Annotated in this window: 52 protein-coding genes and 1 riboswitch (2 of these 53 cut by a window edge); of the genes, 39 read left to right on the top strand and 13 right to left on the bottom strand. The window is 76.1% G+C overall.

Annotation, left to right across the window (positions count from 1 at the left end; all coding sequences use genetic code 11):
- The 21 genes from G339_RS0112905 to G339_RS0112805 form a co-directional block, all read left to right on the top strand.
- Positions 1-482 carry the 3' portion of a phosphoadenylyl-sulfate reductase gene (locus tag G339_RS0112905; RefSeq protein ID WP_019631502.1) on the top strand. The gene continues 229 nt to the left of window position 1, outside the view, so only the last 482 of its 711 coding nucleotides appear in the window; its start codon lies beyond the left edge, outside the window; the stop codon is at positions 480-482.
- 29 nt (positions 483-511) lie between these two features.
- Positions 512-1,237, top strand: coding sequence for a CbiX/SirB N-terminal domain-containing protein (locus tag G339_RS0112900; protein ID WP_019631501.1), 726 nt, complete (start codon positions 512-514; stop codon positions 1,235-1,237).
- 204 nt (positions 1,238-1,441) lie between these two features.
- Positions 1,442-1,705 carry a hypothetical protein gene (locus G339_RS0112895; RefSeq protein ID WP_019631500.1) on the top strand — a complete coding sequence of 88 codons (264 nt, stop codon included), beginning with the start codon at positions 1,442-1,444 and terminating at the stop codon, positions 1,703-1,705.
- Between the two features lie 72 nt (positions 1,706-1,777).
- A complete protein-coding gene (locus tag G339_RS0112890; protein WP_051107821.1) occupies positions 1,778-3,307 on the top strand; it encodes a flavin-containing monooxygenase in 1,530 nt (509 codons plus the stop codon).
- A gap of 120 nt (positions 3,308-3,427) precedes the next feature.
- Positions 3,428-3,688, top strand: coding sequence for a hypothetical protein (locus G339_RS0112885; protein WP_019631498.1), 261 nt, complete (start codon positions 3,428-3,430; stop codon positions 3,686-3,688).
- Between the two features lie 210 nt (positions 3,689-3,898).
- Positions 3,899-4,957, top strand: coding sequence for a Gfo/Idh/MocA family oxidoreductase (locus G339_RS0112880; RefSeq protein WP_019631497.1), 1,059 nt, complete (start codon positions 3,899-3,901; stop codon positions 4,955-4,957).
- Positions 4,938-5,795, top strand: a complete 858-nt coding sequence (locus tag G339_RS0112875) for a sugar phosphate isomerase/epimerase family protein (RefSeq protein WP_019631496.1) — start codon at positions 4,938-4,940, stop codon at positions 5,793-5,795. The genes G339_RS0112880 and G339_RS0112875 overlap by 20 nt, the downstream gene beginning before the upstream one ends.
- On the top strand, positions 5,792-7,084 hold the full coding sequence (locus G339_RS39820; RefSeq protein WP_019631495.1) for a M20/M25/M40 family metallo-hydrolase: 1,293 nt from the start codon (positions 5,792-5,794) through the stop codon (positions 7,082-7,084). Before G339_RS0112875 ends, G339_RS39820 begins: the two co-directional genes overlap by 4 nt.
- Complete coding sequence (locus G339_RS0112865; RefSeq protein WP_019631494.1) at positions 7,081-8,202, top strand: Ldh family oxidoreductase; 1,122 nt, start codon at positions 7,081-7,083, stop codon at positions 8,200-8,202. The genes G339_RS39820 and G339_RS0112865 overlap by 4 nt, the downstream gene beginning before the upstream one ends.
- Positions 8,199-9,098: a Gfo/Idh/MocA family protein gene (locus G339_RS0112860; RefSeq protein WP_019631493.1), complete on the top strand. Its 900-nt coding sequence runs from the start codon at positions 8,199-8,201 to the stop codon at positions 9,096-9,098. The genes G339_RS0112865 and G339_RS0112860 overlap by 4 nt, the downstream gene beginning before the upstream one ends.
- Entirely contained in the window at positions 9,095-9,514 is a 420-nt protein-coding gene (locus G339_RS0112855) for a DUF6917 domain-containing protein (protein ID WP_019631492.1), read from the top strand. Before G339_RS0112860 ends, G339_RS0112855 begins: the two co-directional genes overlap by 4 nt.
- A gap of 234 nt (positions 9,515-9,748) precedes the next feature.
- Positions 9,749-10,273 carry an EF-hand domain-containing protein gene (locus G339_RS0112850; RefSeq protein ID WP_019631491.1) on the top strand — a complete coding sequence of 175 codons (525 nt, stop codon included), beginning with the start codon at positions 9,749-9,751 and terminating at the stop codon, positions 10,271-10,273.
- 191 nt (positions 10,274-10,464) lie between these two features.
- The gene (locus G339_RS0112845) at positions 10,465-11,643 is read left to right on the top strand and encodes a DegT/DnrJ/EryC1/StrS family aminotransferase (RefSeq protein WP_026341397.1); all 1,179 of its coding nucleotides are present in this window, start codon (positions 10,465-10,467) and stop codon (positions 11,641-11,643) included.
- Positions 11,640-12,797, top strand: coding sequence for a DegT/DnrJ/EryC1/StrS family aminotransferase (locus tag G339_RS0112840; protein WP_019631489.1), 1,158 nt, complete (start codon positions 11,640-11,642; stop codon positions 12,795-12,797). The genes G339_RS0112845 and G339_RS0112840 overlap by 4 nt, the downstream gene beginning before the upstream one ends.
- A complete protein-coding gene (locus tag G339_RS0112835) occupies positions 12,794-13,795 on the top strand; it encodes a UbiA family prenyltransferase (RefSeq protein WP_019631488.1) in 1,002 nt (333 codons plus the stop codon). The genes G339_RS0112840 and G339_RS0112835 overlap by 4 nt, the downstream gene beginning before the upstream one ends.
- Entirely contained in the window at positions 13,792-15,159 is a 1,368-nt protein-coding gene (locus G339_RS0112830; RefSeq protein WP_019631487.1) for a protoporphyrinogen/coproporphyrinogen oxidase, read from the top strand. The genes G339_RS0112835 and G339_RS0112830 overlap by 4 nt, the downstream gene beginning before the upstream one ends.
- A complete protein-coding gene (locus G339_RS0112825; protein ID WP_019631486.1) occupies positions 15,160-16,746 on the top strand; it encodes a class I adenylate-forming enzyme family protein in 1,587 nt (528 codons plus the stop codon).
- Entirely contained in the window at positions 16,737-18,341 is a 1,605-nt protein-coding gene (locus G339_RS33500; protein WP_019631485.1) for a CoA transferase, read from the top strand. The genes G339_RS0112825 and G339_RS33500 overlap by 10 nt, the downstream gene beginning before the upstream one ends.
- The gene (locus G339_RS0112815; protein ID WP_019631484.1) at positions 18,338-19,954 is read left to right on the top strand and encodes a class I adenylate-forming enzyme family protein; all 1,617 of its coding nucleotides are present in this window, start codon (positions 18,338-18,340) and stop codon (positions 19,952-19,954) included. Before G339_RS33500 ends, G339_RS0112815 begins: the two co-directional genes overlap by 4 nt.
- Positions 19,951-20,721 (top strand): class I SAM-dependent methyltransferase, encoded by a 771-nt coding sequence (locus G339_RS0112810; protein ID WP_019631483.1) that lies wholly within the window; start codon positions 19,951-19,953, stop codon positions 20,719-20,721. The genes G339_RS0112815 and G339_RS0112810 overlap by 4 nt, the downstream gene beginning before the upstream one ends.
- Positions 20,718-21,134, top strand: coding sequence for a carboxymuconolactone decarboxylase family protein (locus G339_RS0112805; protein ID WP_019631482.1), 417 nt, complete (start codon positions 20,718-20,720; stop codon positions 21,132-21,134). Before G339_RS0112810 ends, G339_RS0112805 begins: the two co-directional genes overlap by 4 nt.
- Here G339_RS0112805 and G339_RS33495 read toward each other — a convergent pair.
- On the bottom strand, positions 21,131-22,267 hold the full coding sequence (locus G339_RS33495) for a PucR family transcriptional regulator (RefSeq protein WP_019631481.1): 1,137 nt from the start codon (positions 22,265-22,267) through the stop codon (positions 21,131-21,133). The two genes, G339_RS0112805 and G339_RS33495, sit on opposite strands and share 4 nt — an antisense overlap.
- 117 nt (positions 22,268-22,384) lie before the next feature.
- Here G339_RS33495 and G339_RS0112795 point away from each other — a divergent pair, with 117 nt between their 5' ends.
- The 3 genes from G339_RS0112795 to G339_RS0112785 are packed head-to-tail and all read left to right on the top strand — an operon-like array spanning position 22,385 to position 25,680.
- Positions 22,385-23,212: an alpha/beta hydrolase family protein gene (locus G339_RS0112795; RefSeq protein WP_019631480.1), complete on the top strand. Its 828-nt coding sequence runs from the start codon at positions 22,385-22,387 to the stop codon at positions 23,210-23,212.
- 29 nt (positions 23,213-23,241) lie between these two features.
- The gene (locus G339_RS33490) at positions 23,242-24,513 is read left to right on the top strand and encodes a PucR family transcriptional regulator (protein WP_019631479.1); all 1,272 of its coding nucleotides are present in this window, start codon (positions 23,242-23,244) and stop codon (positions 24,511-24,513) included.
- A gap of 54 nt (positions 24,514-24,567) precedes the next feature.
- Positions 24,568-25,680: a glycerate kinase gene (locus G339_RS0112785; RefSeq protein WP_019631478.1), complete on the top strand. Its 1,113-nt coding sequence runs from the start codon at positions 24,568-24,570 to the stop codon at positions 25,678-25,680.
- Here the strand turns inward: G339_RS0112785 and G339_RS0112780 are convergent.
- On the bottom strand, positions 25,677-26,759 hold the full coding sequence (locus G339_RS0112780; RefSeq protein ID WP_019631477.1) for a LacI family DNA-binding transcriptional regulator: 1,083 nt from the start codon (positions 26,757-26,759) through the stop codon (positions 25,677-25,679). The two genes, G339_RS0112785 and G339_RS0112780, sit on opposite strands and share 4 nt — an antisense overlap.
- Before the next feature lie 138 nt (positions 26,760-26,897).
- Between G339_RS0112780 and G339_RS0112775 the strand changes: the two genes are divergently transcribed.
- From G339_RS0112775 to G339_RS0112735, 9 genes are all read left to right on the top strand, one after another.
- Positions 26,898-27,764 carry an ABC transporter permease gene (locus G339_RS0112775; protein WP_019631476.1) on the top strand — a complete coding sequence of 289 codons (867 nt, stop codon included), beginning with the start codon at positions 26,898-26,900 and terminating at the stop codon, positions 27,762-27,764.
- Between the two features lie 50 nt (positions 27,765-27,814).
- Complete coding sequence (locus G339_RS0112770; protein ID WP_019631475.1) at positions 27,815-28,831, top strand: ABC transporter substrate-binding protein; 1,017 nt, start codon at positions 27,815-27,817, stop codon at positions 28,829-28,831.
- Positions 28,832-28,863: 32 nt separating this feature from the next.
- Complete coding sequence (locus G339_RS0112765) at positions 28,864-29,673, top strand: ABC transporter ATP-binding protein (RefSeq protein ID WP_026341395.1); 810 nt, start codon at positions 28,864-28,866, stop codon at positions 29,671-29,673.
- Between the two features lie 42 nt (positions 29,674-29,715).
- A complete protein-coding gene (locus tag G339_RS0112760) occupies positions 29,716-30,867 on the top strand; it encodes a Gfo/Idh/MocA family protein (protein ID WP_019631473.1) in 1,152 nt (383 codons plus the stop codon).
- Positions 30,864-32,000, top strand: coding sequence for a dihydrodipicolinate synthase family protein (locus G339_RS0112755; RefSeq protein ID WP_019631472.1), 1,137 nt, complete (start codon positions 30,864-30,866; stop codon positions 31,998-32,000). The genes G339_RS0112760 and G339_RS0112755 overlap by 4 nt, the downstream gene beginning before the upstream one ends.
- Entirely contained in the window at positions 31,997-32,797 is an 801-nt protein-coding gene (locus G339_RS0112750) for a sugar phosphate isomerase/epimerase family protein (RefSeq protein WP_019631471.1), read from the top strand. The genes G339_RS0112755 and G339_RS0112750 overlap by 4 nt, the downstream gene beginning before the upstream one ends.
- 18 nt (positions 32,798-32,815) lie before the next feature.
- The gene (locus G339_RS0112745; protein WP_019631470.1) at positions 32,816-34,012 is read left to right on the top strand and encodes a purine-cytosine permease family protein; all 1,197 of its coding nucleotides are present in this window, start codon (positions 32,816-32,818) and stop codon (positions 34,010-34,012) included.
- Between the two features lie 88 nt (positions 34,013-34,100).
- Positions 34,101-36,191, top strand: coding sequence for a PQQ-dependent sugar dehydrogenase (locus tag G339_RS0112740; RefSeq protein WP_019631469.1), 2,091 nt, complete (start codon positions 34,101-34,103; stop codon positions 36,189-36,191).
- A 61-nt stretch (positions 36,192-36,252) separates the two neighbouring features.
- A complete protein-coding gene (locus G339_RS0112735; protein WP_026341394.1) occupies positions 36,253-37,203 on the top strand; it encodes a LamG domain-containing protein in 951 nt (316 codons plus the stop codon).
- 53 nt (positions 37,204-37,256) lie between these two features.
- Here the strand turns inward: G339_RS0112735 and G339_RS0112730 are convergent, their stop codons facing one another.
- A complete protein-coding gene (locus G339_RS0112730) occupies positions 37,257-37,697 on the bottom strand; it encodes a MarR family winged helix-turn-helix transcriptional regulator (protein WP_019631467.1) in 441 nt (146 codons plus the stop codon).
- Between the two features lie 146 nt (positions 37,698-37,843).
- Between G339_RS0112730 and G339_RS0112725 the strand changes: the two genes are divergently transcribed.
- Both G339_RS0112725 and G339_RS0112720 read left to right on the top strand, forming a co-directional pair.
- Positions 37,844-39,292 carry an MFS transporter gene (locus tag G339_RS0112725; RefSeq protein WP_019631466.1) on the top strand — a complete coding sequence of 483 codons (1,449 nt, stop codon included), beginning with the start codon at positions 37,844-37,846 and terminating at the stop codon, positions 39,290-39,292.
- 258 nt (positions 39,293-39,550) lie between these two features.
- Positions 39,551-41,197, top strand: a complete 1,647-nt coding sequence (locus G339_RS0112720) for a hypothetical protein (protein WP_157407540.1) — start codon at positions 39,551-39,553, stop codon at positions 41,195-41,197.
- Here the strand turns inward: G339_RS0112720 and G339_RS33485 are convergent.
- The gene (locus tag G339_RS33485; protein ID WP_019631464.1) at positions 41,185-43,239 is read right to left on the bottom strand and encodes a hypothetical protein; all 2,055 of its coding nucleotides are present in this window, start codon (positions 43,237-43,239) and stop codon (positions 41,185-41,187) included. The genes G339_RS0112720 and G339_RS33485 overlap by 13 nt on opposite strands.
- A gap of 348 nt (positions 43,240-43,587) precedes the next feature.
- Between G339_RS33485 and G339_RS36620 the strand changes: the two genes are divergently transcribed.
- Complete coding sequence (locus G339_RS36620; RefSeq protein ID WP_019631463.1) at positions 43,588-43,980, top strand: hypothetical protein; 393 nt, start codon at positions 43,588-43,590, stop codon at positions 43,978-43,980.
- Positions 43,981-44,160: 180 nt separating this feature from the next.
- On the opposite strand, the gene G339_RS0112705 is transcribed toward G339_RS36620, so the two are convergent.
- Positions 44,161-45,345 carry an MFS transporter gene (locus G339_RS0112705; RefSeq protein WP_019631462.1) on the bottom strand — a complete coding sequence of 395 codons (1,185 nt, stop codon included), beginning with the start codon at positions 45,343-45,345 and terminating at the stop codon, positions 44,161-44,163.
- An 83-nt stretch (positions 45,346-45,428) separates the two neighbouring features.
- Between G339_RS0112705 and G339_RS0112700 the strand changes: the two genes are divergently transcribed.
- Together G339_RS0112700 and G339_RS33475 are read left to right on the top strand one after the other, a co-directional pair.
- Positions 45,429-45,869, top strand: a complete 441-nt coding sequence (locus G339_RS0112700) for a MerR family transcriptional regulator (RefSeq protein WP_019631461.1) — start codon at positions 45,429-45,431, stop codon at positions 45,867-45,869.
- Between the two features lie 108 nt (positions 45,870-45,977).
- Positions 45,978-47,483: a hypothetical protein gene (locus tag G339_RS33475; protein ID WP_019631460.1), complete on the top strand. Its 1,506-nt coding sequence runs from the start codon at positions 45,978-45,980 to the stop codon at positions 47,481-47,483.
- Here G339_RS33475 and G339_RS33470 read toward each other — a convergent pair.
- The 3 genes from G339_RS33470 to G339_RS0112680 form a co-directional block, all read right to left on the bottom strand.
- A complete protein-coding gene (locus G339_RS33470; protein WP_019631459.1) occupies positions 47,468-48,871 on the bottom strand; it encodes a glycosyltransferase family 4 protein in 1,404 nt (467 codons plus the stop codon). The two genes, G339_RS33475 and G339_RS33470, sit on opposite strands and share 16 nt — an antisense overlap.
- 291 nt (positions 48,872-49,162) lie before the next feature.
- On the bottom strand, positions 49,163-50,464 hold the full coding sequence (locus G339_RS0112685) for a sensor histidine kinase (RefSeq protein WP_019631458.1): 1,302 nt from the start codon (positions 50,462-50,464) through the stop codon (positions 49,163-49,165).
- 43 nt (positions 50,465-50,507) lie between these two features.
- Positions 50,508-51,197: a response regulator transcription factor gene (locus G339_RS0112680; RefSeq protein ID WP_019631457.1), complete on the bottom strand. Its 690-nt coding sequence runs from the start codon at positions 51,195-51,197 to the stop codon at positions 50,508-50,510.
- Positions 51,198-51,232: 35 nt separating this feature from the next.
- Here G339_RS0112680 and G339_RS0112675 point away from each other — a divergent pair, with 35 nt between their 5' ends.
- Positions 51,233-52,024, top strand: a complete 792-nt coding sequence (locus tag G339_RS0112675) for an SAM-dependent methyltransferase (protein ID WP_019631456.1) — start codon at positions 51,233-51,235, stop codon at positions 52,022-52,024.
- Between the two features lie 36 nt (positions 52,025-52,060).
- Here G339_RS0112675 and G339_RS0112670 read toward each other — a convergent pair whose 3' ends face one another.
- From G339_RS0112670 to G339_RS0112650, 5 genes are all read right to left on the bottom strand, one after another.
- Positions 52,061-52,897: a CbtA family protein gene (locus G339_RS0112670; protein ID WP_019631455.1), complete on the bottom strand. Its 837-nt coding sequence runs from the start codon at positions 52,895-52,897 to the stop codon at positions 52,061-52,063.
- A 36-nt stretch (positions 52,898-52,933) separates the two neighbouring features.
- Entirely contained in the window at positions 52,934-53,149 is a 216-nt protein-coding gene (locus G339_RS0112665) for a CbtB domain-containing protein (protein WP_019631454.1), read from the bottom strand.
- Between the two features lie 37 nt (positions 53,150-53,186).
- Positions 53,187-53,305: riboswitch (cobalamin riboswitch) on the bottom strand.
- Positions 53,306-53,347: 42 nt separating this feature from the next.
- A complete protein-coding gene (locus G339_RS0112660) occupies positions 53,348-54,076 on the bottom strand; it encodes an IclR family transcriptional regulator (RefSeq protein ID WP_019631453.1) in 729 nt (242 codons plus the stop codon).
- Between the two features lie 36 nt (positions 54,077-54,112).
- Positions 54,113-55,882 (bottom strand): acyclic terpene utilization AtuA family protein, encoded by a 1,770-nt coding sequence (locus G339_RS0112655; protein WP_019631452.1) that lies wholly within the window; start codon positions 55,880-55,882, stop codon positions 54,113-54,115.
- Positions 55,879-56,746, bottom strand: the 3' portion of a protein-coding gene (locus tag G339_RS0112650) for an acyl-CoA dehydrogenase family protein (RefSeq protein ID WP_019631451.1). 311 nt of this gene lie beyond the right edge of the window; the window shows 868 of its 1,179 coding nt (coding positions 312-1,179); its start codon lies beyond the right edge, outside the window — the gene reads right to left on this strand; the stop codon is at positions 55,879-55,881. The genes G339_RS0112655 and G339_RS0112650 overlap by 4 nt, the downstream gene beginning before the upstream one ends.

Raw genomic sequence — 56,746 nt, 5'->3', positions numbered from 1 at the left:
TCGCCGAGACCATCGGCACGCGGGACGCGGTGGAGGCCGTGTACCCGGTGAACGTCATCAACGTGACCCCGTCGCGGACCGTCGCCGAGCAGGAGGCGGCGCTCGGGCCGCGCCTGCACGGCCGCAACCCGGACCTGTGCTGCCACCTACGCAAGGTCGAGCCGCTCGGCCGCGCGCTGGAGGGCTACATGGCGTGGTTCAGCGGCATCCGGCGGGACGAGACCGCCAGCCGCCGCGACCGCCGCGTCGTCGAGTGGGACCGCAAGCGCGGGATGGTGAAGGTCAACCCCATCCTCGACTGGTCGCAGGAGGACATGGACAACTACATGGCCGACAACGGCGTCCTGGTCAACCCGCTGCACTACGACGGCTACCCGTCGATCGGGTGCGAGCCCTGCACGAGCCGCGTGGAGCCGGGCGCGGACCCGCGCAGCGGGCGGTGGGCCGGGATGGGCAAGACCGAGTGCGGCATCCACCTGTGACCCTGGGTCCACGGGTTCCGCTGGTGGCGGTGGCGCACGGGAGCCGTGACCCGCGCGCCGCCGCCACGGTGGCGGAGCTGGCGGCGGCGGTGCGGGCGCTGCGGCCGGACGTGCCCGTCCACGCGGCGTTCCTCGACCACGCCGCGCCCGCGCCGGACCGGGTGCTGGCGGGGCTCGCGGCGGACGGCGCGGGGACGGCCGTCGTCGCGCCGCTGCTGCTCACCGCCGCGTACCACAGCAAGACCGACATCCCCGGCGTGCTGGCGCGGGCGCGGCGGGCGCACCCGCGGCTCGCGGTGCGGACGGCCGCGACGCTCGGGCCCGACGCGCTGCTCGTCGCGGCGCTGGAGCGGCGGCTCGCCGAGGCGGGCGTCGCGGCCGGCGACCCGGACACGGCGGTGGTGCTCGTCGCGGCCGGGTCGAGCGACCCGGCGGCCAACGCGTGCGTGCGCGACGTCGCGCGCGCGTGGCGGGCACGGGGCTGGCGGGACGCGGTGCCGGCGTTCGCGTCGGCGGTCACGCCCCGGCCCGCCGCGGCCGTCGCCGCGCTCCGCGCCGCGGGCGCGCGGCGGGTGGCGGTGGCGTCGTACTTCCTCGCGCCGGGGCACTTCGCGGACAAGGTCCGCGCGGAGTCGCTCGCGGCGGGGGCGGACGCGGTGTCCCCGGTGCTGGGGGCGGCCCCCGAACTGGCGGAACTCGTCCTGACGCGCTACACGGAGGCGTTGGGCGTCCCCGCCTCCGCGCAGGCCGGCTGACCCCGAAGCGAGCGCCCGGCCGCTCGCTGGCGCTCGCGGCCGTGCGCGTGGGCGCGCCGGACGCCGTCGGTTCCGTCAGAACCGTGCGCGTGGGGGCGCGGCGGATGCCGTGGGTTTCTTCGCGGCCGTGCGTGGGGGGGCGGGGCTTCTTTCGCTCGGGGGGTGCGGTCACATATCTGGTCTTCGGTGGGGTAGGCGGGCGGCATGGGTGAACGTGATGAGGTCGGGCACGAGCCGCCGCCGGAGGAGACCGACGACGCGTGCTGGGCTCCGGTGAACCGGGGGTCGGACGCGCGGGGGCGGACGGTGCCCGGGACGGGGACGCCGGGGACGAGCGCCACCGGCGTGCCGGACGTGCGGACCGACTGGTCGCCGCCGGACGCGGACTGGCGCGCGCCCTGGTGGGAGTCGCTGCCGCCGGACACCGAGGGGGTCGAGCGCGCCGAGCGGGAGGACGACTCGTGGTGACCCCCGGCACCCTATTGACGTAACGTCTAATTCGTCGCTACCTTCGGTTCGGCCCCCGGTCGAAGGAGCACGATGGCCCCCTCCCCCGCTCCCGCGCGGCGCCCCGTGAGGCCCGACCACGAGGTTTTGATCGTCGGGGCCGGGTTCTCCGGGCTGTGCGCCGGGATCATGCTGCGGCGGGCGGGCGCGCGCGGCGGCCCGCGCGACTTCGTGATCGTGGACGCCGCGCCGAGCGTCGGCGGCGTCTGGCGGCACAACACCTACCCGGGCGTCGCGGTGGACGTCCCGTCCGCGACCTACAGCTACTCCTTCGAGCCGAACCCCGGCTGGACGCGGACGTTCGCGCCCGGCGCGGAGGTCCGCGCGTACGCCGAGCACTGCGCCGACGAGTACGGCCTGCGCCCTCACCTGCGGCTGAACACGCGCGTCGAGCGGGCGGTGTTCGACGAGGACGCCGACGTGTGGCGCGTCACGACGGATCGGGGCGAGCTGACGGCGCGGTTCGTCATCGGTGCGGTCGGCCCCCTCGACCAGCCCAAGAACCCGGACATCCCGGGCCTCGAAGACTTCGCGGGCACCGTGCTGCACACGGCCCGCTGGGACCACGCGCACGACCTGACCGGCCGCCGCGTCGCGGTGATCGGGACGGGCGCGTCGGGGCTCCAGGTCGTCCCCGAACTCGCCGGGCGCGCCGCGCAGCTCGACGTGTACCAGCGCACGCCGATCTGGGTGTTCCCGAAGGTGGACGTCCCGATCGCGCGGCCCGTCCGGGCGCTGTTCAGGACGTTCCCGCCCGCGCAGCGGCTCGTGCGGCTGGTCACCGCCGCCGCGTCCGAGGCGATCATGGTGCTGGGGATCGTCCACTACAGCAAGGCCCCGTTCCTGGTGCGGGCCGTCGAGGGAATCTGCCGCGCGCACCTGCGGCGGCAGGTCCCCGACCGGGCGCTGCGGCGCAGGCTGACGCCGCGCTACGGGTTCGGCTGCAAGCGGCCGTCGTTCTCCAACCGGTACTTCCCGGCGTTCAACCGGCCGGACGTCGAGCTGGTCACCGACCCCATCGAGCGGATCACCGAGCACGGGATCGTCACGCGCGACGGGACGGAGCGGCCGGTGGACACGCTCGTCCTCGCGACCGGGTTCAAGGTGCTGGAGATCGGCGCGATGCCCGCGTTCCCCGTCGTCGGGCTCGGCGGCGTCGAGCTGGGCGCGTGGTGGGACGAGCACCGGTACCAGAACTACGAGGGCCTGTCGGTGCCGATCGCGCCGAACTTCTGGCTGATGAACGGGCCGTACACGGTGACGGGCGCGTCCTGGTTCTCGATCATCGAGGCGGGCGCGACGCACGCCGTCCGCTGCATCCTGGAGGCGCGCCGCCGCCGGGCCCGCCGGATGACGGTGAAGCAGGGGCCGCACGACGCGTTCACCGCCGAGATGCGCCGCCGGATGAAGGGCACGATCCTCGCCCAGCCGTCGTGCGCGCGGTCCAACTCGTACTACTTCGACCGGCACGGCGACTCGCCCTACGTCCGACCCCAGTCGGGCCTGCACGTGTGGCGGCGGGCGCGCACGTTCGACCTGGACGACTACGCCTACCGGCTCTGACCGCCGGAGACACCACCCTCTCGAAAGGACCCTCACATGGCTCTGTCAGTTCAGGGGCGCGACCCCCTGAAACCCCCGCAAGGCGCGGCCGCTCGTCCTCGCTCGCTGGCGCTCGCTGCGGTGAGCGCCCGCGCTCTGCGCACCGCCGGACTCGTCCTCGCCGCCACCGGCGCGGCCCACTTCGCCGCGCCGAAGGCGTTCGTGCCGATCACCAAGGTCGCGTTCCCCGAGAACACGCGTGCGTGGATCCAGCGCAACGGGGCGACCGAGCTGGCGCTCGGCGTCGCGCTGGCCGTCGACCGGACGCGCAGGGCCGGGCTCGTCGGCGCGGCCGCGTACACGGCGTGGCTCGGGGCGCGCGCCGCCAAGAACCTGCGCTGACCCCGCCGCTTTCGGCGAAGGGGCGCCTACCAGGCCGACCGCCGCCCCTTCGCCGGAAGTGATGATTCCATTACTGAGGGTTGTGTTACTCTTTGCCGCGCGAGGGGCGTGGCGCCCCGTCCGGGACGGCACGTCCGCCCGCTTCTGATCGGTGAGCCGGAAGCAGCGGAAAGGGACGGATCACCCTTGTTACACACCTTCATCATCGGGATGGGCAGGTCCGGGCGGGGGCTGCACCTCCCGTCGCTGGCCAAGGTCCGCGCCGAGGCCCCGGAGCTGCTCGCCCCGGCGCCGGTCGCCGCGTTCGACCCGTTCCGGACCCCGTCCGGCGACCCCGGCGTCGCGCCGGTCGACTCGCCGGAGGACGCGGCGCGGCGCTACGCCCCGGCCCGCACGGTCGTCCACCTCTGCACGCCGCCCGCCGTGCGCGCGACGATGCTGGACCGGCTGGCCGCGCTCGGCTACCGCAAGATCCTCGTGGAGAAGCCGCTGGCGGTGGACCTGGCCGGGCTCGCGGCGGTCGCCCGCGTCCGGCGGCGCTGGGGGCTGGACGTCACCGTCGCGACGCACTGGCTCGACAGCGCGCTGACCCGCCGCCTCCAGGACGCGGTGTCGGGCGGCGAGTACGGGCCGCTGCGGCGCATCCGCGTCGTCCAGAACAAGCCCCGGTTCACCCGCAGCACGAGTCATGGCACGGGCGGCGACGACCACCCCACGGTGTTCGACGTCGAGGTCCCGCACGCGCTCGCGGTGGTGCTGAGCCTGGCGGGCGGCGCGCGGATCTCCGGCGCGTCCTGGTCCGACCTGGTCGTCGGGCGGACGCGGCTGCCGCGCCTCGGCCGCGCGCGGCTCCGGCTGGACCACCACGGCGGCGTCCGCACCGAGATCGACTCCGACCTGACGTCCCCGGTGCGGGAGCGGCGCGTGACGCTGGAGTTCGACCGGGCCGTGCTCGTCGGCCACTACCCGTGCAGCGAGGCCGACCACACCTCGCAGCTCCGGATCTCCGGGCCCGGCCGCGCGCCGTCGCGCGCGGTCATCGTGGACGACGCGCTCCCGGCGTTCCTGCGCAACGTCTACGACCGGTACGCGCGGCCCGCGCCCGAGCCGCACCGGACGCTGCCCGTCCAGATCGACGTCGTCCGGCTGCTCAGCGAGGCCAAGGACCGGTGCGCCGCCGCCGAGCGCGGCCCCGCGTGCCGGCCGCGCCGCGCGCGGGCCGGAACGGCCCGGCGGGAGGGGGCGCGCGATGCCGACGCCGTCCGCTGACCGCGCGGCCGCGCCCCGGCTCGCCGGGATCGGGGACGAGGCCGCCCCGGACCTGCCCGGCCAGCTCGGCGCGCTCGCCGACCTCGGCTGGGATCTGCTGGAGCTGCGGTCGGTCGACGGAACACCGCTCGCCCGGCTCACCGACGACGCGTTCCGCCGCGCCGCCGACCGGCTGGGCGGGGCGGGCGTGGCCGTCCCGGCGGTCGCGTCCAAGATCGGGGACTGGTCGCGGCCGGTCACCGGCGACTTCGACGACGACCTGGCCGAGCTGGACGTCCTCGCCCGCCGCTGTGCGGTGCTCGGCACGCGGATCGTGCGGATCATGTCGTACCCGTCCGGCGGGCTGCCCGGCGGGGAGTGGGGCCGCCGGGTGCGGACGCGCGTGCGGGAGCTGGCGCGGCGCGCCGCCGACCGGGGCCTGGTGCTGGCGGTGGAGAACTGCGCGGGCTGGGCGGGCGACCGCGCGGACCGGCTGCTGGGGCTGGTCGCGGCGGTCGACAGCCCGGCGCTGCGGCTGCTGTTCGACACCGGGAACGGCGTCGCGCACGGGTACGCGGCGCTGCCGATGCTGCGGCGGGTCGCGCCGTTCGTCGTCCACGTCCACGTCAAGGACGCGCGGCCGGGCCCGGACGGCGGGACGGTGTACGTGCCGCCGGGCGAGGGCGTCGCGGACGTCGCCGGGTGTCTGCGGCTGCTCGCCGAGCACCGGTACGAGGGCGTGCTGTCGCTGGAGCCGCACGTCAGCCTGCGGCCGCACCTGGGCGACGGGCGGCCGGACCGCGCGGCGTTCACCGAGTACGGGCGGGCGCTGGCCGCGCTCGTGGCGGGCGCGCGGTGAGCGGCGCGGCCGTTCCCGCGCCGCTCACCGGGGCCGACCGCGACCTGCTGTTACGGCTCCTGGCGTTACCGACCGCCGGGCCGTTGGAGACCGGCGGCGCGCCGCACCGGCTGCGGGACGCGCAGGACGCGTACGCGCGGCACGCCGCCCGGATCGGGCTGCGCGTCGTCCACCACGCGCCCGCCGACCCGGCCGACGTGGCGGACGACCTGGTCCCGGCCGTGGTCCGCGCGGCGCTGGCCGATCCGGGGTTCCTCGCGGGCCAGCCGAGCCTGGTGCTGCGGCTCGGCCCGGACGGGCTGCCCGCCGCGCGGACGGTCATGTTCAACGTCCACCTCGACACGGTCGCGGGCGCGCAGCCCGTCTCCTACGACGGCGAGACCTTCTTCGGGCGCGGCGCGATCGACGCCAAGGGCCCGGCGGTGGCGCTGCTCGCCGGTATCCGCGCGGCGCGGGCGCGGCGGCCCGCGCTCGGCCGCGACGTCGGCGTCCTCGTGCAGGCCGTCGCGGGCGAGGAGGGCGGCGCGCTCGGCGTGTTCGGCACCCGGCCGCTGGTCCGGCGCGGCTGGACGGGGCGGCTCAACGTGTTCTGCGAGCCGACCGGCGGGCGGTTCCTGACGCGCTGCACGGCGGCGGCGACCGCGCGGGTCGTCGTGGCCGGGGACGACGCGATCGACGACCGGCCGGGCGGCGGCCACAACGCGAGCGTCCTGCTCGGGTTCCTCGCGCAGCACCTCGGCCGCGCGCTCGACCCGTACGGGGTGTGCGTCGCGGGCCTGCACACCGGTACCCGGCACAACAGGGTGTACGGCACCGGGTCGCTGCTGCTGAACCTCCCGTACGCGTCGGCGTCGGACGGGCGGCGGCTGGAACGAGCGCTGGCGGCGGCCGTGGACGACGGGCTCGCCGCGTTCGCCGCCGCGTTCGGCGGCACCGCGCTGTTCGCCCGCACCGCCGCCGACGCCCGCGCGATCACCCGCGTCGCATGGGAGAAGCGCGGCCTGCCCGTGCTGGACGACCGCGACGCGTGGGGCCGCGCGCTGCTGCGCGGCGCGGGGATTCCGCCGTGGCCGCCGGACGAGCCCGCGTTCACCTGCGACGCCGTCTGGATGGCGGACGTCCCGGACGCGTGCGCGGTCGTGCTCGGCCCCGGCGACCTGGCCGCCGACAACGCGCACGCGGACGGCGAGTCCGCGCGCGCCGACGAGCTGGCCGGGTTCGCGGCGGCCGTCGCGTCCCTGCTCACCGCGTTCACCGACGACATCACCGACGAGAACGGACGACCGTGACCTCGACTCCCACGCAGGCGCCCCCCGGCGCCGTGCGGACGCCGTACCCCGAACTGCTCGACTTCACCGCCGCCGTGTTCGCGGCGCGCGGCGTCCCGGCCGGGCGGGCGCGCACGGCGGCCCGCGCGCTGTGCCACGGCGACCTGACCGGCATGGACTCGCACGGGCTGGTGAACCTGGCCCGCCTCTACTTACCGCTGTTCGACGCGGGCCGCGTCGATCCGCGCGCCGAGCCGCGCGTCGTCACCGACCGGGGCGCGGCCGTCCTGCTGGACTCGCGGCGCGCGCTCGGCCTGTGGGCGGCGGCCGAGGCGATGGACGCCGCCGCCGAGCGCGCCGCGGCGTACGGCGTCGGGCTCGCGGCCGTGCGCGGCGGAACGCACTTCGGGTGCGCGGGGTTCCACGCGCTGCGGGCTGTGGAGCGCGGCATGGTCGGGCTCGTCGCGTCGAACTGCGGCGGGCAGCGCATCGCGCGGCCGCCGGGCGGGGCGGCGGCGATGCTCGGCACCAATCCGCTGAGCGTCGCGGCCCCGGCGGGGACGCGGCCGCCGTTCGTGCTGGACATGAGCACGACGGCCGCGCCGACCGGCCGCGTCCGGCAGGCGGCGCGCGCGGGGCGGCCGGTGCCGGAGGGCTGGCTGGCGGACGACGCGGGCCGTCCCGTCACCGACCCGGCGGAGTTCGACGCGGGCGGCGCGCACCTGATGTGGCTGGGCGGCGCGGCCGGGCAGCACAAGGGCTTCGGGCTGGGCGTCGCCGTCGAGGTGCTGGCCGCGCTGGTGTCGGGCGCGGCGACCGGCCCGCACGCCGACGCGCACTCCGGCGACGGCGGGCCGAGCGGGCGGGACGACGACATCGGGTTCCTGATGGTCGCAATCGCGCCGGACCTGCTGCGGCCGGGCGCGGACACCGACGCCGCCGCCGACGCCCTGTTCGGGGCGCTGCTGGACTGCCCGCCGACCGACCCGGCGCGGCCCGTCCGGTACCCGGGCTGGCACGAGCACCGGCGGGCGCGCGAGCGGGCCGCGCACGGGGTGCCGCTCGGCACGGACCTGTACCGCGAGCTGGTGGAGATCGCCGCGCGGACGGGCGTCGCCGCGCCGGGGAAGGCGCGGTGAGCGCGCCGCTGCGGGTCGCCGTGATCGGGCTCGGCGTGATCTCCCGCTTCTATCTCGCGGCGCTGCGCGACGCGCCCGGCTCGCGGCTCGTCGCGGTGTGCGACAGCGACCCGGCGCGGGCCGCCGGGCACGGCGTGCCCGCCTACACCGACCACCGGCGGCTGCTGGCGGCCGAGCGGCCGGACGCCGTCGTCGTGACGGTGCCCAACGACGCGCACTTCGCCGTCTGCGCGGACGCGTTGGACGGCGGCGCGGCCGTCTGCGTCGAGAAGCCCCTCGCGCTGACCGCTGAGCGGGGCGCGGCGCTGCGCGTCCTCGCGGAGCGGCGCGGCCGGGCGCTGTTCACCGCGTTCCACCGCCGCTACAACGACGCGGTGGGGCGGCTGCGCGCCGCGTGCGGGGACGCGCCCGTCGCGGAGCTGACCGTGCGGTACCTGGAGGACATCCGCGAGCACGCGGGCGCGGACTCCTGGTACCTGGACGCGCGGCGCTGCGGCGGCGGGTGCGTCGCCGACAACGGGCCGAACGCGTTCGACCTCGTCCGGCTGCTGGCGGGCCCGGCGCGGGTCGGCGCCGCGCGGATCGAGCGGGACGCCTCGGGCACGGACGTGCGGGCCGACGTGGCGCTGCGCGCGGGCGCGGCGCGGGCGCGCGTGCTGCTGGACTGGGCGTATCCGGGCGAGCGCAAGGACGTCGAGGTCCGGCTGGCGGACGGGCGGACGCTGCACGCGGACATGCTCGCCGGGCACGACGGGTTCAAGGCGTCGCTGTGGCACGAGTACGCGGCGATCGTGCGGGCGTTCGAGGAGCGCGTCGCGGGCGGCGCGGCCGACGACGGCGGCGGCCTGGCGGCGCTGCGCTGCGTCGAGGACGCCTACCGGTTGGAGGCGGCGTGAACCCGCGCGAGGACGGGCCGAAGCGCCCGGTGCCCGCGACGGTCGTGAAGGTGCTCGTCCACCGCCGCGCCGACCGGGGCATGCGGCTGGAGCCGTGGGCGAGCCGCTGCGTGCGCGCGGGCGAGGTCCACGAGCTGGTGGCGACCGACCACGCCGAGACGGCGGCCGGCGCGCGGATCGACCGGGTGGCGTTCCTCGGGTTCGCGGAGATCGGCGCGGGCGGCGTCCTGGACCGGGGCGACGAGCTGTGGCTGGGCGGGCGGCGGCTCGGGGTGCTGCTCGGCTTCGACGGCTGCCACCTGCCCAACCACCAGAACGTGCTGGTCCGGGCCGAGCCGCCGCGGACGGGCCGGGAGCTGGGGCTCGCGCCGGGCGACCGGCTGGAGTTCCGGCAGGGCCGCCCACCGGCCGAATAAAACGACATAACCCCCGATATCCGATTTATTGATAAAAGGTATTTGCAACCATTCCCCCGTTCCCTCGACCGGGCGTTTGGAAACCCTTTGCGAAACCGTCGGACTTCTGTTCGCGAACGCCGTCCGGTGATACTCTCCCCTTGCACGGATGGGGGTTCGTTGACATCTCGATGGGCCGCCGTTTACCTCCGTGAACGGCGTCCCCGTCGAACGACGACAGAAGGGGAAAGACCAATGGCCACCACCAAGCAGGCCGACCGCCTCGAAGAGCGGTTCCGCCTCTGGGACCGCAACGGCAACGACGTCATCGAGCGGGCCGACTTCGAGCGCGAGGCCGAGGACATCATCGGCCGGCTGAACGCCGAGGGCACCCCGGCCGCCGCCGAGCTGCGCCGCGCCTACCTCGGCATGTTCGACCACCTGGCGGGCGCGGCCGGCACCGACCGGATGGACCGCGACCAGTTCCTCCGGGTCGCCGAGCAGGAGATCATCTCGCGCGGCGACGCGGGGTTCGCCGCGGTCGTGCAGCCGACGATCCAGGCGATGGTGAACGTCCTGGACCGCGACGGCGACGGCGAGGTGTCGCCGGAGGAGATGTCGCTGTGGCTCGCCGCGATCGGCCTGGAGGGCGACGTGGCGGACCGCGCGTTCCGCGAGCTGGACACCGACGGCAGCGGGAAGCTGTCGGTCGGGGAACTGGTGGACGCGGTCCGCGACTACCACCTCGGCCGCAACGAGATCCCGCTGCTGGGCCGCTGACCGGCCCGCGGGAAACGGTCGGCGAACGGCCGCACGCCGGCGGCCGCTGAAACGACCGCGTGAATGGTTCCCCCGAACGGCGGAACCGCTCGGGAATCCCGCGCCGGCCCCGCGCCGGCGCGGGATTTCCCCGGGGCGACGCCCCCTTTCGACCGTCCCCCGCCCGTTCTCCGAAGGAAATCGTGCAGACAATGCCGGCGGCGGACGCCGCCTTATCTCCCGTGCCCTTCTTCACCCAGGCCGCGTCGTTCGACCGGGCCTGGCCGGACGTCCGGGCGCACCTGCTCGACGTCCTCGACCGGGGCAAGTTCTCGCACGGCGCGAAGGTCGGCGAACTGGAGCGCGCGCTCGCCCGCTGGACCGGCGCGCGGCACGCCGTCGCCGTCAACTCCGGCACCGACGCGCTCGTCCTGCTGCTGCGCGCGGCCGGGCTCGCGCCGGGCGACGAGGTCGTCGTCCCGGCCTACTCGTTCCTCGCGACGGCCAGCGCCGTCGAGCTGGCCGGGGGAGTCCCGGTGTTCGCCGACATCGAGGCGGGCGCACACGGCCTCGACCCCGACACCGCCGACGCCGCCGTCACCGCCCGGACCCGCGCGATCATGCCCGCGCACCTGTTCGACCGGCTCGCGGACCTGCGCGGCCTCGCGGCCGTCGCGCGGCGGCGCGGCGTGACGCTGCTGGAGGACAGCGCCGAGGCGATCGGGATGCGCCTCGACGGCCGCCACGCCGGGCTGCTCGGCGCGGGCGGCGTCCTGTCGTTCTTCCCGTCCAAGACGCTCGGCGCGATCGGGGACGCGGGCGCGGTCCTCACCGACGACGACGCCCTCGCCGACGCCGTCCGCGCGCTGCGCCACCACGGGCGCCGCGGCGCGACGCTGGACGACCCCGCCGCGATCTCCGCCGCGACCGTCCTGCCGGGCGTCAACAGCAAGGCCGACGACGTGCAGGCGGCCGTCCTGCTCGCCAAGCTCGCCCGCCTGGACGCCGACCTCGCCCGCCGCGCGGAGCTCGCCGCCCGCTACGACGCGCGGCTGCGCGGCGTGCCGGGCGTGCGGCGCGTCCCCGGCGACGCGCCGGTCCATCCGGGCGGGAACCGGGTCGTCTACGTGTACCTGGTCGAGGTCGACGACCGCGACGCCCTCGCCGCGCACCTCGCCGCCCGGGGCATCGGCACCGAGGTGTACTACCCGGTGCCGCTGCCCCTGCAGCCGTGCTTCGCGCACCTCGGGCACCGGCCCGGCGACTTCCCGCGCGCGGAGGCCGCGTGCGCCGCCGCGCTCGCGCTGCCGCTGTACCCCGACCTGCCGGACGCCGCCGCCGACCGCGTCTGCGACGAGATCGAGCGGTTCTACCTGGGGAGGGCCCGATGACCGCGCCGCCGCTCACGGCGATCCCGTTCTTCTCGCCCGGGACGTTCGCCGACGACCGGGACGCCCTGCTGGACACCGTCCGCGAGATCGGCACCGGCGACGCGCAGAAGTTCATCCTCGGCGAGCACACCGCGCGGCTGGAACAGGAGTTGCGCGACCGGCTCGGCGCGGCCGACGTCGTCGCGTGCTCCAGCGGGACGTCCGCGCTCGCGCTGGCGCTGACCGCGCTGGACGTCGGGCCCGGCGACGAGGTCGTGGTGCCCGCGTTCGGCTGCGCGCCGCTGGCGTCGGCGGTCGTGGAGGTCGGCGCGCGGCCGGTGTTCGCCGACGTCGACCCGGTGCGGCTCACCGCCGACCCGGCCGCCGTCGAGGCGCTGGTCACGCCGTGGACCAAGGCGCTGCTCGTCGGGCACCTGTTCTCGGTGATGGCGGACATGCCCGCGTTCCGGGCGCTGGCCGACCGGCGCGGGCTGCGCCTGGTCGAGGACTCGGCGCTCGCGCAGGGCGGGACGCTCGCGGGCCGCCCGGCGGGGCTGTGGGGCGACGCGGGGGTCTACTCGTTCGTCCCGGTCAAGACGTTCGGGATGCCCGGCGAGGGCGGCGTCGTGCTGACCGGCGACGCGGAGCTGGGCCGGGCGGTGCGGATGCTGCGCAACCACGGGCAGGACGGCGTCCACCGGTTCGTCCACCACCGCGTCCACCGGGGCGTCGGGCGCAACAGCCGGTTCGACGAGGTCATGGCCGCGTTCCAGCTCCGGCGGCTGCCGGGCCTGGAGGATCGGCTGGCCCGCCGCACGCGGATCTGCGATTACTACTCGCGGCGGTTCGCGGGACTGGCCGGCGTCGCCGCGCCGCCCGTCGGCGGGGACGGCCGGTTCCCGTACGTCTACACCGTCCTGGCCGACCGCCGGGACGCGCTCGCGGCGCACCTGGCCGCGCACGGCGTCACCGCGCACGTGTACTACCCGCGGACGCTGCCCGAGCAGCCCGCGTTCGCGCCGTTCGCGCCGCCCGGCGCGCGCTGGCCGAACGCGGAGCGCGCCGCCCGGCGCAACCTCTCCCTCCCGCTGTACCCGCATCTGACCGACGCGCAGGCGGAGCGCATCGCCGACGCGGTGTGCGCGTTCGCCGACGAATCCGGGGAGCCGCGATGACCGACCAGTTGACCGGCGGCAGGGGCCTTTCGAGGAGCCTGACCCGCAGCACGGGCCGCCACGGCGCGCGCCGCGCGGGCCGCGACACGGGTGGCCTCGCCGCGTACGTGCGGCTGGCCAAACTCGACATCTACGACTACTACCTCGGCCTCGCGGTGGTGTGGGCGCTGCTCGCGCCCGCCGCGCGGTTCACCGGCGGCACGCTCGGCCTGCTCGCGCTGACGCTGGCCGCCGAGGTCGCCGTCGCCGCCGCGATGGTCGGCTTCGACGACGTCACCGGCTTCCGGGACGGCAGCGACGCCGCCAACTACGGCTCCGACGCGCGCCGCCGCCGCCTCGCCCGCAAGCCGCTCGTCGCCGGGACGCTCACCGAGCGGCAGGCGCTGCGGTTCTCGTGGGCGGCGGCCGGGCTCGGCGCGGCGCTGTGGGCCGTCGCCGTCGCGGCGGCGCCGCACCGGCCGCCGTGGGCGGTCGTGCTCGCGGCGGTGTGCGCGGCGGCGGCCGTGCAGTACTCGTGGGGCGCGAAGATCAGCTACCGGGGCGGGCAGGAGGTCTTCCTGATCGGCCTCGGCGTCGGCTGGACGCTCGTCCCGTACGGGCTGCTCACCGGCGGCGCGCCCGCGTTCGCGGTGGTGCAGGCGGTGCTGTTCGGGTCCGGGCCGCTGCTGTTCGGGCTGTACTCCAACACCAACGACGTCGAGGGCGACCGCGCGGCCGGGCGGATCACCGTCTCGACGCTGGTGTCGGCGCGGGCGCACCGGATGTTCGTCGCGGCGGTCACGGCCGCGCAGGTCCTGCTCGTCGTGGGCGCGCCGGTCGCCGGGATCGCGCCGTGGTGGTTCGCGGCCGTGCTGGCGCCGGTCGTCGCGATGCGGGCCGCGCACCTGGTGATCGGCGTGCGCGGCGACATCCTGCGCGCCCGGCGGATCGCGATCCACGCGCACCGCGTGACGGTCGTGCTGCTGGTCGTCGCGAACCTCGCGGCGGGGGCGGCATGACGGGCGCCGACGTGGACGTCGCGGTCGTCGGGGCGGGCCCGGCCGGGCTCGCCGCCGCGTACGCGCTGGCCCGCACCGGCCGCACCGTCCGGGTCCTCGAGGCCGCCGACGCGGTGGGCGGCCGGATGCGGACCGTCCGCGCGCACGGCTGCGTGATCGACACGGGCGCGGAGATGTTCCCGTCCCGCGCGGGCTACCCGGCGACGTGGCGGCTCATCGCGGCGCTCGGCCTGGACGCCGAGCCGGGCGCGGTCCCCCGCGTCGGGGACGCGCTCGCGGTGTGGCGCGGCGGGCGCGCCCGGCCGCACGTCGGCCGCCCGCTCGGGCTGCTGACCGGCGCGGGGCTGCCGCCGCGCGCCCGGCTGGACCTCGTCCGGTTGCAGGCGCGGCTCGCGCGGATCGGCGGGCTGGACCCGCAGCGGCCCGAGCGCGCCCGGCTCGGCGCGCGGACCGTCGCGGACCTGGTGCGGCCGTACCATCCGGCGCTGCGCGACCGGCTGGTGAACCCGCTCGTCGGCGGGTTCTTCGGGTGGGACCCCGAGCGGTCCGCCGCCGCGCCGTTCGCCGCGCACCTGGTCACGGCCGGGGCGTCGCACACGTGGCACACCTACCGCGACGGGATGGACACCCTCGCGCGGGCCCTCGCCCGGCGGCTGGACGTCGTCACCGGGCATCCGGTGACGCGGGTGGCGCGGCGCGGCGGGGGCGTCCGGCTGGACTCGCCGCGCGGCGCCGTCACCGCGCGGGCGGCCGTGCTCGCGGTGCCCGCGCCCGTCGCGGCGCGGCTCCATGACGACGCCGCGCCCGCCGTCCGCGACTACCTCGCCGAATGCGGGTACGCGCCGATGCTGCGGGTCAGCCTCGTGCTGTCCGCGCCGCTCGCCCCGCGCGGCGCGGCCCGGTTCGCCACGCTCGTCCCGGCGGCCGACGACCCGCTGCTGGGCGTCGTCACCGCCGACCACCGCAAGCATCCGGGCCGCGCGCCCGCCGGACGCGGCCTGGTCTCGCTGATCACGTCGCCGCGCGGCACCGCCGAGCTGTTCGACGAGCCGGACGACGCGGTCGCCGAACTGCTGACGGCCCGCGCCGAACGGTTCGTCCCCGGCCTCGGCGCGCGGGTCGAGCACGTGCTCGTCCACCGGTTCCGGCACGGGCTGCCCGAGGCCGCGCCGCGCGCGCTGGCGCTGCGCGCCGGGTTCGCCGCGCGGCCCGCGGCGGCCGTCGAGTACGCGGGCGACTGGACGGCGCTGCGGCCGTGCAGCGAGGGCGCGGTCGCGTCCGGGGCGCAGGCCGCCGAGCGCGTCCTGGCCCACCTCGCCGGGCGGTCGGCCGCCCGGCCCACTTCCCCGACCGGAGGCGCGTAGATGGACTTCCTCGCCAGGCGCATCGAGCTGGGCACGCTGTTCGACGACCTCGCCGAGCGCGGGACGCGCACGACCGTCCACCTGGACCGGCCGCTGGACCTCGCGCCGGACCGGGGGACGGTGCTGAACGTCCCCGCGCTGGCCGGGCTCGTCCGGGACGCCGCCGGCTGGCTGGCCGCCGCCGGGGCCGGGCGCGGCGACCGGGTCGCGATCCACAAGCGCAACCACTGGGACACGGTGCTGCTGTGCTGCGCGGCGGCGCGGATCGGCGCGGTGCCGGTCCCGCTGTCGGGGCATCTGGACGCGGAGACGGTGGAGACGCTGCTGGGGCGGCTCGGTCCCGCGCTGCTGGTGGCCGATCCGGAGCGGCTGGCGGCGCGGCGGGCGGCGGCCCGGACGCTCGTCCTCGGCGGCGACGCGCCCGAGGGCGTGCTGACGCTGGACGACGTCCACGGCGCGCAGGCCCCCGCTCCGCACCGGCCGCAGGTGGACGATCCGCTGGTGGTCCTGCACACGTCCGGGACGACCGGTGTGCCCAAGCTCGTCGTCCACTCGACGCGGACGCTGCTGCGGCGGCTCGCCGGGTTCGAGGCGCACCGCTGGCCGCTGCTCGGCGCGCGGCCCGACGACGTCGTGGCGGGCGCGTTCTCGTTCGCGCACGGCCGCGCGCTGGCGTGGACGGCGAGCGTCCTCACCCTCGGCCCGGACCGGCTGCTCGCGGTGTCCGGGACGGACTGGGCGCAGGCCGGGCCGCTGCTGGAACGGCACCGGCCCACGGTCATGGAGGCGCAGCCGGCCACGTTCGTCCGCTGGCGGCGGCACGCGCGCGGCGGCGGCGACCCGTTCGGCCGCGTGCGGCTGTACGTCAGCACGTTCGACGCGGTCCACCCGCCGACCGTCCGCGCGTTCCTCCAGGCGACGCGGCGGCCCCGGCCGGTGTGGCTGCAGGGCTGGGGGCAGAGCGAGACCGGGCCGCTGACGTTCCGGTTCCTCACCCGGCGCGCGCTGGCCGCCGAACGCGAACGGCACCCGACGACGCGCGACCTCGGCCGGCCCGTCGCGGGCCGCACCCGGCTGCGCGTCGTGGACCCGCGCACGCTGCGGCCGGTGCCGCGCGGCGTCGAGGGCCTGGTCGTGTGCGCCACCAAGGCGCTGTGCCAGGGGTACGTCGGGGAGCCGGAGCGGTTCGCCCGCAAGCGGGCCGGGCGGTGGTTCGCGACCGGGGACATCGGGGTGCTGACGCGGTCGGGGCGGCTCCTGCTGCTGGACCGGGAGGCGGACATGATCCCGGAGGGGAGCTGCGCCGAGCTGGAGGACGTGGTCGAGGACCGGCTGCCGGAGGTTCTGGAGTGCGTCGTCCTCGGCGCGCCCGGATCGCCGCCGCTGCCCGTCGTCGTGACGGACGGGGACGCGCTCGACGCGGCGCGGTGGCGGGACGCGACGCTGGACCTGCCCAAACTCGCCGAACCCGTCGTCCTCGACTGGGACGCGGTGCCGCGCACCGGCACCGGGAAGGTCCGGCGGGCGGCGCTGCGCGAGCGGCTGGGGCTGGGGACGGAGACGCACGGGAGCGGCCGGTGGACGTGACCGCGCCGCCGGTGGCGTCGCCGCTGGCGGGGACGGTCGTCCGGGCGTTCGGGGACTCGACGGCGCTGCGCGTCGCGGCGGACCGGCTGCGGTCGCTCGGCTGCGCGGTCGAGGCGGGCGGCGCACCGGTGCCGGGCGCGGACGCCGGGCTGCTGCGCCTCGCGGACGGGCCGGAGTGCGCGATCTCCTGGGCGGGCGCGTCGGGCCTGCCGCTGGCGTCCGAGGCGGACGTGCAGGCGGCGTGCGGGCTCATGCGCGTCCACGGGCGCGCGACCGGCGGGCCGCGCGCGCTCGGCGTGGCGTTCGCGTCGGTGTGCGCGGGCGTGCTCGCGGCGCAGGCCGTCCTCGCGGGCGCGCTCGCGGCGCTGCGCGGCGGGACGGCGGTGCGCGCGGCGACGTCGGTGGCGGGGGCGGCGGCGCTGGCCGTCACCCAGTACGCGGCGGTCGCTTCGGCGGGCGAGCGGGTCGCGGCGGGGGGCCGCACGCCGCCGTTCCGCTCGGCGGACGGCGTCCGGTTCGAGATCGAGACCCTGGACGCCGAGGACTGGCTGCGGTTCTGGACGGCGCTCGGCGCGGACCGGGCGGCGGTGGCCGCCGGGTGGCCGCCGTTCCAGCGGCGGTTCGCGACGGCGACGTGCGCGCTGCCCCCGGCGCTCGCGGACGCGACGGCGGCGGTGGGCTACGCGGCCGTCCGGGCCGCCGCGGACGCGGCGGGCGTCAGCGTCGTGGCGGTGCGCGCGGCGGACGCGCCGCTGCCGCCGCCGCCCGCGTCCCCGTGGCGACTGCGCGAGCTGGACGACGGCGGCCCAGCGCGGCCCGCCCTGCCCGCGCTGTCGCCGGGCGCGCGGAAGCCGCTGGCGGGGCTGCGGGTCGTCGAGTCGGCCACTCGCGTGCAGGGGCCGCTCGCCGGGCATGTGCTCGGGCTGCTCGGCGCGGACGTCGTCCGCCTCGAACCGCCCGGCGGCGACCCGCTGCGCGGCGTCCCGCCGCTCGTCGGCGGCGGCTCGGCGCGGTTCCGCGCGCTGAACCGGGGCAAATCGGCCGTCGAGGCGGACCTGAAGAGCCCGGCGGGCCGCGCGGCGGCGCTGCGGCTCGCCGCGTCCGCGCACGTGTTCCTGGAGAACTGGCCGCCGGGGCGCGCGGCGCGGCTCGGGCTGACCGAAGCCGACCTCGCCGCCGCCGCGCCCGCGCTGGTCCGCGCGCACGCGGGCGGCTGGGCCGAGACGCCGCCCGCGCCGCGGCCGCTCGGCACCGACTACCTCGTGCAGGCGCACACCGGCGTCGCGGCGCTGCTGGGCGGCGCGCCGACGCTGCTGACCGTCACCGACGTGCTCGGCGCGCTGATCTGCGCCGAAGGCGTCCTCGCGGGGCTGCTCGCGCGGGCGCGGAGCGGCACGGGCGTCGTCGTGGAGACGGCGCTGACGGACGCGGCCCGGCTGCTGCGCGCCGCCCCCTACGCCGCCCCGTCCGCCGCGCCGGACGTGCCGGCGGCCGCCGAGCCGGGCGCGTGCGCCGCGCTGTTCGAGCGGGACGCGGACGGCGTCGCGCACGCCCGCGCCCCGTGGACCTTCACCGACCCGAGGGAGCCCGCATGACGACCGCCGACGCCCGGCCGTGGACGTCCGCCCACGGCGTCGCGCTGCCCGACCTCGTCCCCGCCGGGCTGCGCGCGGCGTGGCGGGCGCGCGGCGCGTGCCCCGGCCGGGACCTCTACACGCTGTTCGCCGCGCACGCCGCCGCGGCGCCCGACCGGCCCGCCGTCGTGGACGACTTCGGCGTCCTGGACTACGCGGCGCTCGACCGCCGGGTCCGCCGCGCCGCCGCCGCGCTGCGCGCCGGAGGGCACGGCCCCGCCGACGTCATCGCGATCCTGCTGCCGAACGGGCGGGACGCGGTCGTCGCGGAACTCGCGGTCGCGGCGCTCGGCGCGGTCGCGCTGCCGATCCCGCACACGCGCGGGCCGCGCGACGTCGCGCGGCTGCTCGCCCGGTCCCGCGCGGCGGCGCTGATCGCCGGGCCGGACGCGCCGGACGTCCCCGCCGGAACCGCGCGGTGGACGCCGGGCGACGCGGGCGGCCGGTCGCTGGCGGCGGTGGACGGCGCGGCGGTGCGCCGCTTCCGGCCCGCGTGCCCGGACGCGGGAGCGCCCGCGCGCGTCCTCGTCACGTCCGGGTCGGAGGCCGAGCCGAAGATGGTCGCCTACTCGCACGACGCGCTGGCGGGCGGGCGCGGCAACTACCTCGCGGCGCTGACCGGCGGGGAGCCGGCACGGGCGCTGGTGCTGCCGTCGCTGGCGTCGTCGTACGGGTCGCTCGGGTCGGTGCTGCTGGCACGGCTCGGCGGCACGCTGGTGCTGCTGCCGCGTTTCGACGCGGACGCGGCGCTGCGCGCGGTGGAGCGGCACCGGCCGACGCACCTGTTCGGCGTCCCGACGATGCTGGCCCGGATGGCCGACTCCCCGACCGCCGCCGACGTGTCGTCGCTGCGCGTCGTGGTGTCCAGCGCGGGGCCGCTGCACCGGCACGTCCGGGACGCGTGCGTGCGGCGGTTCGGGCTCCCGCCCGTCAACGTGTACGGGTCCAGCGACGGGGTGAACTGCCACACCGGCCGCGATCCGGACCGCTTCGAGCCGGACCTGGCCGGAACACCCGACCCTGACGTCGCCGAGATCAGCGTCCGCGACGAGGCCGGACGCCCGCTGCCGCCCGGCTCCCCCGGCGAGATCTGGGCGCGCGGCCCGATGACGCCGCTGTGCTACGTCGCCGCGCCCGACCTGGACGCCCGGTACCGCGCGGACGGCGGCTGGGTGCGGACCGGCGACCTCGGCGTCCTGGACTCGGACGGCGCGCTGCGCGTCCTGGACCGGCTGCGCCGCGTGGTGCTGCGCGGCGGCGTCACCCTGTCCCCCGTCGAGGTGGAACGCGCGCTCGCCGCCCACCCCGACGTCGCGGACGCGTACTGCGTGCCGGTCGGGGACGCCGACCTCGGCGAACGCATGTGCGCGTGCGTCGCGCCGCGCCGGGGCGCCGCCTGCCCGCCGCCCGCCGAACTCCTGGCTCACCTGCGCGGACGCGGGATCGACGCGCGGCAGCTCCCCGAACGGTTCCTGGTCCTGCCCGAACTGCCGCTCGGCCCCACCGGCAAGGTGTGCGCGGCGACGCTCGGCCGCCTCGCCGCCGCCGGTGCCGTCCCGGCGGACGCCCGATGACCGCGGCCCACGCCGTCGAGCAGCACCGGCTGCTCAGCGCCGCCCACGACCCGGCGACGACGGGCGCGCTCGCCGCGGCCGGGGTCGGGCCCGGCTGGCGGTGCCTGGAGGTCGGCGCGGGCAACGGCAGCGTCGCGGTCTGGCTGGCGCGTCGCGTCGCGCCGGGCGGGTCGGTCGTCGCGACGGACCTCGCGCCGGGCGGGATTCCGGCGGCGGACGGGCTGCTGGCCGTCCGGCACGACGTCGTCCGCGACCCGCTGCCCGAGGGCGCGTTCGACCTGGTCCACGCGCGGCTCGTCCTGCGGCTGCTGCCGGAGCGGCGGGCCGTCCTGGCCCGGCTCGTGCGCGCGCTGCGGCCGGGCGGGGTGCTGCAGCTCGACGAGTTCGACTCGTCGCGCGCGCCCGTCCTGGAGTCCGGCGACGCCGCCGCGCGCGCGTTGTGGGACGAGTTCATCGCCGCCAAGAACCGCGTGATGGCCGAGGGCGGCGCGGACGTCGCGTTCGGCCGGGCCGCCGCCGGCGAGCTGCGGCGCGCGGGCCTGGCGGACGTCGTCGCCCGCGCGCACACCGAGACGTGGGACGCCGCGTCGCCGGGGCTGCGGCTGCTGGCCCACCACACGCGGCGGCTGCGCGACGGCTTCGTCCGCGCCGGAATGGACGACGGGCGGCTCGCGGCCGTCCGCGCGCTGCTCGCGGACCCGCGCTTCCGCGCCCGCTCGCACGTCTTCTACACGATCCAGGGCCGCCGCCCGGAAGGAGCACCATGACCGAGAACGCCCGCGTGGACGTGTTCGCCGCGCCCGGCGTCCACGCCGCGATGGCCGCCGTGGACGCCGCCGCCGCGCAGGGCCTGGACGCGCGCCTCGCCGAACTCGTCCGCCTCCACGCCTCGCGGATCAACGGCTGCGACTTCTGCACCGGCCTCCACACGGACGCGGCCCGCGCGGCGGGCGAGACCGAGGAACGCCTGACCGCCCTCGCCTCCGGCAGCCCGCTCTTCACCCCGGCCGAACGCGCCGCCCTGGCCCTGACCGAGGCGATGACCCGCCTCCCGCCCACCGGAATCCCCCGCGCCCTCGTCGCAACGGCCCGCGAACACTTCGACGAGACCGAACTCGCTCACCTGATCTGGACGATCGCCGCCATCAACACCTGGAACCGCGTCGCCGTCACCGCCTAGGCGAGAGCGCGGGCGGTGGCGGCGGCGTCGAGAACGCGGAGGTCGCCGGGGTCGCCCAGGTCCACGTCCATGAAGGCCGCGGCCTTGGCGAGGCGGTAGTCGAGGGTGTTGCGGTGGATGCTCAGCTCGGCGGCGGTGCGGCTGCGGTTGTGGCCGTGGCGGACGAACGCCAGGACCGTTTCGAGCAGCACCGGCCGGTCGTCCAGCGGGTCGAGCTTCGCGGCCAGCGCTGAGAGCGCGGGGCCCGGCCGCGCGAGCTGGTATTCGAGCAGGACGTCGTCCAGCCGGTACAGGCCGGGCGGCCGGTCCAGGCGGCGGACCAGGTCCGCGACCTCCCGCGCCTCCCGCACGGCGGCCGGGATCGCCGCGAGGGCGGGCGCGTCCGCGACGGCCGCCGTGACGGCGCGGCCGGTGGCCTTGGCGACGCGCGCGACCAGGCCGTCCAGCCGGGCGTCGGGGGACGCGGGCAGCAGCACCGTGCCGCCCTCCCCCGCCAGCGCGGCGAGGACGTCGGACCGCTGGTGGGCGTCCAGCGCCGCCTGCACGCGGCGGACGGTCGGCCGCGCGTCCGCCGGGCCCGGCGCGAGCCGCAGCAGCACGACCAGGTACGCGGGCGCGAGCCGCACGCCGGACTGCTCGGCGAGGTCGGCGGCGGGCTCGCCCGCCAGCAGCGCCGTCACCAGGTCGCGGCGCAGGTCGCGGCGGTGGCCCTCGATCTGCTGCTGCTCGTGCAGGTGCGCGAGGACGACGGCGGGGACGACGCTCGCGAGGAAGCGGAACGAGTGGTCGCCGTACCGCGCGAGCCCGTCCGGGTCGGCGTCGGCGACCGCCGCGAAGCACTCGCGGGACGCGATCAGGTACGCGGACAGGGCGGCGTCCAGCGGCAGCCCGTCCGCCGCGCGCCGCGCCGACCAGTCGATGATCTCGGTCAGCTCGACGGAGTTGGGCGCGCGGTCCTGGCGCAGGGTCCGGGCGATGAGCCCGATGATGTTGGTGAACGCGGCGGTGACCTCGGTCTCGACCAGGTCGCGGGGCAGCGCGCGGTAGAAGGGGATGTCCCGCGCGCACCGGTCGATGGCCGCCGCCGCCAGCTCCGGCAGCCGCGAGGCCATCCAGTCTTCGGTTCGGGACATCGCCCAATTCTTCCAGACGAAGATTGCCTTGTCTGCGGAAAGACGGCAGAGCCGACACATGGCACATTGTGCTGTCACACAACTCCCTCCCCCGTCCGGTTGTGTCGAGGAGACCCCGTGCGCCGTCTGATCCCGTTCGCCGCCGCCCTGGCCGCCGCCGCCGTGCTCGTCCCGTCGCCCGCCCGCGCCGATTCCGCCGCCACCGCGCCGTGGGACGGCCCCGGTCCCCACCGGGTCGCGACCAAGCACGACGGGAGCACGTCGTTCTACTACCCGGCGGACCTCGCGAAGGGCACCGCGAAGGCCCCCGTGATCATCTGGGGGAACGGCACGTTCGGGTCCCCCGCCGCCTACGACGGCCTGCTGCGGCACTGGGCGCAGTACGGCTTCATCGTCGCGGCCGCCGACACCGCGTTCTCCAACACCGGGCTGGAGATGCGCTCCGGCCTCGACCGGCTCGCCGAGCTGGACCGCACCGCGGGCAGCCCGTTCCAGGGCCGGGTGGACCTCGCGCACGTCGCCGCCGCCGGGCACTCGCAGGGCGGCGCGGGCGCCATCAACGCGACGCTCGACAAGCGGGTCACCACGACCGTGCCCGTCCAGCCCGGCCCGCTGGCGTCCGCGTCGTTCCTGCACGGGCCGACGCTGTACCTGGCCGGGGAGAAGGACTCGATCGTGCCGCCGTGGCTCGTCCGCAACTTCTACTCCGGCAGCGAGGCGGTGCCCGCCGTGTACGCCGAGGTCGCGGGGGCGGGCCACCTGTCCTCGATCGGCGACGGCGGGAACTTCCGCGCCGTCACCACCGCGTGGTTCCGCTTCCAGCTCGCGGGCGACGAGCGGGCGCGCACCGTGTTCTTCGGGCGAAAGTGCGGGATCTGCGCCGACCCGGCCTTCAGCGACGTCGAGCGCAACGCCCGCGCGCTCGCCGTGCCGGGCGCGTCCTGACGCGTCCGCCGACCCAAGGGACGACCCCCATGCTCGACGACCTGCTCGACGACCTGACCGACCGCGACGCCGTGCTCGCCGGACTCCGCGCGCGCGTCCCGGACATCGCCCGCGCCGCCGTGGAGCGCGTCGCGGCCGAGGTTCCGCAGTACGACGACGCCAAGTGCGCGCGGCTGCTCGAACGCGCCGCCGAGCGGGCCGCCGACGACCTCGTCGCGCTGCTGGCCGGCGACCCGCCCGGCGCGGCGGCGCTCGGGCTGTTCCGCCGGGCCGGGGCCGCCGAGGCCCGCGAGGGCCGCGACCTCGGGCCGCTGCGGGACGCGCTGCGCACCGGCGCGGGCGTCGCGCTGCGCCATCTGGTCGCGGGGCTGGAGGCGGCGGGCGTCCCCCTCGCGCCGACCGCCGTCGCGGAGCTGGCGGACGCCGTCTACACCCGCCTCGACGGGCTCGCGGCGGCGGCCGCCGCCGGGCACGGCGACGTCGCCGCGCGCGCCGCCGGATCGCGCCGGACGCGCCGCCGCCTGCTGCTGGACGCGCTGGTCGCCGCGCCGGCGACGAGCCCGGCGCGGGTCGCGTCCCTCGCGGCGGACGGCGACTGGCCGCTCCCCCGCACCGTCGCGGCGGTCGCGCTGTGGTCGCCGCCCGGCGGCGCGGTCCGCCCGCTGCTGCCGCCGGACGTGCTGGACGGCCTGCACCTGCCCGAGCCCTGCCTGGTCGTCCCCGACCCGGCGGGGCCCGGCCGGGACCGCGCGCTGCGCGAGGCGCTGCGCGGCTGGACGGCGGCGGTCGGCCCGGCGGTGCCGCCCGCCGAGGCCGCGTCGTCGCTGCGCCTCGCCCGGCTCGGCCTGGACCTGCTCACCGAGGGGGTGCTGGCCGCGCCGTCGCCCGTCGCGGTCACCGACCACATCCCGATGATCATGCTCGGCCGCGATCCCGAACTGGCCTCGCACCTGATCGAACGGCGGCTCGGGCCGCTGCTGCGGTCGGCGTCCCCGATGCGGGCGCGGCTCGCCGAGACGTTCCTGGTCTGCCTGGAGTGCGACTTCGTCGCCAGCCGGGTCGCGGACGTCCTGCACCTGCACGCGCAGACGATCCGCTACCGGCTCCGGCAGTTGGAGGAGATGTTCGGCGAGGCGATCTACGACCCGGCGCAGCGGCTGGAGTTCCATCTCGCGCTGCGCGGCTGGCTCGGCCACCAGGCGCGCGCGGGGCGCGGCCCCAGCCCGGCCGCCGGGGTGGGCCGCCGCCGGCCCGTCCGCCCGCTGCGCGACGGGCGCACGGCGGCCCGGCGCGTGAGCTGACCGCCCCCCGCTCTTCCTTGACGAGGCTCTGAGAAAGCGCTTACCGTCGGGCTCGTGCCGATCAGCCGTGTCCTCATCGCCCCCGACAAGTTCAAGGGCTCCCTGTCGGCGCGGCAGGTCGCCGACCACCTCCGGCGCGCCCTGCTGGCCGCCGCGCCCGGCCTCGCCGTCACCGCGTTCGAGATCGCGGACGGCGGCGAGGGCACCGTCGAGGCCGCCGTCGCCGCCGGGTTCCAGCGGCGCGACGTGCGCGTCCACGGGCCGCTGGGCGACCCGGTGACCGCCGCGTTCGCGCTGCGCGACGGGCTCGCGCTCGTCGAGCTGGCCGAAGCGTCCGGGCTGCGGCGGCTCCCCGCCGGCGTCCCCGACGCGCTGCGCTGCGGCACGCGCGGCACCGGCGAGCTGATCGCCGCCGCGCTGGACGCCGGGGCGCGGACCGTCGTGCTCGCCGTGGGCGGCAGCGCGTCCACGGACGGCGGCGCGGGGATGCTCGCCGCGCTCGGCGCGCGGTTCCTCGACGCGGACGGCCGCGAGCTGCCCGGCGGCGGCGCGGCGCTGCGCGACCTCGCCCGCGCCGACCTGTCCGGCCTGGACCCGCGTCTGGCCGCGACGGAGTTCCTGCTGGCCGCCGACGTCCGCAACCCGCTGCTCGGCCCGAACGGCGCCGCCGCCGTCTACGGCCCGCAGAAGGGGGCGAACCCCGCCGACGTCGCGGTGCTCGACGCGGGCCTCGCGCGGCTCGCCGCCGTCCTGGACCCGGCCGCCGCCGACGCGCCCGGCGCGGGCGCGGCGGGCGGCACCGGCTACGCGGCGCTCACCGTGCTCGGCGCGTCGTTCCGCAGCGGCATCGAGTTCCTGATGGACCTGCTCGGCTTCCACAAAGCCCTGGCCGACGCGGATCTCGTCATCACCGGCGAGGGCTCGCTGGACGAGCAGAGCCTGCAGGGCAAGGCCCCGCTGGGCGTCGCCGCCGCGGCCCGCGCCCGCGGCCTGCCGGTCATCGCCGTCTGCGGCCGCCTCGCGGTGGACCCGGCCCGCCTGCGCGCGGCGGGCATCACCGCCGTCCACAGCCTGACGGACCTGGAACCCGACCCGGTCCGCTCGATGGCGGACGCCGGCGAACTCCTGGAACGCGTCGGCGAAACCATCGGCCGCGCGCTCGTCTAGCGTGCGGTGCTCTTCCGGAGCACCACTTCGCCCGCGATGCGCTCGATGCGGCTGCGGCGTCCGGCGGGCTCGCGCAGGGCCAGGCTCATCACGCGCTGCCCCATCTCCTCCAGCGGCAGGGCGACGGTGGTGAGCGGCGGCGTGAGGTCGCGGATGATCGGGATGTCGTCGAACCCGGCGAGCGCGATGTCGCCGGGGACGGACAGGCCGTGGTCGCGGAACGCCGCCAGCGCGCCGATCGCCATGACGTCGGTGACGGCGAACACGCAGTCGGGCCGCCGGGCGTCGCGGTGGACGAGCTCGGCGGCGGCCGCGTAGCCGCCGTCGCGGGTGAACGCGCCCTCGATGACGTCGGCGGGATCGAGCGGCATGCCCGCCTCGGCCAGGGCCTCGGTGAACCCGGCGAGCCGGTCGGAGACGGTCGTCAGCCGGCGCGGCCCGGTGAGCACCGCGAAACGGCGGTGCCCGAGGGCCAGCAGCGCGCGGGCGAGCGCCGCCGCGCCCTCCCGGTTCTGCGGCAGCACGGCGTCCACGCGCAGGCTGCGGTGGCGGCTGAGGACGGCGACGCGGCCGCCCGTGCGCTGGTACGGGTCGAGTTCGGCGGCCATCGACCGCTCCCAGTCGCGGTCCTCGAACCCGGTGCCGATGAGCAGGACGGCGCGGGCCCGCTGGGACCGCAGCATCGCCACGTACTCGATCTCGCGCGCCGGGTCGCGGAACGTGCTGGCGAGCGTCACGAGCATCCCGTGCTCGGCGGCGGTCGCCATCACGCCGCGCGCGACGGCGGCGAAGTACGGGTCGCTGACGTCGTGGCAGATCACGCCGACCGTCTTGCTGGACGAGCTGGCGAGCGCCTGCGCGTGCGCGTTCGGCGCGTAGCTCAGCCGCGCGGCGGCGGCCAGCACGCGCTCGCGCAGGTCGGCGCGGACCTGGGCGGTGCCGTTGAGGACGCGGGAGGCCGTCGCGAGCGAGACCTCCGCGTCCCGCGCGACGTCCTGGAGCGTCACGTAGCCCTGCCCGCCGTGCCCGTCCGGGCCGTTCCGCCCGGCCGCGCGGCGCGCCTCCGCCGCCTCGGTCATCCGCCGCCTCCTCGGGGTCGCGACGCCCCGGGCGGCGGATCTTCCGGAAAGACCCTCTTGACCGCGCCGGGCACGGGTTCTTACGGTACCTCAGAAAACGCTTTCAGAACGCGCTTTCCCAACACCCCGGAGGAGCCCATGACCGACCAGGGCACGAGGACCGCCGCGCGGCCGGACGCGGCGGGCGTCGTCGAGCGCGACCGGCCGGGCGCGGGCGAGCGGCTCCGCGACGGCCTCGAACGGATCTGGCGGCCCGCCGCGCTGCTGGTGGCGTGCTTCGCCGCCTGGTGGGCGGTCACCGCGCTGGACCTGGTCGAGGACTACCTGGTCCCCTCGCCCGGCGCGACGCTGGAACTGCTCGGCGACAAGGCCGGGTACATCTCGCACCACGGCTGGGTGACCACCTACGAGACGCTGCTCGGCTTCCTCATCGCCGTCGTCGTCGGCGTCGCGGCGGCCGTCGTGATGGTCTACTCCGCGACGGTCGAGCGCACGCTGTACCCGATCCTGCTGTTCGCGCAGGTCATCCCCAAGATCGCCATCGCGCCGCTGTTCGTGGTGTGGCTCGGCTTCGGGATCGGGCCGAAGATCATCGTCGCGGTGCTCATCGCGTTCTTCCCCGTCGTGATCTCGATGGTCGCCGGCCTCAAGGCCGTCGACCCCGAGATGATCGAGCTGTCGGCCACGATGGGCGCGGGACCGCTGGACACCTTCGCCAAGATCCGGCTGCCCGCCTCGCTGCCGCACCTGTTCTCCGGCCTGAAGGTCGCCGTGACGCTCGCCGTCACCGGCGCCGTCGTCGGGGAGTTCGTCGGCTCGAACGAGGGCCTGGGCTACGTGATCCTCCAGGCCAACGGCAACCTCGACACCCCGATGCTGTTCGCCGGGCTGCTGGTGATGTCCGCGATCGGCGTCGTGCTGTTCGCCGTCGTGGAGATCGCCGAGAAGCTGCTGCTCCCCTGGCACGCCAGCCGTCGCGGCGGCGCCGTGACGACCGCCTACTAGCCGATCCCGTCGCCGGGAACGTTCCCACCCCACCCCCAGGAGAGCCGTCCATGAGATTCCGCATCATCGCCGCCGCCGTCCTCGCCCCCGCCCTCGCCCTGACCGCCGCCGCGTGCGGCGGCGACGACGGGACGACCAGCGCGTCCGGGAAGAAGCTGACCAAGGTCACGCTGACCCTCAACTGGTACCCCTACGGCGAGCACGCGCCGTTCTACTACGGCAAGAAGAAGGGCATCTACGAGAAGCACGGCATCGACCTGGAGATCAAGGCCGGGCAGGGCTCGCAGAAGACCGTCCAGGCGACCGGCGCGGGCCAGACCGACTTCGGCTGGGCCGACACCCCGGCGCTGCTCGCCGCCGTCGACAAGGGCATGCCGATCAAGAGCGTCGGGGTGTTCCTGCAGACCACGCCCGCGTCCGTGCAGGCGTTCACCACCGCGAACCTCAAGACGCCCGCCGACCTCAAGGGCAAGACGATCGCCGGGACGGCCGGGGACGCGCTGTCGCGGACGTTCCCGGTGTTCCTCAGCAAGAACGGGCTGAGCGCGAACGACGTCCACGTCCAGAACACCGACCCGGCCGGGAAGATCGCGGCCGTCATCGCGGGCAAGACCGACGGGCTCGTCGGGTTCGCCAACGACCAGGGGCCGACGATGGCCAACAAGTCCGGCAAGCAGGTGTCGTACCTGCGCTACGCCGACTTCGGCGTCAACTTCTTCTCCAACGGCCTCATGGTCGGCGAACGCAAGCTCAAGAGCGACCGCGACCTGGTGAAGAAGATGGTCGCCGCCACCAGCGAGGCGTGGACGGCGGCCGAGGGCGACCCGGACGGGGCCGTGGCGAGCATGGCCGGCGCGTCCGAGCAGCTCCCGCCGACGCCCGTCGTCACCGAGCAGTTCAAGACCACGCTGACGCTGCTGCACACCGACCGCACCAAGGGCAAGGCCCCCGGCGTCAACGACCCGGCCGACTGGGAGCAGACGATCGCGCTGTTCAAGCAGGCGGGCGTCATCGAGAAGGCCGAGTCGCCCGCGACGTACTGGGTGCGGGACGCGGCCCAGCAGTAGGAGGACCAGTGCCAGGGAAAGCAGTGAAGACCGTGAGCGAACGCGAGGGCGGGACGGTCGCGGCGGGCCGCGAGTCCGCCGTCAGCATCGAGGACGTCGCCGTCCGGTTCCGCAGCCGCAAGCGCGACGTGACCGCGCTGCACGACGTGTCCGTCGACATCGCGATGGGCGAGTTCGTGGCGATCGTCGGCCCGTCAGGGTGCGGCAAGTCCACGCTGCTCAAGCTGGTGGCGGGCCTGTTGAAGCCGTCGTCGGGCGCGGTGCGGCTGCGCGGCGAGCGGGTCGCCGGACCGCGCCACGACATCGGCTACGTGTTCCAGCGCGCGGCGCTGCTGGAGTGGCGCAGCGCCCGCCGCAACATCCTGCTCCAGGCGGAGATGCGCAAGATGCCCGCCGACAAGGCGCGGGCGCGGACCGCCGAGCTGATGGCGATGACGGGCCTCACCGGGTTCGAGGACGCGCTCCCCCACGAGCTGTCCGGCGGCATGCAGCAGCGCGTCGCACTGTGCCGGGCGCTGCTGCACGAGCCGCCCGTCCTGCTGATGGACGAGCCGTTCGGCGCGCTGGACGCCCTCACCCGCGAACAGCTCAACATCGAGATGAACCGCATCTGGCGGGAGACGGGCACGACGATCCTGCTGGTCACGCACTCCGTCGCGGAGGCCGCGTACCTGGCGAACCGGGTCGTGGTGATGAGCGAGCGGCCGGGCACGGTCGCGGAGGTCATCGACGTCGACCTGCCCGCCGAGCGCGACTACGCCGCGACGATGGCGCGCCCGGAGTTCGCGCGCGTCACCAACCGCGTCCGGGACCTCCTGGGCGCGGGCGCCGCCGCCGACTGACGGCCGCGACACCCACCGACGAACGTTTTGGGAAGGAACGGGATGGCACGCAGGTCCATCGGGATCGTCATGAACGGCGTCACCGGGCGCATGGGCTACCGGCAGCACCTTCTGCGCTCGATCCTCGCGATCAGGGAGCAGGGCGGGCTGCCCACGGCGGACGGCGACGTCCTGTGGCCCGAGCCGGTGCTGGTCGGCCGCAGCGAGGTCAAGCTGCGCGACCTCGCCGACCGGCACGGCCTCACCGCGTGGACGACCGACCTGGACGAGGCCCTGGCCCGGCCCGGCGTCGAAATCTACTTCGACGCGCAGGTCACCGGGGCGCGCGTCGCCGCGATCCGCAAGGCCGTCGCGGCGGGCAAGCACGTCTACACCGAGAAGCCGCTGTCGGAGGACCTGGCGGGCGCGCTGGAGCTGGCGCGGCTCGCGGACGCGGCGGGCGTCAAGCACGGCGTCGTGCAGGACAAGCTGTTCCTGCCGGGGCTGCTGAAGCTCAAGCGGCTCGTGGACGGCGGTTTCTTCGGCCGCATCCTGTCGGTGCGCGGCGAGTTCGGCTACTGGGTGTTCGAGGGCGACTGGCAGGAGGCGCAGCGCCCGAGCTGGAACTACCGGGAGGAGGACGGCGGCGGCATCATCCTCGACATGTTCTGCCACTGGCAGTACGTGCTCCAGGGGATCATCGCGCCGGTGCGGTCGGTGCAGGCGCTCGGCGCGACGCACGTCCCCGAGCGGGTGGGCGAGGACGGCAAGCCGTACGCGGCGACCGCCGACGACGCCGCGTACGGGATCTTCGAGCTGGACGGCGGGATCGTCGCGCAGATCAACTCGTCGTGGACGACCCGCGTCTTCCGCGACGAGCTGGTGGAGTTCCAGGTGGACGGCACCGAGGGCTCGGCGGTCGCGGGCCTGCGGCGCTGCCGCGTCCAGCACCGCGCGATGACGCCGAAGCCGGTGTGGAACCCGGACCTGCCCGCCACTGAGGACTTCCGCTCGCAGTGGCAGGAGGTCCCCGACAACGCCGACTTCGACAACGGCTTCAAGACCCAGTGGGAAATGTTCCTGCGGCACGTCGCCGAGGATGGACCGTTCCCCTGGGACTTCTACGCGGGCGCGCGCGGCGTGCAGCTCGCGGAGCTGGGGCTGCGCGCGTGGCGCGAGGGCCGCCGCCTGGACGTGCCGGAGCTGGCCCGGTGAAGATCAACCTTCCGGAGGCGGACGGGACGCTCGTCCCGTACACGCTGGGCGAGCCGCGCGCGTTCGCGCCGCCGCCCGGCCCGAGCGCGTCGCGGGTCGCCTACGCCGCCGCGCACGTCGTCGCGGACCCGTTCGGCGACGGCCTGGACTGGGACGCGACGCTGGCCTTCCGCCGCCACCTGTGGTCGTACGGGCTGGGCGTCGCCGAGGCGATGGACACCGCGCAGCGCGGCATGGGCCTGGACTGGCCCGTCACGCGGGAGCTGATCACCCGCGCCGGACGGGAGGCCGCCGCGGCCGGCGGGCGCATCGTGTGCGGCGCGGGCACGGACCAGTTGCCGCCCGGCCCGGCGTCGCGGGACGCGGTCGTCACCGCGTACGAGGAGCAGCTGGCGGTCGTCGAGGAAGCGGGCGCGGTCCCGGTGCTGATGGCGAGCCGCCACCTCGCGGCCCTCGCGACCGGCCCGGACGACTACGCCGACGTCTACGGCGCGCTGCTGCCGCAGGTGCGGCGGCCCGCGGTCCTGCACTGGCTCGGCCCGATGTTCGACCCGGCGCTGGCGGGCTACTGGGGGTCGGACGACCTGGACGCCGCCGCCGACGCGCTGCTGGACCTGATCGCCGCGCACGCGGAGCGGATCGACGGCGTCAAGATCTCCCTTCTCGACGCCGGTCGTGAAAGCGCTTTCCGAAAGCGCCTTCCAGCGGGCGTCCGCCTCTACACCGGCGACGACTTCCACTACCCCGAGCTGATCCGGGGCGACGCGGACGGGCACAGCGACGCGCTCCTGGGCGTCTTCGACCCCATCGCGCCCGCCGCCGCGGCGGCGCTGGCCGCCCTCGGCAGGGGCGACCTCGCCGCCTACGAGGACGTCTTCGCCCCGACCGTCCCGCTCGCCCGGCACCTGTTCGCCGCCCCGACGTACTACTACAAGACGGGCGTCGTGTTCCTGGCGTGGCTGGCCGGGCACCAGCGGCACTTCCGCATGGTCGCCGGGCTGGAGACCGCCCGGTCCGTCGCGCACCTCGCGGAGCTGTTCCGCCGCGCGGACGCGGCCGGGCTGTTCCCCGACCCGGCGCTCGCCGCGCACCGGATGCGCGCCTGGCTGACCGTGCAGGGGGTGGCCGCGTGAGGTTCAGCCTCAACCAGTGGACCACGCGGCACTGGCCGCTGCCCGACCTGGCGAAGGGCTGCGCGGCGGCGGGCGTCACCGGCGTCGGCCTGTGGCGCGAGCCCGTCGCGGAGTACGGGCTGGAGCGGGCCGCGTCGCTGGTGCGCGACCACGGGCTGGCGGTGACGTCGCTGTGCCGGGGCGGGTTCTTCCAGGAGGAGAACGCCGTCGCGGACAACCGGCGCGCGATCGAGGAGGCCGCCGCGCTCGGCGCGCCCGTCCTGGTACTCGTCAGCGGCGGGCTGCCGGGCGGGTCGCGTGATCTGGACGGGTCGCGCGCCCGCGTCGCGGACATCCTCGCCGAACTGGCCCCGTACGCGGGCGAGCACGGCGTCCGGCTGGCGATCGAGCCGCTGCACCCGATGTTCTGCTCGGACCGCTGCGTCGTCGCGACGCTCGCGCAGGCGCTCGACCTGGCCGCGCCGCTCCCGGCGGACCAGGTCGGCGTCGTCATCGACACCTACCACCTGTGGTGGGACCCGGACGCCTGGCACGGAATCGAGCGCGCCGGAGCCGAGGACCGCCTCGCGCTGTTCCAGGTCGCGGACTGGGTGACGCCGCTCCCGGCGGGCGTCCTGACCGGGCGCGGGATGCTCGGCGACGGCTGCGTGGAGCTGCGCCGGTTCCGCGACGCCGTGGCCGCGACGGGCTACGACGGGCCGGTCGAGGTGGAGATCTTCAACGACGACCTGTGGTCCATGCCGGGCCCCGACGCCCTGGCCCTGACGCTGTCGCGGTTCACGCGGCACGTCGCGTGAGGGGCGCGTGATCACGACGTGACGGGCGGAGACGCGGACGCGGGCCGCTCGTGGCGGTCGGCGGCCGGGGCGTGGCTGGGGATCGGCACCGCGCCGGGCGCGCTGGTCCTCGGCGCGCAGGTCGCCGGGCGGCACGGCGGCGCGCTGCCCGTCGCCGTCCTGGCGGTGGGCGGCGCGGTGATGGCCGCGCTGCTCGTCGCGCAGGGCCGGCTCGGGCTCGCGCCGCCGCTGGGCGAGGGCGCGGGGATGGCGGTGCTGGCCCCGCGCTACCTGCCGCCGGTCGCCGAGCGGGTGTTCACCGCGCTGCTCGCGGTCGCGATGGCGGGCTGGTTCGGGTTCAACATCGGGCTCGGCGGGGCGGCGCTGGCCGCGCTCGCGGGTTTGCCGGACGCGGGCGGCGTCGTGCTGCTCACCCTGCCCGTGGTGGTTCTTTTTGCCATCGGCGGGAGGTGGAACGCCGTCGCGGTCGGGACGACGCTCACGGCGGTCGCGCTCATCGTGCTCGTCGCGGTGCGGCTGCCGCCGCCGGAGTCCCCGGTGTCGCTGGCGCGCGACGGCCCGGCCGCGCTCGCCGCCGACCTCGCGGGCTATCTCGGCTACGTGTCGGTGTTCGCGGTGCGCGCGCCGGACTTCACCGCCGGGCTGCGGCGGCGCGCCGACCTCGCGGTGTGCGTCGCGCTGCTGGTCGGGCCCGCGCTCGCGGCCTCGGTGGTCGGGGCCGGGCTCGCGGCGGCGGGCGGCTCGGCGGACGTGGTCGCGGTGCTGTCCGGACCGAACGGCCCGCACGTCGCGGGGCTGCCGGTGGCGAACCTGTTCGTCGCCGCGTCGGTCGTCGCGCCGACGCTGGCCGCCGTCCACTCGGGGGCGTTCGCGGTCGCGCGGTTCGCGCCGCGCCTGCCGCGCGCGGGCGCGGCGCTGGCGGTGGCGCTGCCGGGCGCGGTGCTGGCCGCGCTGCGCGTGGACCGGATGCTGCTGGACTGGCTGACGGTCCTCGCGGCGGCGCTGCCCGCGCTGGTCCCGCCGATGGCGGCCGAGGCCGCGCGGCGGCGGCGCGGCGGCCCGGCGCGGCCGGTGCCGACGTGGGCCTGGGCGCCGGGCGCGGCGGCGGCCGTGGCGCTGACGCTCGCCGGGCACGCGGCCGCCGCCCCGGCGGGTCTCGCGCTGTCCGCCGTTATGACTCTCGGTGATCACCTTCGACACAGAATTCGTTCTTGACGGAAGCGGAAACGGGACTTACGTTCGTGAAAGCGCTTCCAGAATGCGCTTTCCAGCCAATACCCCCCACCCACTACGGACGGCCGGAATGACGAAACTGAGACGGTGCCTGCTCACGACGTCGGCGCTCCTCGCGGCCCTGCTCGCCGTACCGACGGCGGCGGGCGCGCAGACGCCGGGTCCGATCCTCGACCCCATCCCCGACGACCCGGCCCCCGCGGGCCTCGGCCTGGTGCTGCAGGAGTTCGCGCAGCTTCCCGCGTCGCAGCCCTCGGCCCCGCCCACCGACGACCGGTTGAAGCGGTACAACCGCATCAACTACGTCGGCGAACTCCCCGACCACTCCGGCCGCATGTTCGCGCCGGACCTCAACGGCAAGCTGTACTTCCTCGACAAGAAGACGCACACGCCGCACGTCTACCTCGATGTCGGCGCGACGTTCCAGCCGGACTTCTACTCCGCGTCCGGACTCGGGCAGGGCTTCGGGTTCGTGGCGTTCCACCCCGACTTCAAGAAGAACGGCAAGTTCTACACCACGCACGTCGAGGCCAACGGCGCGCTGACCAGCAAGACCCCGGACCTGACGCCGCAGCCGAAGACGAAGTTCCACGGCGTCATCGACGAGTGGACGGCCAAGAACCCGAAGGCCGACACGTTCAGCGGCACGCACCGCGAGATCCTGCGGATCGGGTTCTCCGGGCAGATCCACAACCTCCAGCAGATCGACTTCAACCCCAACGCCCGCAAGGGCGACCGCGACTACGGGAAGCTGTACCTGGCCGTCGGGGACGGCGGGAACGGCAACGTCGGCGACAACGGCGGCGACCCGCAGAACCTCGGCGTCCCGCAGGGCAAGATCCTGCGGATCGACCCGTCCGGGACGAACAGCGCCAACGGCAAGTACGGCATCCCGGCCGACAACCCGTTCGCGGGCCAGGCCGGCAAGGTCGGCGAGATCTACGCCTACGGCATGCGCGACCCGCACCGGTTCAGTTGGGACACCGGCGGCAGCCACCGGCTGTTCCTCGCCCACATCGGCGAGCACGAGATCGAGTCGATCCACGACATCCGGGCGGGCGACAACCTGGGCTGGAGCGAGCGCGAGGGCGCGTTCACGTTCAACAAGTCCGACCGCTGCCACCTGTACCCGCTGCCGGAGGACGACGCGAAGTACGGGTACAACTACCCGGTCGCCGCGTACGACCACGACCCGCCCGCGGACTGGAACTGCAGCAGCGACAGCGGCCACGCCATCTCGGGCGGCTACGTCTACCGGGGCTCGAAGATCCCGGCGCTGCGCGGCAAGTACCTGTTCACCGACATCGTGGACGGACGGCTCTTCTACACCGAGGAGTCGGCCATGAAGCGGGACGTGGCGGGCAGGAACCGGGCGCAGATCTACCAGCTCTCCGCGTACGACACGGCGGGCAACCCGGTCACGATGAAGCAGCTCGCCGGGGACGACCGGGTCGACCTGCGGTACGGGATCGACGCCAAGGGCGAGCTGTACCTGCTGGCCAAGGCGAACGGCAAGGTCTGGAAGGTCGTCGGGACGCGGCAGACGGCCGAGTGCCGCACCGGCCCGGCCCGCGTCTCGCACGCCACGGCCGCGAAGGACTGGACGCCGGTCACTCCGTCCAAGTGGCAGTTCCCCGGCCGCGAGGTGGTCCTGGCCGAGGCGGGCAAGGAGCGCCCCGGACCGCGCCGCCCGTACGAGTACGCGGTGCTGGCGAAGGGGCCGTCCTACGGCTCGGTGAACATCGAGGCGAAGGTGCGGCTGGACACGCCCGTCACGCAGAAGGACCGCGACGTCATCCTGATCTTCGACTACCAGGACGACACGCACTTCGCGTACGCCCATCTGTCCACGGACAACTCCATCTACCCGCACAACGGGATCTTCGTGGTGAACGGCGCGGACCGGCTGCGGATCGACCAGCAGTGGAACGCCAACCGGTCGCACGGCGCTCCCCCGTCGATCACCGACGCCGACTGGCACAAGGTGCGCCTGACGCACTGCGGCGCGACCGGTGAGACGGCGGTGTACGTCGACGGCGGCAAGCGCCCGGTGATGACGGCGCTGGACACCACGTTCGCGTCCGGGCGGGTCGGCTTCGGCTCGTTCGACAACATCGGCAGGCTCCGCGACCTCACGGTCACCGGCGCCCCGGCGAAGTGACGGCCCCCGCCGGGCGGGCGGCGCGCGCCGCCCGCCCGGCGGGCACCCCCAGGAGGACGACATGATCATTCGCCGTGGACGCGTGGCGCTGGCCGCCGCGCTGGCGACCGCGCTGGCCGGGGCGTCGCTCGCCGCCGCCCCCGCCGCGAGCGCGGGCGGCGGCAAGTCCGGGGTCTTCCCGTCGCTGCGGGGGAACCTGGTCTCGTACTACGACTTCGAGCACCCGGTGCCGGGCGACGCGGGCCGCGAACGCGACCTCGGCCGCTCCGGGACGACGATCGACCTGGTCAACGGGGGCGCGGCGCTGCGCGTCCGGGACGGGTCGCGCGGCCAGGTGCTCCAGCTCGGCCAGGTCGACCCGACGACGAAGGGCAACGACGACCGCAAGGCCGGGGTCTACTCCGCGACCGGCGTCCCGTCGCTCCACGCCTTCAACGCGGCGCGGGGCGCGACGGTGATGGGCTGGTTCAAGATGACGGGCGTCAACCCCAGCCCGAACTCCAACACCGCGAACCCGGACGACGTCTACAACGCGGTCGGGCTGGCGGGCCTGCTCAGCGGCACGTCGCAGGGCCACGACGTCCGCGCGCTGCTGGAGGTGATCGACGTGTCCGGCACGCTGCGCGTCGTCGCCCTCGGCCGCCGCGTCGACTCGGGCAGCTCCCAGACGTTCGCGGCGAACGAGCACTGGCGCAGCGTCCTGCCGCAGAACCGGTGGGTCCACCTCGCCGCGACGTTCGACTACGACACGGGCGCGATGGCCCTCTACAAGGACGGCGAGCCGCTGCCCGGCTTCTACACGGTCAAGGGCGACCCGTGGAAGCTGGCCGACGAGCCGGGCCCGCACACCACGTCCGCCACCGATCCGCGCGGCATCAAGATCGGCGGCAGCTACCCGCAGAACACCAGCGAGGGAAACCCGTGCAACTGCCGGGTGGACGGCCTGATGTTCCTCGATCGGGCGATCAGCCCGTGGGAGGCCCGCCACCAGTACAAGATGGCCCGGCACTGACCGGCTCCTGACGCGGCGGACCGCCCCTGCCGGGGGGCGGTCCGCCGTGGTCGTCAGGGGCGGGGCCAGGGGCGGCCGGTGAGGCGTTCGATGTCGGTGTTGAAGCGGCGCAGGTAGGCGGCGAAGGCGGCGACGTCCTCGTCGGACCACTCGGCCATCACCTTGCCGAGGCCGTCGACGAGGTTCTCGCGCTCGTCGTCGAGCATGCGGGCGCCCTTGTCGGTGATGCGGAACTTGCGGGCGATGCCGCCGGACGGGTCGGGGATGCGCTCCACCAGGCCGCCCCGCATCGCGGCGGCGGTCTGCCGGTTCAGCGTGGACGCGTCGAGGCCGAACGCGTCGCTCAGCTCCCCGATCGACATCGGGCCCTGGACGCGGATGCGGCTGAGCAGGATGTACGCGCTGCGCTCCAGGCTGCTGAGCCGGTGGCGCATCAGCTCGTGGCGGCTGAGCAGCATCTGCTCGTACTCGACCTCCCGGGCAGGACCGTCCATCCGCCTCCACCTCCCGCCGCATCGGGGCCGCGTGCCACACATCCCGCCCATCGTCTCACGAAGCGGGACACGAACCCCGGCATGTGTCCTATGCACTCAACATGTACCATGCACACGGCCCGACCCCCTACCTCCCGAGGTCCTTCATGAACGCTCCACCGCCGAAGGCGGCCCACTCCGGCGGCGTCGTCGCCACGCTGGCGCTGGCCGGCGTCACGGCCGCGATCATGCAGACGCTGGTCACGCCGCTGCTCGCGGACCTGCCGAGGATCCTGCACACCACCGCGTCGAACTCGGCGTGGGTCATCACCACGACGCTGCTCGTCGGCGCGGTCTGCGTGCCCGTGTTCGGGCGGCTCGGGGACCTGGTCGGCAAGCGGCTGATGCTGCTGGTGTGCGCCGTGCCGCTCGTCGCCGGGTCGGTGGTGTGCGCGCTGTCGTCGTCCGTCGTGCCCATGATCGTCGGACGCGGGCTGCAGGGCGTCGGGATGGGCATGATCCCGCTCGGCATCGCGCTGCTGCGCGACGTCGTGCCGCGCGAGAAGCTCAGCTCGTCGATCGCGCTGGTCAGCGCGTCGATGGGGATCGGCGGCGGGCTCGGGCTGCCGATCGCCGCCGCCGTCGCGGAGTACGCGAGCTGGCGGGTGCTGTTCTGGGGGTCGGCCGGGCTCGCGGCGGTCGTCGCGGTGCTGATCTGGTTCGTCGTCCCGGTCGTCCCGGCGGCGGCGAAGGGGCAGCGGTTCGACGCGCCCGGCGCGGTCGGCCTCGGCGTCGGGCTCGTCTGCCTGCTGCTGGCGATCTCCAAGGGCGCGGACTGGGGCTGGGCGTCGGCGACGACCGTCGCGCTGTTCGCCGCCGCCGTGCTCGTGCTGCTCGGCTGGGGCGCGTGGGAGGTCCGGACGCGCGAGCCGATCGTGGACCTGCGCACGACGGCCCGACCGCGCGTGCTGCTCACCAACCTCGCGTCGATCTTCGTCGGGTGCGCGATGTACTCGTCCATGCTGGTGATCCCGCAGCTCCTGCAGTTCCCGAAGGCCACCGGGTACGGGCTCGGGCAGTCGATGCTCGCGGCGGGCCTGTGGCTGGCGCCCGGCGGGATCATGATGATGATCGTCTCGCCGCTCGGCGGGAAGCTCACCAACGCGCGCGGGCCGAAGTTCACGCTGATCAGCGGCATCATCGTGCTCGCCGCCGGGTACGCGTCGGCGCTCGCGCTGCTGGGCTCCGCGCCGGGCCTCATGCTGGCCATTATGATCATGAACAGCGGCGTCGGCCTCGCCTACGGCGCGATACCCGCCCTGATCATGGGCAGCGTCCCCCTGTCGGAGACGGCGGCGGCGAACGGCTTCAACTCCCTGATGCGCTCCCTCGGCACCTCGATCGGCGCGGCCGTCGTCGGCGTGGTCCTCGCCCAGCTCACGGTGAAGATGGGCGGCTACACCCTCACCTCCGAGAACGGCTTCCGCACGGGCCTGGCCATCGGCTGCGGCGTGGCGATCCTCGCGGGCCTGATCGCGGCGACGATCCCCAAGTCCACCCCCACCAAGGAATCGACGCCGACCACCCAGAAGGAAACGGCCCCGATCGAAGGCTGAAAGTTCCAAGGTTTCCAACAAGACCAACAAGCGCAACCACAGGGGGTTACCCGGCGGGCGCACGGCCGCGAGCGCCAGCGAGTGGCCGGGCGCGCGCAGCGCGGAGGATGCACCGCAGCGGAGCGCCAGCGGAGTGAGGATGCATGCTCCGCGCCGCGGGGGGTGTGGGGGGTCGTCCCCCCACAATGACAACCCGGGTACTATCTGCCGGATTCAGAAATCTGGGCGCGCGTCGTCCCGACCGGGTGCGGAGTCGTCGTGTCGGCTGAGCGATCGTCGTGGGCGGGGCCGCGGCGGCGTCGTTGGGAGACGTTCCGGCCGGAGCGGACGGTGCTGGCGGTGGCGCGGACGTTCACGTCCGCGGTGCGGCTGCTGGAGGCGCTGGCGGTGTTCCGGCGGGACGCCCGGGTGGAGGTCCTGTTCGCGCTCGATGATTCGTCGGCGTTCAGCGTGGGCGTCGACGCGCTGCTGGAGCGGGCGGGGGTCCGGCTCGTCCCGTGGCACGAGATCGCGGAGCTGGGCCCGGACCTCGTCCTCATGGCCAGTGAGAACGTTCCGGTACGGGGGTTGGACGCGCCGGTGCTGGTGCTCCCCCACGGCATCGGTTTCCACAAGTACGTGCCCGATTCGCGCGGGCCGGGGCGGCGGCTGTCGGGGGTCGTGCCCGCCGACCGGCTCGGGGAGCCGGGGGTGTGGATGGCGATCTCGCATCCCGAGCAGCGGGAGCAGTTGCGCGCGGAGCATCCGGAGGCGGCGCGGCGCTGCGTGCTGATCGGGGACCTCGCGCTCGACCGGATGGCCGCGAGCGCGGCGCTGCGGGACCGGTACCGCGACGCGCTCGGCGTCGGGCCCGGCCAGCGGCTCGTCGTGGTGTCCTCGACGTGGGGTCCGGGCTCGCTGCTCGCGCGGCGGCGGACGCTGCCCGCGCGGCTGCTCGGGGCGCTGCCCGCCGACGAGTACCGGGTGGCGCTCGTCGCGCATCCGAACGTCTGGTCCTGGCACGGTCCGCACCAGCTCGGCCTGTGGCTGGCGGACGCGTTCGACGCCGGGCTGGTCCGCGTCCCGCCGGAGGCCGGGTGGCAGGCCGCGCTGCTGGCCGCCGACGTCGTCGTCGGGGACCAGGGGTCGGTGTCGCTGTACGCGACGGCGCTGCCCCGGCCGTTCCTGCTCGCGGCGGGCGACGGCCCGGTGGTCCCGGCGAGTCCGGCCGGGGAGCTGGCGCGGCTCGCGGTCCGGCTGGACGACGCCGCGCCGCTGGCCGGGCAGGTCGCGCGGGCCGCCGCGCAGGACACCGACCGGCTGCTCCCCCTCGCGGACCGGATGTTCGGGGCGCGCGGGCGGACCGCCGCGACGCTGCGCGCGTTCGTCTACGAGCTGCTGGAGCTGGCCGTGCCGGACGGGGACGCGCCGCTGCGCGCGGTGCCGCCGCCGGAGCCCGCGGTGGACGAGCCGCGCTCGTTCGTCGTCCACTCGCGCGCCGAGGCGGACGGCGCGCTGGCGGTCCGGCGCTGGCCCGCCGCCGTCGCGGACCCCGGCCCGGCGGAGCCGGGGGCGTTCCGGCATCTGAGCGTCGGGGACGACGAGCCGGACCGGCGGCTGCCGGACAACGCGACGGTCCTGGTGCGGCGCGCGCCGCTCGCCGGGGAGGCGGCGGCCGCCTGGCTGTCGTCCGCGCTCGACCGGCACCCGGAGCTTCTGGTGGCGGTCACCGCGCTCGCGGACGGCGGATGCGCGGCCCTGCTCCGCGACGGCTCACGCGTCCGCGCAACGGGAACCGACGATCCCGCTCTCGCGGGCACGGCCCTGTACCACCGCGTGCGCGCGGGCGAACCGGCGGACGGGTCCGCGACGATCCGCGTCGGCCCGCGGACCGCGACGCTCTCCTGGACCTGTCAGCCGGGCTGACCGCTGCCCAGCGCGCGCAGCCGTTCCGCGACGACGTCGCGGTCCGGGTGCTTGAACTCGGTGTAGACCGCCAGCGCGTCCCGCAGGTGCGCGCGTTCGGCCGCCGTGTCCCCCGTCGCCCGCGCGACGTCGGCGAGGTGGACGCTCGCCTGCGCCGCGTAGTGCGTGCCGCGCAGCGCGGCGGCGGCGGTGCGCAGGATGTCCGCCGCGCCCGCCGCGTCGCCGAGCCGGGCGCGGACGACGCCGAGGCCGATGCCGGTGCGGGCGGCCATCCGGTCGTCGTCCAGGTCGTGGAAGTCGCGCAGCGCCGCGCCGTAGGTCTCGGCGGCGCGCCGGTAGAGGTCCCGCGCGGAACCCGTGCCGGTGCCGGGCGCGTCGCCGCCGTCCGGGCCCGGCGCGCCGACGCCGGCCGCGTCGCCGAGGACCCGCAGCGTCTCGGCCGCGAACGTCAGCGCGAGGGCCGCGCCGCGCCGCTCCCCGGCGCGCTCGTTCAGCTCGCGCGAGCGCGCGAACGCGTCCAGCGCCGCCGCCGGGTCGGTGCGGGTGAGCAGCCGCCCCTCGAACTCGGCGACGGACGCGCGGAGCACCAGGTCGCCGGTCTCGTCCGCGAGGCGGCGCGCGGTGTCGAGTTCGGCGCGGGCGGCGTCCAGGTCGCCGCGGTCGGTGAGCGGCCGCGACATCATGCTGCGCAGCCGCGCCTCGGCCCACGCGTCGCCCTCGGCGCGCGCGGCCCGCGCGCCGAGCGTGCTGGTGGCGATCCACGCGACGAGGTCGCGGCGGTCGGTGTAGTAGCTGGTGAGCGCGTCGGCGAGCAGGATCGTCAGCCGGGTGAACCCGGCGTCGAACGCGGCCTCGGCGACGGGGACGAGGTTGTGTCGCTCGGCGTCGAGCCAGGCCAGCGCGCGCTCCTTGGCGTCCGGCCCGGCGAACGGGTCGCGGTGGCCCGCCAGCAGTTCGCCGTGGTCCGCGACGCGGGTGCGGTCGGCGCGTTTGGCGCGGTCGGCGAACGCGGCGTGCAGCACGTAGTGCCGGACGACGGCCTCCAGCACGGCCTCGCGGCGCTCCAGCGGCTCGCCCTCGGCGGACTCGTCCTCGGCCTGGTCGCGGGCGTGCAGCCGGATGAGGTTGTTGGCGAACGCGTACCGGCCGTTGGACCGCCGTTCGAGCATTTGCGCGTCCGCGAGGCGGTCCAGCAGGTCGCGGGCCGCCGCCGGGTCGGCGGCCAGCGCCGCCGCGGCGGCGCCGGGGCCGATGTCGCGGGCGGGCAGCAGGCCGAGGCGGCGGTAGGCGGCGCGCAGGTCGGCGGGGAGCGCGCGGTAGGCGAGGGTGAACGCGGCGGCCACGATCGGTCGGCCTCCCAGCACGAGTGCGGCGAGCAGTCTGCGGTCGTCGGCGGCGCGGGCGGCCAGTTCGGCGTCGCCGCGGGCGCGCAGCGACGCGGCGAGGACGAGCAGCGCGAGCGGCAGCCCGTCGCAGGACCGGACGAGCCCGCCGAGCGCGTCGGGGGCGCGGCCCGCCGCGCGCCGGAAGACCTCCGCGCCGTGCTCGTCGGCGAGCCGGCCGACGGACACGAACTCGGCCCCGTCCAGCGCGAGTTCGCCGAGGTCGGCGCCGGGCACGGCGGCGACCAGCACCAGGCTGCCCGGCCGGTTCGGCAGCAGCGCGCGGACCTGCGCGGGCTCGGCGGCGTTCTCCAGCACGACGAGCACCGGGCCGGGCAGCCGGTTGAGCTGCCTGCGGTAGCACGCGGCGAGCTGCGACCGGCCGCGCGGGGCGTGCTCGGGGGCGATGCGCAGGGCGCTGAGGACGTCCACGAGCATCGCCTGGAGGTTCGCGGTGCCGGGCGTGCCGAGCGAGCCGTAGTCGGCGCAGTCGACGTAGATGTCGCCGCCGGGGAAGCGGTCGCCGTGCCGCCGGACGAACTCGCGGACGGCGGCGCGCTTCCCGACGCCGGGCGGGCCCTGCACCACGCAGACGCCCACCGCGTGCTCCAGGTGCGCGGCGGTCTCGGACACGTGCGCCAGTTCGCTGTCGCGGTTCACGAAAAATGCGGTCGGCAAAGGCGTCAGGTGGGGCGGATCGAGCACATCGGCGCCGGTGTTGACATTGACGTCGCCCTGCGCTTGGAAAACCGCGTTGACGTGCGAGTCGCTGCGGAATTCATTTCCCGGCCGGAACCGCTCCCCCGGCGGCGGGCCGGGCGATTGCGCGCTGTCCATCGTCCGCTCCTGACGACCGCACCACTGACCGTGTGAATCCGACAGTGTAAACCGGCGTGCGCTTGGCGCGACAGCGCGCGGCCGACCGCGGCCGTCGCGATTCCCGCTACCGGCGAACGCCGCGGTGCGCGAGGATGGACGGGAATCTTCCAGTAATCCCAGGGGGCATCCTTGAGCGATCCGGAGATGGTGGCCATCGCGACGGCCGCGGCGGCGGCGTTGGCGGGGCGGGCGGCGGAGTCGCTGGGCGAGGGGGCGCGGCAGGCGGTGGGCGCGCTCGTCGCGCGGATCAAGGGGCGGTTCGGCGGGAGTCCGGACGAGCCGATCCTCGAACTCGCCGCCGCGAGCCCCGACGACGAGCGGCTGCACGCGCTGCTCGCCGCCGCGCTCGGGCGGGCGGCGGCCGACGACCCGGAGTTCGCCGCCGAGCTCACCGACCTCGGGCGGCGGGCGGGCGTCCTCGCGCCCGTGCAGGCGCAGCAGGCCAACGTCGTGAACGCGCAGTCGATCGGCACGTCCATGACGGCGGGCCGGGACATCACGATCAACACCCTCAACCTCTGATCGGGGCGGGGGCCTGTTTCAAAGTGCCTCAGCCACAGCGCGAGTGCGTTACCTGGGCGGTGAAGCGACGCCGGAGGCGAGCTTCACCGCCCAGATCGCGGAGCGATGCCGCGCTCGCACAGTCCCGGTGAGGCCCGAGCCGCCAGGCGAGGGCCGTGGGCCGGGGCTTGGAAACACCGGCTAACCGTGGCCCGCGCGGGAGCTGAGCGGGACGTTGGCGGCGAGCAGGGCGAGCATCGCGGCGAGCGGGAGCGTCCACGAGCCGGTGGCGGCGTGGAGGCCGGCGACGGCGGCGGGACCGGCGGCGGCCAGCAGGTAGCCGCCGGTCTGCGCCATCGTGGACAGCGCGGCGACGTGGTCGTGGTCGGCCGCGCGCCGCGCGTACAGGACGCCGGGCAGCGACTGCCCCGCGCCGAGGCCCGCGCCGAGGACGAGCGCCCACAGCGCGGGCGCGGCGGCCGGGGCGGCGAGCAGCCCGGCGTACCCGGCGGCGCAGACCGCGAGGGACGCGACGAGGACGGGCCGCTGGTCGGCGCGGGCGGCGGCCAGGACGGGCGCGGCGAACCCGCCGACCGCGACGCCGACGATGAACAGCGCCTGCATGGACCCGGCCGTCCCGCTGCCGACGCCCGCGTCCACCAGGATCGTCGGGAGCCACGCGAGCGTCGTGTAGAAGAGCAGCGTCTGGACGCCGAAGAAGCACAGCAGGCTCCACGCGAGCCAGGTCCGGGCGACGTGCGGGCGGTCGGCCGTCCGGGCGGCGCGCGGCGGCGGGACGTGCGCGTGCCGCAGTTGCGGGGCCATTCCGGCGGCGGCGAGCGCGGCCGGGACGATCGCGAGCGCGACGGCGGCGTGCCAGCTTCCGCCGGTCGCGCGGGCGACGGGCACGACGGCGGCGGCGACCAGCGCCGACCCCGCGCCCATGCACATCGCGTAGACGCCCATCATCGCGCCGACGCGCCGGGCGGGGAACCGCCGCTGCACCAGGACGGGCACGAGCACGTTGACGACGGCGGTCGCGGCGGCGACGACGGCCGTCCCGGCGAGCAGGCCGGGCAGCCCGAGGGGCCGCAGCAGCGTCCCGGCGAGCAGCACGATCCCGGCCCAGAACAGGCCGCGCTCCTCGCCGAGGCGGCGGCGCACAGCGGGCGCGGCCGGGGCGCACAGCCCCATGACCAGCGGCGGCAGCAGGCCGAGCACGGTGACGGCCGTGCCGGGCAGGTCGGTGACCGGCGCGAGCGGCCCGATCTGGCCGAACGCGACGCGGGTGTTGAGGCTCAGCAGGACGAAGCCGACGACGAGCGCGGCGCCCGCCCGGCCGAGCGGGCGGGGGTCGCGGAGCGCGGGCGCGGCGGGTGCGGGCATCGGAGTCCCCTCGACGGAAGTTAGGCTTGCCTAAGCTTCGGCGCTCAAGCGGACTTGAGCGCAAGTCCGGAGGAGGGGGGCCGATGGAGGCGTACTCGATCAGCCGGGTCGCGGCGGCGTTCGGGCTGTCGGTCGCGGCGCTGCGGTACTACGAGGAGATCGGGCTCGTCCCGTCCACCGAGCGGCGCGGCCGGGTGCGGTACTACGACCGCGCGGCGCTGGAACGCCTCGCGTACGTGCAGCTCTGGCACGAGGACGGGCTGGTCCCGCTCGCCGGGACCGCCGCCGTCGTGGAGAGCGCGACGCTGGACGAGCGGCGCGCGCTGATCGCCGGGCAGCGCGACGCGATGCGCGCGAAGATCCGGCGGCTGTCGCGCGCCGCCGCCGTCCTGGACCACATGCTCGACTGCCGCACGGCGCGTCCGCTGGAGTGCCCGATGACCGGCGCGCACGTCCGCCACCGCGTGGACGCGGCGCTGCGCGGCGAGCCCCTCGGCGACGACTTCCTGCCCGACTCCGGCTGACCGTCTCCTGCGGGCCAAGAAACGGTGGTGTGTTCGCGCTGGTCCGTGTCCCCCGAGGCCCTGTCGGGTATGGCCGCAGCCGATCTGTCTCGGGGGTTGTGGGGAAGCATGCACTCAGCGGACCAGGTGCGCGCGGGCGGGGTTCCGGCGGGCGCGGAGCGGTTCCGCGCGCCGCGCGGGCCGGGCGCGGGGGCGGGGCGGGCGCGGCGGCGCGCGGCGGGCTGGCTGCTCGGGGTCGCGGCGGCGTACGTCGCCGTCCAGTTCGCCGTGCTGGTGTGGCGCGGCGGCGTCGCCTGGGACGAGGCCCTCTACATCAGCCAGGTCAGCCCCCGGATTCCCGCCGGGTACTTCAGCGCGCCCCGCGCGCGCGGCATCACCTACCTGGTCGCGCCGGTCACCTGGCTGACGGGTTCGGTGACCGCGCTGCGCGCCTACCTGGCCGTGCTGTCGGGCGTCGCGATCGGGGCGGCCTTCTGGCCGTGGCTGCGGCTGGGCTCGCGGGCCGCCGTCGCGCCGCTCGCCGCGCTGGTCTTCGCGGGGCTGTGGGTGACGGGGTTCTACGGCTCGTCGGCGATGCCGAACTTCTGGGTGGCGGTCGCGGCCGTCGCGACGGTCGGCTGGTTCCTGCGCTGCGCGGACTCCCGGCACTGGGGTCCGCTCGTCGGCGTCGGCGCGTGGGCGGCGGCGATGACGCTGATGCGGCCGCACGACGCGTTCTGGACGGCGCTGCCGCTGGCCGCCGCCGCGCTCGCCGTCCGGCCGCTGCGCCGCCTCGCGCCGCTCGCCGTGCTCGCCGGGGGCCTCGCGCTCGGGCTCGTCCAGTGGATCGCCGAGGCGTTCACCCGGTTCGGCGGGCCGCTGGAGCGGCTGCACCGGGCGAGCGAGACCGAGGGCGGGCTCGGCTGGCATCCGCGCGGGCTGCTGTACGAGCTGCACGCGCTGAACGGGCCGCAGCTCTGCCGCCCGTGCGTCGCGGGGTGGCGCGACCACGGGCTGACGGTGTGGTGGTTCGCGGTCCCGGCGCTGGTCGTCGGCGGCGTCGCGCTCGCGCTGCGGGCGCGGCGGAACACGGCGGTCGCCGCCGCGTGCGGGATCGTCGTCGCCGCGTCGTACCTGCTGCTGGTCGACTACGCCGCGCCGCGCTTCCTGCTGCCCGCGTACGCGCTGCTGGCGGTGCCCGTCGCGGAGTTCTTCGTCGCGCTGCCCGCGCGGGCGGGGCGGTGGCGCGCGCCGGTGCTCGTCGCGGTCGGCGCGGTGCTCGCGGCGCACCTGGTGTCGCAGCAGCTCGTGCTCGTCAAGATGGGCGAGCGGTACACGACCGGGCGGATGCGGTACGCGCGGACGGCGGCCGAGCTGCGCGGCCTCGGGTTCCGCGCGCCGTGCCTGCTCGCGGGGCCCGCCGCCGTCCCGGTCGCGTTCTACGCGGGGTGCCGCACCGGGCAGACGGGCGGGAACAACGCGTCGATGACGACGGCGGAGCTGGTCGCGGCGGCGGGCCGGATGCGGACGGGCGTGCTGTCGCGCAGCACGCGGCCTCCCGCGTTCGCGCCGACGTGGAAGCGGCACCGGCTGCCGGGGCTGGGCCGCCGGTGGGCGGTCTACTCCCCTGAATGACCGCCCGGGCGACCGCCCGTGCGACTGCCCGTGCGACCGCCCGTGCGGCGGGCGCGGACGAGTTCGTCCAGCAGCTCGTCCCACCGCGCGCCGACCGCGTCCAGGTCGTAGCGGCGGGCGGTTTCCACAGCCCGCTCCCCGAGTCGCCTGCGCAGGTCCTCGTCGGTCATCGCGCGGTCCAGGGCGCGGGCGAGCGCGGCGACGTCCTCGGCCGGGACGAGCAGCCCGTCCGCCCCGTCGGCGACGACCTCGGCCGGGCCGGTCGGGCAGTCGAACGCGACGACGGCCATGCCCTTGCTCATCGCCTCGATGAGCACCATCGGCAGCCCCTCGAACCGGGAGCTGAGCGCGTACACCGACGCCTTCCCCATCTCCTCGCCGATGGCGTCGGTGCGGCCCATGAGGCGGGCGCGGGTCAGTCCGTGCGCCGCGACCTTCTTGGTGAGGCTGCGCTGGAGCCGTCCGGCCCCGAAGATCCGCAGCTCCCAGTCCGGATGCGCGGCCTCGACCCGCTCCCACGCGGCGAGCAGCAGGTCGAAGCCCTTCTGCGGGACGAGCCGCCCGGCGGCCAGCACCACGCGGGCCGCCGGGTCGGCCCGCCCGCCGCCGAGGGCGGGCACGGCGTTCGGGATGCGGTGCGGCCGGGCCAGGCCGGGCACCTCGCGGCGGAAGCTCTCCAGATCGGCGCGGGTCAGCGTGACCAGCGCGTCGAGCCGGGGGTAGCGGCGCAGGATCTCGGCGCGGACGCCCGGCCGGTGCGCCGCGAGGTTCATGTGCTCCTGGCCGACCGTGATCACGTCCGCGCCCGCGAACCGCGCGGCGGCCAGGTTGAGGCTGGGCCGGGTGCCGATCACCACGCAGCCGCGCAGCGACCGCAGGCGGCGGACGAGCAGCGCGTCGGTCCACAGCGAGCAGCGCCCCCGCGACGGCTCGCCGACCGGGACCAGGGCGCTCGGCACCCGGGCCAGCACCGCCCGGACGAGCCCGCGCGCGCCGCGCGGCGGCTCGACCCGGTCGTCCAGCCACGTCACCCGCACGCCCGGCGGGAACGGGAAGAACGGGCGGGCGCTCTCGCGGACCAGGCCGACGACCTCCACGTCGTGGTGGCGGGCGAGGTAGGCGGCGTAGGTGAGGACCGTCCGGACCGTCCCGCCGGTGCCCTGCGCGTGCTGGACGAGGACGACGACCCGGCGGGCCGAGGGCGGGTCGGCGCGGCGCGCGCGCAGCCCGTCCAGGAAGCGCGTCGGCGCGAGGACGGCCGGGACGAGCGCGCCCAGCACCGCGAGCGCGATCCGGGCGGCGGTGTTCCGCGCCCGCCGCCGCAGTCTCCTTTTCCGACTCGCCTTTTTCCTGGGCACGGGTTCCCCGCTGCCGGACTCGACCGCCACGACGCTCCTCCGCGAACACATGAGAGGGGAAGGACGCCGGGCGGTCTCCGCGCTGGTGCGCGCTCGGGCGGAGGGGCCGCGGGGCGGGTGCCCGCGGGCCTGGTGGGGGTTGGGCGGAGTCGGCATGAGGCGTCATCGGGCGCGCGTTCCCCGTTGTTCGGCGCGCCGGACGAGCAGAAGATACCGAGCCGCGCATTCGGGCTCGGTAAGCCGTTCTTACCGACCTCTAATCTCGGACAACCGGCGCACTTCGCCGCCGATCACGAGCCGATATATAACCGATTGCAGCGATCATTCCGGTTCATCGGCGGCGGGCAGGAGCAGGGTGAACGTCGTCGGCGCGTGCCCGGTGCGGGTCAGCCGCCCGCCCTCGGCCTCGGCCAGGCCGCGCGCCATCGGCAGGCCGATGCCGTGGCCGTCCGGGGTGCGCTCGCGCCGGAACAGCTCGACGGTGTCCAGGGTGCCGGTGTCGCCCTCGTCCACGACGTCGATCGCGAGGACGCCGCTGGCGTCGCGCGCCCGCAGCGTCACCGCGCCCGAGCCGTGCTGCGAGGCGTTGTCCACAAGGACCGCGAGGATTTGCCGGACCGCCGCCGCCGACCCCGCGCCGACCGGGGGCGTGCCGACCGTCTCCGTGCGCAGCGTCCGGTCCCGCTCCGCGAGCGGGTCGCACCACGCCTCGGCGGTCTCGGCCAGCAGCGTCCCGGCGTCGAGGCGGTCGCGGACGCGCGGCGTGTCGCGGGCCAGCGCGAGCAGGTCGGCGATCGTGCGCTCCAGCCGGTCGGCCGACGCGATGGCCGCGCGGATCGCCTCCTCCCGCTCGTCCGGCGGGTCCTGCAGCGCCGCCTCCAAGCCGAGGCGCAGGCCCGTCAGCGGCGTGCGGAGCTGGTGCGACGCCTCGGCGGAGAACGCGCGCTCGCGGGCCAGCAGCGCGCCGATCCGCCGCGCGGTCGCGTCCAGGCAGCCCGCCGCCGAGTCGATCTCGGGGATGCCGCTCGGCCGCGTCCGGACGGTGAAGTCGCCCTCGCCCAGCAGCTCGGCGGTCGTGGCCAGCCGCTCGATCGGCAGCGCCAGCCGCCGGGCCTGGCGGCGCGCGGCCAGCCAGGTCAGGCCGACCGCGAGGACCGCGATGCCGAGCATCGCCAGCCACGTCCCGGCGATCCGCAGGTAGACCGCGCCGGACGGGCGGGCCGCGCGGACGACGCCGAGGACGCGGCCCTTGCGGACCACCGGGACCGCCACGACCAGCGGGTCGCCCGTCGCGGTGTGCGTCGTCCGGGTCCGCATCGCGGCGAGCACGGCGGCGTCGGCGGAGTCCGGTCCCGTCCCGCTGATGCGCGCGCCCGTCCCGGCGTACAGGGCGACGGACGCGCCGCCCTCCGGCTCGGGCAGCCGCTCGAAGCCCGCGCCGCGCACCCAGCCGCGCCCGAGGTCGGACGAGACCGCGACGGTCGTCTCGGCCGCGACGCGCTCCAGCTCGCCGCGCTCCCCCACCAGGTAGTAGCGGGCGACGCCCGCCGCCAGCGGGACGCCGAACAGGCTGATCGCCAGCGTCGCGGCGAGCACGCACAGGACAGCGATCCGCTTGCGCATCGGGGGGTCCTTGTCGTAGGGGCCGGTGTCGGGAACTCGGGCGTCAGGGGCTTTCGAGGCGGTAGCCGTGGCCGCGCAGCGTCACGATCCGCGGGACGCGGACGCCCTCCGCGCGCGCCGCCTCCGCGAGCCGCCCGCGCACCGCCGCGACGTGGACGTCCAGCGTCTTGGTGGAGCCCGACCAGTTGGCGTCCCACACGTCGTCCATCAGGCGCTCCCGGCTCACCGCCGTGTCCGGTTCGGCGACCAGCCGGGCCAGCAGGTCGAACTCCTTCGGGCGCAGGCCGAGGTCGCGGTCCGCGACGTCGCAGGTCCGGGCGGCGGTGTCCAGGACGAGGTCGCCGACCTCGAACCGCGGGCGCGGCGCGGCCGGCGCGCCCCGGCGCAGGTGCGCCCGCACCCGCGCGAGCAGCACCGCCAGGCCGAACGGCTTGGTCAGGTAGTCGTCCGCGCCCGCCTCCAGGCCGACGACGACGTCCATGTCGTCCTGCCGCGCCGTCAGGATCACCAGCACGCAGCCCGGCTGCGCGCCGCGGATCTGCCTGCACACCTCGACGCCGTCCAGATCAGGCAGGCCGAGGTCCAGCAGCACGAGGTCGACGTCCGACGCGGCGGCCCGCAGCGCCGCCCGTCCCGTCCGGACCCACGCGACCTCGTGCCCCTGCGCGCGCAACCGGGCGTCCAGGAGACCGCCGATGGTCTCATCGTCCTCAACCACGAGCAGACGTGCCATCCGGAAATCATCCCAGTATCTCGGGTGCGTCCCGGTTGGACGCCTCGCCCGAGATCAACACCTCGATCCCGCACTCGGCGCGGATCTGGAACTACCTGCTCGGCGGGAAGGACAACTACCCCGTCGACCGGGCGGCGGGCGACACGGTCCTGGAGGTCTTCCCGGGCATGGTCGACATCACCCGGCACTCGCGGCAGATGCTCGTGCGGGCCGTGCGGTTCCTCGCGGGCGAGGCGGGCATCCGGCAGTTCCTCGACATCGGGACGGGGCTGCCGACCGCCGACAACACCCACGAGGTCGCGCAGCGGATCGCACCGGAGTCGCGGATCGTGTACGTCGACAACGACCCGCTGGTGCTCGTCCACGCGCACGCGCTGCTGCGCAGCACGCCGGAGGGCGTCACCGACTACCTGGAGGCCGACGTCCGGGAGCCGGGCCCGATCCTGGACGCGGCCGCGCGGACGCTGGACTTCGACCGGCCGGTCGCGCTGATGCTGATGGGCGTCCTCGGGCTGGTCGCCGACGACGAGCGCGCGCTGGCCATCGTGCGGGAGCTCGTCGCGGCGCTGCCGTCCGGGAGCTACCTCGCGCTGTGCGACGGGTCCACCGACGATCCCGCGTACGTCCGGGCGATCACCGGCTACAACGCCAAGTCCGGCGGGGTGCCGTACACGCCGCGGACGCGGGAGCGGATCGGCCGCTACTTCGACGGCCTCGAACTGCTCGACCCCGGCGTGGTGTCGGTGTCGCGCTGGCGCGTGGAGCCGAACCGGTGGGGCGACGCGCCCGAGGTGTCGTGCGCGGGCGGCGTGGCGCTGAAGAGATGAGCCGCCGGGGGACGGCCCGGGGCCGTCCCCCGCGCGTCACGCGGCGGCCCCGGCGGGGGCCCTGCGCAGGACGCGTTCGGCCAGGGGCGCGAACGCGACGCCGATCGTCGCCCACAGGAGCGCCTGCGCGGCGACCGAGTAGAGGCGGAACGACGCGAGCACGTCCGCCGGGAAGCCCGGGAAGACGATCCGGCCCTGCGGGTCCTTCAGCGGCAGCGGCGTCTCCGTCGCGTGGTGCCCGTACTGGTCGACGTTCGCCTTCAGCTCGCCCAGCGACGGCAGCAGCAGCATGACGGCGCCGAGCACCACCGCGCACGCCAGCGCCGCGAGCAGTGCCGCGTTCCAGGCGGTGAACCGCGCCCGGAGCCGCTGCCCCAGCCACACGCCGCCGACCAGCACGACCACCGACACCCCGACCATGAGCAGGTACAGCCCGCTGCGCTCCCGGATCGTGTCCTCGTGCCCGATCGCGGGCGGATTCGCCGGGTACTTCAGGAAGGGCACCAGGTACAGCGCGAGGAACCCGCCGAGCGCGACGAGCAGCGCCAGCGGACGCGGCCGGACGTTCCCGACGCGACCGCACGCGAGCGTGTACGCGACGGCGAACAGCCCGCCCATCGCCACCCCGAACAGGATCATCCCGACGCCGATGCCGAGGTTGCCCTGCACCGCGCGGCTGAACGGGTCCGAGCCCTCGGCCTCGACGGGCAGTCCCGCGGCCTTGTCGAGCAGGCTCTGCGCGGCGTCGCGGCCGCTTTCGTAGTCGATCGCCCGCTGGATCTGCGGTTCCGCGAAAATTCGGGCGAACAGGAAGGCGAGCAGGCCGCCGAGCGCGCCGGCGAGCATGCCGCGCGCGATGAATTGCCGTTCCACGGCGTACTCCTTGAGAAACGTCGAAGACGCGGCGGATCAGTGGCAGGGGAAGCCGAGGAAGTGCCGCGCGTCGTGGACGAACTCGTGGACGTACATGTTGTCGCCGAAGACGGACGTCGCGCCCTGGTCGACGCCGATGAAGTAGTACAGCGCGACGCTGAACAGGACGGTGCCGAACAGCCAGAGGGCGGCGCGGGCGCCGCCGAGGACGACCGGGGTGGTCCGCTCGGCGGGCAGGCTGGGCGTGGTCATCTTTCGCCTCCTGGGGATCGTGCGTCCCATGTCGTACGGCGGTGACGGAAGATCGGGGGGTCTGGCTCCCCGGCCCGCGGGCCGGGTCACAGTGGCGCGACCGCGCCGGATTCACACCGGCTTCCCCCGGTCGTTCCCTTTCGCCCGAACCATAAGCCGCGGGCCCCCCGCCGTCAACGCCGCCCGGGCCACGGTCCGTCAGGCGTCGGCGGGGCGGCCCGCCCAGCGCGCCGTCGCCTCGCGCAGCACCGCGCCCAGCTCCGCGCGCCGGTGCGCGTTCTCCTCGACCGGCCCGGCGAGCGTCACCGCCGCGACGACGTGGCCCGCCCGGTCGCGGACCGGCGCCGCCACCGCCGTGACGCCCTCGACCGGGCTCTGCTCGTTGATGACGAACCCGGTGCGGCGGATCTCGTCCACCTCGGCCAGGAACGGCCCGATGCCGTCCTGGTCGGGGTGGACGGCCAGGAGTTCGTGCAGCTCGCGGTCGTCCAGGAACGCCAGCAGCGCCTTCCCGGCGGCGGTCCGCAGGACGGGCCGGTGCCGCCGCGTGTAGGCGACGAACTGCAGCCCGCTGGTGTCCCCGACCTCGTCGACGTACACGACGTTCTGCCCGACCTTCACGCCGAGCAGGACGCTGCATCCGGTCCGCTCGTGCAGGCCGACGAGGTCGGAGTGGGCGACGGTGCGCGCCGGGAGCCGGTTGGCGCGCAGCGTCAGCACATAGGGCGCCGGGCCGAGGAAGTAGCGCCGTTCGTGCTCCTCCAGGAATCCGGTGTGGACGAGCCCGTAGACGAATCCCTGGATGGAGCTTTTCGGGGCGTCCATCTCGCGGGACAGTTCGGTCAGGGTCATTCCCTGCGGCCGGGCGGAAACGATCTCCAGGATCCGGGTCACCCGGTCGATCGTGCGGTGGCTCTTGGCGGGCATCGGGCCTTCATGGGAAAGAGTGCTCCGGAGTACGGGTCATCGTAGCGGCCGGTCCCCGATATCCCGGTCGGCTCCGGGAAGGAGCCGTTCGGGAACGTCGAGGACGCGGGCGCGCAGCCATTCGCCGAGGGCTTTGGCCTGTTTGTCGAAACGGCTGGTGGAGGTCGCCCCCTCGTCGAGAAGTCCGCGGATCAGGAAGTTCACCGCGTTCAGTCGCGGCAGTTCGTGCCGCTCGATGTCGAGTTCCGCGGCCTCGGGCAGGAGGCGGCGGAGCTCCGCGACGGTGAGGGCGGCGCGCAGCCAGTCGTAGGCCGCCGCCGACGTCCAGACGCCGACGTTGGCGTCGCCGCCCTTGTCGCCGGAGCGGGCGTGCGCGATCCGGCCGAGCGGGACGCGGACGGTCGGCCCGGCGGGCACCGGCGGCGGCTCGGCGGCGGCCGTCGCCGGGACGGGGCCGGGGACCGGCGCGGGGACGGTCTCCTCCCGCCCGTCCGCGTGGACGACCCGGTGCCGCAGCGACGCCTGGCCGACCAGTCCCGGCCAGTACAGCCCGTAGCTGCCGCCGCGTCCGGGCGGGGCCATCGAGTGGCAGCCGGGATAGGTCGCCAGCGCCATCTCCACGAGCATCCCGCTGAACGCCCGGCCCGCCGCCTTCTCCGTGCCCTGCGCGGCGACGTGCAGCAGCCGCGTGCCGTCGCCCTGCGTCGCGGGGTCGGCGGCGGGGACGCCGAGGCCGGTGAACGTCAGGTCCGTGATGCCGGGGACGTCCGCGAGGCGCGCCCGGACGGTCCGCTCGACCAGGTCGGCCTTGGCGTCCGCGTCCAGGCCCGTCAACAGGAACGTGCCGGAGTTGCGCCAGCCGCCGAGCGCGGTGACGGCGACCTTCGTCGTGGCGGGCGGGGCCGATCCGCGCGTGCCGCTGATCCGGACGCGGTCGCCGCCGAGGTCGTCCAGCGCGAGCGCGTCCAGGTGCGCGACGACGTCCGGGTTGAGGTACGCCGGGTCGCCGATCTCGTAGAGGAGCTGCGCGGTGACGGTGTCGCGGGTGACCGCGCCGCCCGTGCCCGGGTGCTTGGTGATCACCGCGGCGCCGTCCGCGTCGATCTCCGCGAGGGGGAAGCCGGGCCGCTCCAGGCCGGGCACGTCCCGGAACCCGGAGAAGTTGCCGCCGGTCGCCTGGGTGCCGCACTCGATGACGTGCCCGGCGGCGACGGCCCCGGCGAGGGCGTCCAGGTCGGCGGGCGTCCAGTCCCACCACCACGCGGCGGCCCCGCTGACGACGGAGGCGTCCGCGACCCGGCCGGTGACGACGACGTCCGCGCCCCCGGCCAGCGCCCGCGCGACGCCGAACCCGCCGAGGTAGGCGTTGGCCGTCAGCGGCTCGTGCCCCCAGGCGGCCAGCGGCGCGCCCGTCCGCAGGTGGACCAGGTCGGTGCGGCCGGTGACGTCGTCGCCGTCCACGTAAGCGACGGCCAGGTCCACGCCGCGCCGCGCCAGCAGCTCCCGCGTCGCGGCGGCGAGCCCGGCGGGGTTGAGGCCGCCCGCGTTGACGACGACCTTGATGCCGCGTTCGGCGATCTCCTCCAGCACGGGGTCGAGCTGGGCGAGGAACGTCCGCGCGTATCCGGCGTCCGGGTCCTTCAGCCGCGCCTTGGCCAGGACGAGCATCGTGACCTCGGCGAGGTAGTCGCCGGTGACGACGTCCACCGGCCCGCCCCGGACGACCTCCGCGAGCGCGCTCGCCCGGTCGCCGTAGAAGCCGGAGCAGTTCGCGACGCGCACCGGGCGCGTGCCCCGCGCGTTCACGACGCCTTCCCGGCGCGGGCCGCGTCGCCGAGCAGTTCGCGGGCGACGACCATCCGCTGCGTCTCGGTCGGTCCTTCGCCGATGCGGCGGATGCGCATCTCCCGGTACCAGCGTTCCAGCGGCAGGTCGGCGGCGACGCCGAGCGCGCCGTGGATCTGGATGGCACGGTCCACGACGCGGGACGCGGCCTCGGTCGCGGCCATCTTCGCCAGCGCGATCCCGGCGCGGGCGCGCTCGCCCCGGTCGGCCGCCGCAGCGGCCTCCAGGAGCAGCAGCCGCGCCGAGCGGAGGTCCAGCTCGCTGTCCACGAGCATCCACTGGACGCCCTGGTGCTCGGCCAGCGTCCGCCCGAACGTCTCGCGGATCTTGGCGTACTCGACGGCCATGCGCTGCGCCGCGACGGCGACGCCGACGCAGCCCGCCGCGTACACGATGCGCTGCCGCTCCAGCCGCGTCGCGGCGAGCCTGAAGCCCTGCCCGACCTCCCCGAGCCGGTTGGCGTCGGGGACGCGGACGTCGGTGAACGACAGCTCGGTCGGCACGGCGACGCGGCGCAGCGTCGGGATGACGCGGTGGACGGTGAAGCCGGGGGTGTCCGCGTCCACGACGAAGCTCGTCAGCCCGGCGCGGCCGGAGCCGGTGCGGCAGACGACGATGCCGTAGTCCGCGCCGACGACGCCCGAGATGAACGTCTTCGACCCGTTGATGACCCACTCGTCGCCGTCGCGGACGGCCTTGGTGCGGACGGCGCGCGCCGGGTCGGACCCGCCGGACGGCTCGGTCAGCGCGAAGAACCCGTGCCGCTCCCCGCGCAGCGTCGGGTACAGGTACCGCTCGCGCAGGTCCTCGCCCGCCTCGTAGAGC

Origin of the sequence: Actinomadura atramentaria DSM 43919 (assembly GCF_000381885.1) — a bacterium.
GTDB lineage: Bacteria > Actinomycetota > Actinomycetes > Streptosporangiales > Streptosporangiaceae > Spirillospora > Spirillospora atramentaria.
This window is presented reverse-complemented; position numbering and strand designations above follow the sequence as displayed.

Excerpts from the sequence above, each read along its gene's own strand:
- G339_RS0112895 (WP_019631500.1), top strand. The coding sequence starts at position 1,442 with ATGGGTGAACGTGATGAGGTCGGGCACGAGCCGCCGCCGGAGGAGACC.
- G339_RS0112890 (WP_051107821.1), top strand. The coding sequence starts at position 1,778 with ATGGCCCCCTCCCCCGCTCCCGCGCGGCGCCCCGTGAGGCCCGACCAC.
- G339_RS0112880 (WP_019631497.1), top strand. The coding sequence starts at position 3,899 with ATGGGCAGGTCCGGGCGGGGGCTGCACCTCCCGTCGCTGGCCAAGGTC.
- G339_RS0112875 (WP_019631496.1), top strand. The coding sequence starts at position 4,938 with ATGCCGACGCCGTCCGCTGACCGCGCGGCCGCGCCCCGGCTCGCCGGG.
- G339_RS0112850 (WP_019631491.1), top strand. The coding sequence starts at position 9,749 with ATGGCCACCACCAAGCAGGCCGACCGCCTCGAAGAGCGGTTCCGCCTC.
- G339_RS0112845 (WP_026341397.1), top strand. The coding sequence starts at position 10,465 with ATGCCGGCGGCGGACGCCGCCTTATCTCCCGTGCCCTTCTTCACCCAG.
- G339_RS0112840 (WP_019631489.1), top strand. The coding sequence starts at position 11,640 with ATGACCGCGCCGCCGCTCACGGCGATCCCGTTCTTCTCGCCCGGGACG.
- G339_RS0112835 (WP_019631488.1), top strand. The coding sequence starts at position 12,794 with ATGACCGACCAGTTGACCGGCGGCAGGGGCCTTTCGAGGAGCCTGACC.
- G339_RS0112830 (WP_019631487.1), top strand. The coding sequence starts at position 13,792 with ATGACGGGCGCCGACGTGGACGTCGCGGTCGTCGGGGCGGGCCCGGCC.
- G339_RS0112825 (WP_019631486.1), top strand. The coding sequence starts at position 15,160 with ATGGACTTCCTCGCCAGGCGCATCGAGCTGGGCACGCTGTTCGACGAC.
- G339_RS0112815 (WP_019631484.1), top strand. The coding sequence starts at position 18,338 with ATGACGACCGCCGACGCCCGGCCGTGGACGTCCGCCCACGGCGTCGCG.
- G339_RS0112810 (WP_019631483.1), top strand. The coding sequence starts at position 19,951 with ATGACCGCGGCCCACGCCGTCGAGCAGCACCGGCTGCTCAGCGCCGCC.
- G339_RS0112805 (WP_019631482.1), top strand. The coding sequence starts at position 20,718 with ATGACCGAGAACGCCCGCGTGGACGTGTTCGCCGCGCCCGGCGTCCAC.
- G339_RS33495 (WP_019631481.1), bottom strand. The coding sequence starts at position 22,267 with ATGTCCCGAACCGAAGACTGGATGGCCTCGCGGCTGCCGGAGCTGGCG.
- G339_RS33490 (WP_019631479.1), top strand. The coding sequence starts at position 23,242 with ATGCTCGACGACCTGCTCGACGACCTGACCGACCGCGACGCCGTGCTC.
- G339_RS0112780 (WP_019631477.1), bottom strand. The coding sequence starts at position 26,759 with ATGACCGAGGCGGCGGAGGCGCGCCGCGCGGCCGGGCGGAACGGCCCG.
- G339_RS0112775 (WP_019631476.1), top strand. The coding sequence starts at position 26,898 with ATGACCGACCAGGGCACGAGGACCGCCGCGCGGCCGGACGCGGCGGGC.
- G339_RS0112770 (WP_019631475.1), top strand. The coding sequence starts at position 27,815 with ATGAGATTCCGCATCATCGCCGCCGCCGTCCTCGCCCCCGCCCTCGCC.
- G339_RS0112760 (WP_019631473.1), top strand. The coding sequence starts at position 29,716 with ATGGCACGCAGGTCCATCGGGATCGTCATGAACGGCGTCACCGGGCGC.
- G339_RS0112740 (WP_019631469.1), top strand. The coding sequence starts at position 34,101 with ATGACGAAACTGAGACGGTGCCTGCTCACGACGTCGGCGCTCCTCGCG.
- G339_RS0112735 (WP_026341394.1), top strand. The coding sequence starts at position 36,253 with ATGATCATTCGCCGTGGACGCGTGGCGCTGGCCGCCGCGCTGGCGACC.
- G339_RS0112730 (WP_019631467.1), bottom strand. The coding sequence starts at position 37,697 with ATGGACGGTCCTGCCCGGGAGGTCGAGTACGAGCAGATGCTGCTCAGC.
- G339_RS0112725 (WP_019631466.1), top strand. The coding sequence starts at position 37,844 with ATGAACGCTCCACCGCCGAAGGCGGCCCACTCCGGCGGCGTCGTCGCC.
- G339_RS0112705 (WP_019631462.1), bottom strand. The coding sequence starts at position 45,345 with ATGCCCGCACCCGCCGCGCCCGCGCTCCGCGACCCCCGCCCGCTCGGC.
- G339_RS0112700 (WP_019631461.1), top strand. The coding sequence starts at position 45,429 with ATGGAGGCGTACTCGATCAGCCGGGTCGCGGCGGCGTTCGGGCTGTCG.
- G339_RS33475 (WP_019631460.1), top strand. The coding sequence starts at position 45,978 with ATGCACTCAGCGGACCAGGTGCGCGCGGGCGGGGTTCCGGCGGGCGCG.
- G339_RS0112685 (WP_019631458.1), bottom strand. The coding sequence starts at position 50,464 with ATGCGCAAGCGGATCGCTGTCCTGTGCGTGCTCGCCGCGACGCTGGCG.
- G339_RS0112680 (WP_019631457.1), bottom strand. The coding sequence starts at position 51,197 with ATGGCACGTCTGCTCGTGGTTGAGGACGATGAGACCATCGGCGGTCTC.
- G339_RS0112665 (WP_019631454.1), bottom strand. The coding sequence starts at position 53,149 with ATGACCACGCCCAGCCTGCCCGCCGAGCGGACCACCCCGGTCGTCCTC.
- G339_RS0112660 (WP_019631453.1), bottom strand. The coding sequence starts at position 54,076 with ATGCCCGCCAAGAGCCACCGCACGATCGACCGGGTGACCCGGATCCTG.